This is a genomic window from Microbacterium sp. LB12 (assembly GCF_037150835.1).
Classification (GTDB): domain Bacteria; phylum Actinomycetota; class Actinomycetes; order Actinomycetales; family Microbacteriaceae; genus Microbacterium.
Genome location: NZ_JBBCPF010000003.1, coordinates 56,603 through 111,400, shown reverse-complemented (window position 1 = coordinate 111,400; position 54,798 = coordinate 56,603). Strand labels below are relative to the sequence as shown.

Annotated in this window: 59 protein-coding genes and 1 pseudogene (2 of these 60 only partly in view); 41 read left to right on the top strand and 19 right to left on the bottom strand. The window is 67.0% G+C overall.

The genetic code is table 11. The annotated features are described in order from the left end of the window. A protein-coding gene (locus WFM69_RS07550; protein ID WP_337003253.1) for an NAD(P)H-dependent glycerol-3-phosphate dehydrogenase crosses the window boundary here: on the top strand, window positions 1-723 show its 3' portion. The gene continues 411 nt to the left of window position 1, outside the view; the window shows 723 of its 1,134 coding nt (coding positions 412-1,134); its start codon lies off the left edge, out of view; its stop codon occupies window positions 721-723. Further along, on the top strand, window positions 629-1,711 hold the full coding sequence (locus WFM69_RS07545; RefSeq protein ID WP_337003251.1) for a D-alanine--D-alanine ligase family protein: 1,083 nt from the start codon (window positions 629-631) through the stop codon (window positions 1,709-1,711). Before WFM69_RS07550 ends, WFM69_RS07545 begins: the two co-directional genes overlap by 95 nt. A 19-nt stretch (window positions 1,712-1,730) precedes the next feature. On the opposite strand, the gene WFM69_RS07540 is transcribed toward WFM69_RS07545, so the two are convergent. Continuing rightward, window positions 1,731-2,213, bottom strand: coding sequence for a DUF3515 family protein (locus WFM69_RS07540; RefSeq protein ID WP_337003249.1), 483 nt, complete (start codon window positions 2,211-2,213; stop codon window positions 1,731-1,733). Window positions 2,214-2,236: 23 nt separating this feature from the next. Here WFM69_RS07540 and thiL point away from each other — a divergent pair, with 23 nt between their 5' ends. After that, window positions 2,237-3,232 (top strand): thiamine-phosphate kinase, encoded by a 996-nt coding sequence (gene thiL, locus WFM69_RS07535; protein ID WP_337003247.1) that lies wholly within the window; start codon window positions 2,237-2,239, stop codon window positions 3,230-3,232. Here thiL and rsmD read toward each other — a convergent pair. Beyond that, entirely contained in the window at window positions 3,202-3,819 is a 618-nt protein-coding gene (gene rsmD, locus WFM69_RS07530) for a 16S rRNA (guanine(966)-N(2))-methyltransferase RsmD (RefSeq protein ID WP_337003245.1), read from the bottom strand. The two genes, thiL and rsmD, sit on opposite strands and share 31 nt — an antisense overlap. Before the next feature lie 61 nt (window positions 3,820-3,880). Here rsmD and WFM69_RS07525 point away from each other — a divergent pair, with 61 nt between their 5' ends. From WFM69_RS07525 to WFM69_RS07485, 9 genes are all read left to right on the top strand, one after another. Then, the gene (locus WFM69_RS07525) at window positions 3,881-6,055 is read left to right on the top strand and encodes an ATP-dependent DNA helicase RecG (protein WP_337003243.1); all 2,175 of its coding nucleotides are present in this window, start codon (window positions 3,881-3,883) and stop codon (window positions 6,053-6,055) included. 30 nt (window positions 6,056-6,085) lie between these two features. Then, complete coding sequence (coaD, locus tag WFM69_RS07520) at window positions 6,086-6,583, top strand: pantetheine-phosphate adenylyltransferase (protein WP_337003241.1); 498 nt, start codon at window positions 6,086-6,088, stop codon at window positions 6,581-6,583. Window positions 6,584-6,654: 71 nt separating this feature from the next. Further along, window positions 6,655-7,203, top strand: coding sequence for a YceD family protein (locus tag WFM69_RS07515; RefSeq protein ID WP_337003647.1), 549 nt, complete (start codon window positions 6,655-6,657; stop codon window positions 7,201-7,203). 2 nt (window positions 7,204-7,205) lie between these two features. Beyond that, the gene (gene rpmF / locus WFM69_RS07510; protein ID WP_017830754.1) at window positions 7,206-7,415 is read left to right on the top strand and encodes a 50S ribosomal protein L32; all 210 of its coding nucleotides are present in this window, start codon (window positions 7,206-7,208) and stop codon (window positions 7,413-7,415) included. A gap of 31 nt (window positions 7,416-7,446) precedes the next feature. Next, on the top strand, window positions 7,447-8,118 hold the full coding sequence (gene rnc, locus WFM69_RS07505; RefSeq protein ID WP_337003239.1) for a ribonuclease III: 672 nt from the start codon (window positions 7,447-7,449) through the stop codon (window positions 8,116-8,118). Further along, on the top strand, window positions 8,111-8,986 hold the full coding sequence (gene mutM / locus WFM69_RS07500; RefSeq protein WP_337003237.1) for a bifunctional DNA-formamidopyrimidine glycosylase/DNA-(apurinic or apyrimidinic site) lyase: 876 nt from the start codon (window positions 8,111-8,113) through the stop codon (window positions 8,984-8,986). Before rnc ends, mutM begins: the two co-directional genes overlap by 8 nt. A 445-nt stretch (window positions 8,987-9,431) precedes the next feature. Further along, the gene (locus WFM69_RS07495; RefSeq protein WP_337003235.1) at window positions 9,432-10,115 is read left to right on the top strand and encodes a hypothetical protein; all 684 of its coding nucleotides are present in this window, start codon (window positions 9,432-9,434) and stop codon (window positions 10,113-10,115) included. After that, window positions 10,108-11,232: an ImmA/IrrE family metallo-endopeptidase gene (locus tag WFM69_RS07490; protein WP_337003233.1), complete on the top strand. Its 1,125-nt coding sequence runs from the start codon at window positions 10,108-10,110 to the stop codon at window positions 11,230-11,232. The genes WFM69_RS07495 and WFM69_RS07490 overlap by 8 nt, the downstream gene beginning before the upstream one ends. 3 nt (window positions 11,233-11,235) lie before the next feature. Next, window positions 11,236-13,980 (top strand): ATP-dependent DNA helicase, encoded by a 2,745-nt coding sequence (locus tag WFM69_RS07485; protein ID WP_337003231.1) that lies wholly within the window; start codon window positions 11,236-11,238, stop codon window positions 13,978-13,980. 177 nt (window positions 13,981-14,157) lie between these two features. On the opposite strand, the gene WFM69_RS07480 is transcribed toward WFM69_RS07485, so the two are convergent. Further along, on the bottom strand, window positions 14,158-15,723 hold the full coding sequence (locus tag WFM69_RS07480) for a hypothetical protein (RefSeq protein ID WP_337003229.1): 1,566 nt from the start codon (window positions 15,721-15,723) through the stop codon (window positions 14,158-14,160). Between the two features lie 186 nt (window positions 15,724-15,909). Here WFM69_RS07480 and WFM69_RS07475 point away from each other — a divergent pair, with 186 nt between their 5' ends. Then, on the top strand, window positions 15,910-16,785 hold the full coding sequence (locus tag WFM69_RS07475) for a hypothetical protein (protein WP_337003227.1): 876 nt from the start codon (window positions 15,910-15,912) through the stop codon (window positions 16,783-16,785). A 59-nt stretch (window positions 16,786-16,844) separates the two neighbouring features. After that, the gene (locus WFM69_RS07470; protein WP_337003226.1) at window positions 16,845-17,567 is read left to right on the top strand and encodes a DCL family protein; all 723 of its coding nucleotides are present in this window, start codon (window positions 16,845-16,847) and stop codon (window positions 17,565-17,567) included. Here the strand turns inward: WFM69_RS07470 and WFM69_RS07465 are convergent. Next, window positions 17,564-20,128 carry a DEAD/DEAH box helicase gene (locus WFM69_RS07465; RefSeq protein ID WP_337003224.1) on the bottom strand — a complete coding sequence of 855 codons (2,565 nt, stop codon included), beginning with the start codon at window positions 20,126-20,128 and terminating at the stop codon, window positions 17,564-17,566. The two genes, WFM69_RS07470 and WFM69_RS07465, sit on opposite strands and share 4 nt — an antisense overlap. Next, window positions 20,125-21,063: a HamA C-terminal domain-containing protein gene (locus WFM69_RS07460; protein ID WP_337003221.1), complete on the bottom strand. Its 939-nt coding sequence runs from the start codon at window positions 21,061-21,063 to the stop codon at window positions 20,125-20,127. Before WFM69_RS07460 ends, WFM69_RS07465 begins: the two co-directional genes overlap by 4 nt. 185 nt (window positions 21,064-21,248) lie before the next feature. Between WFM69_RS07460 and WFM69_RS07455 the strand changes: the two genes are divergently transcribed. Genes WFM69_RS07455 through WFM69_RS07440 form a run of 4 tightly spaced genes read left to right on the top strand, consistent with a single transcriptional unit; the run spans window position 21,249 to window position 23,030 of the window. Beyond that, a complete protein-coding gene (locus WFM69_RS07455; protein WP_337003219.1) occupies window positions 21,249-22,388 on the top strand; it encodes a PIN domain-containing protein in 1,140 nt (379 codons plus the stop codon). A 38-nt stretch (window positions 22,389-22,426) separates the two neighbouring features. Continuing rightward, window positions 22,427-22,558 carry a hypothetical protein gene (locus WFM69_RS07450; RefSeq protein WP_337003217.1) on the top strand — a complete coding sequence of 44 codons (132 nt, stop codon included), beginning with the start codon at window positions 22,427-22,429 and terminating at the stop codon, window positions 22,556-22,558. Beyond that, window positions 22,559-22,837: a hypothetical protein gene (locus tag WFM69_RS07445; protein ID WP_337003215.1), complete on the top strand. Its 279-nt coding sequence runs from the start codon at window positions 22,559-22,561 to the stop codon at window positions 22,835-22,837. A gap of 4 nt (window positions 22,838-22,841) precedes the next feature. Beyond that, on the top strand, window positions 22,842-23,030 hold the full coding sequence (locus WFM69_RS07440; protein WP_337003213.1) for a hypothetical protein: 189 nt from the start codon (window positions 22,842-22,844) through the stop codon (window positions 23,028-23,030). Between the two features lie 26 nt (window positions 23,031-23,056). On the opposite strand, the gene WFM69_RS07435 is transcribed toward WFM69_RS07440, so the two are convergent. Continuing rightward, complete coding sequence (locus WFM69_RS07435) at window positions 23,057-23,284, bottom strand: helix-turn-helix domain-containing protein (RefSeq protein WP_337003211.1); 228 nt, start codon at window positions 23,282-23,284, stop codon at window positions 23,057-23,059. 128 nt (window positions 23,285-23,412) lie between these two features. Here WFM69_RS07435 and WFM69_RS07430 point away from each other — a divergent pair, with 128 nt between their 5' ends. Both WFM69_RS07430 and WFM69_RS07425 read left to right on the top strand, forming a co-directional pair. Continuing rightward, entirely contained in the window at window positions 23,413-23,721 is a 309-nt protein-coding gene (locus WFM69_RS07430) for a hypothetical protein (protein ID WP_337003209.1), read from the top strand. Between the two features lie 209 nt (window positions 23,722-23,930). After that, window positions 23,931-24,065, top strand: a pseudogene (locus WFM69_RS07425) (zinc finger domain-containing protein); the annotation flags it as partial. Window positions 24,066-24,074: 9 nt separating this feature from the next. On the opposite strand, the gene WFM69_RS07420 reads toward WFM69_RS07425, so the two are convergent. From WFM69_RS07420 to WFM69_RS07405, 4 genes are all read right to left on the bottom strand, one after another. Continuing rightward, window positions 24,075-25,397, bottom strand: coding sequence for an FtsX-like permease family protein (locus WFM69_RS07420; protein ID WP_337003207.1), 1,323 nt, complete (start codon window positions 25,395-25,397; stop codon window positions 24,075-24,077). Continuing rightward, window positions 25,394-26,089 carry an ABC transporter ATP-binding protein gene (locus WFM69_RS07415; protein ID WP_337003205.1) on the bottom strand — a complete coding sequence of 232 codons (696 nt, stop codon included), beginning with the start codon at window positions 26,087-26,089 and terminating at the stop codon, window positions 25,394-25,396. The genes WFM69_RS07420 and WFM69_RS07415 overlap by 4 nt, the downstream gene beginning before the upstream one ends. Window positions 26,090-26,190: 101 nt before the next feature. Continuing rightward, window positions 26,191-27,270, bottom strand: a complete 1,080-nt coding sequence (locus WFM69_RS07410; protein WP_337003203.1) for a GNAT family N-acetyltransferase — start codon at window positions 27,268-27,270, stop codon at window positions 26,191-26,193. 56 nt (window positions 27,271-27,326) lie between these two features. After that, window positions 27,327-27,614: a hypothetical protein gene (locus WFM69_RS07405; protein WP_337003201.1), complete on the bottom strand. Its 288-nt coding sequence runs from the start codon at window positions 27,612-27,614 to the stop codon at window positions 27,327-27,329. A 519-nt stretch (window positions 27,615-28,133) separates the two neighbouring features. Between WFM69_RS07405 and smc the strand changes: the two genes are divergently transcribed. Genes smc through WFM69_RS07390 form a run of 3 tightly spaced genes read left to right on the top strand, consistent with a single transcriptional unit; the run spans window position 28,134 to window position 33,124 of the window. After that, window positions 28,134-31,679: a chromosome segregation protein SMC gene (gene smc, locus WFM69_RS07400; RefSeq protein WP_337003199.1), complete on the top strand. Its 3,546-nt coding sequence runs from the start codon at window positions 28,134-28,136 to the stop codon at window positions 31,677-31,679. Window positions 31,680-31,706: 27 nt separating this feature from the next. Continuing rightward, the gene (ftsY, locus tag WFM69_RS07395; RefSeq protein WP_337003197.1) at window positions 31,707-32,579 is read left to right on the top strand and encodes a signal recognition particle-docking protein FtsY; all 873 of its coding nucleotides are present in this window, start codon (window positions 31,707-31,709) and stop codon (window positions 32,577-32,579) included. A 44-nt stretch (window positions 32,580-32,623) separates the two neighbouring features. After that, window positions 32,624-33,124: a DUF2004 domain-containing protein gene (locus tag WFM69_RS07390; RefSeq protein ID WP_337003195.1), complete on the top strand. Its 501-nt coding sequence runs from the start codon at window positions 32,624-32,626 to the stop codon at window positions 33,122-33,124. 30 nt (window positions 33,125-33,154) lie between these two features. On the opposite strand, the gene lipA is transcribed toward WFM69_RS07390, so the two are convergent. Further along, a complete protein-coding gene (gene lipA, locus WFM69_RS07385; RefSeq protein ID WP_337003193.1) occupies window positions 33,155-34,144 on the bottom strand; it encodes a lipoyl synthase in 990 nt (329 codons plus the stop codon). Next, window positions 34,141-34,794 carry a lipoyl(octanoyl) transferase LipB gene (gene lipB / locus WFM69_RS07380; protein ID WP_337003191.1) on the bottom strand — a complete coding sequence of 218 codons (654 nt, stop codon included), beginning with the start codon at window positions 34,792-34,794 and terminating at the stop codon, window positions 34,141-34,143. The genes lipA and lipB overlap by 4 nt, the downstream gene beginning before the upstream one ends. 99 nt (window positions 34,795-34,893) lie before the next feature. On the opposite strand from lipB, the gene WFM69_RS07375 reads away from it, so the two are divergent. Genes WFM69_RS07375 through ffh form a run of 5 tightly spaced genes read left to right on the top strand, consistent with a single transcriptional unit; the run spans window position 34,894 to window position 38,247 of the window. Further along, window positions 34,894-35,481 (top strand): TetR/AcrR family transcriptional regulator, encoded by a 588-nt coding sequence (locus WFM69_RS07375; protein ID WP_337003189.1) that lies wholly within the window; start codon window positions 34,894-34,896, stop codon window positions 35,479-35,481. Between the two features lie 35 nt (window positions 35,482-35,516). Beyond that, window positions 35,517-35,783 (top strand): hypothetical protein, encoded by a 267-nt coding sequence (locus tag WFM69_RS07370; RefSeq protein ID WP_337003187.1) that lies wholly within the window; start codon window positions 35,517-35,519, stop codon window positions 35,781-35,783. Continuing rightward, entirely contained in the window at window positions 35,770-36,171 is a 402-nt protein-coding gene (locus WFM69_RS07365) for a hypothetical protein (protein WP_337003185.1), read from the top strand. The genes WFM69_RS07370 and WFM69_RS07365 overlap by 14 nt, the downstream gene beginning before the upstream one ends. Then, window positions 36,168-36,674, top strand: coding sequence for an RNA polymerase sigma factor (locus WFM69_RS07360; protein ID WP_337003183.1), 507 nt, complete (start codon window positions 36,168-36,170; stop codon window positions 36,672-36,674). Before WFM69_RS07365 ends, WFM69_RS07360 begins: the two co-directional genes overlap by 4 nt. A gap of 13 nt (window positions 36,675-36,687) precedes the next feature. Continuing rightward, entirely contained in the window at window positions 36,688-38,247 is a 1,560-nt protein-coding gene (ffh, locus tag WFM69_RS07355; RefSeq protein ID WP_337003181.1) for a signal recognition particle protein, read from the top strand. A 3-nt stretch (window positions 38,248-38,250) separates the two neighbouring features. Here the strand turns inward: ffh and WFM69_RS07350 are convergent, their stop codons facing one another. Next, entirely contained in the window at window positions 38,251-39,168 is a 918-nt protein-coding gene (locus tag WFM69_RS07350) for an EamA family transporter (RefSeq protein ID WP_337003179.1), read from the bottom strand. 78 nt (window positions 39,169-39,246) lie between these two features. Between WFM69_RS07350 and WFM69_RS07345 the strand changes: the two genes are divergently transcribed. Continuing rightward, window positions 39,247-40,149, top strand: coding sequence for a LysR family transcriptional regulator (locus WFM69_RS07345; RefSeq protein WP_337003177.1), 903 nt, complete (start codon window positions 39,247-39,249; stop codon window positions 40,147-40,149). 30 nt (window positions 40,150-40,179) lie between these two features. Here the strand turns inward: WFM69_RS07345 and glpK are convergent, their stop codons facing one another. The 3 genes from glpK to WFM69_RS07330 form a co-directional block, all read right to left on the bottom strand. After that, window positions 40,180-41,694 carry a glycerol kinase GlpK gene (glpK, locus tag WFM69_RS07340; RefSeq protein WP_337003175.1) on the bottom strand — a complete coding sequence of 505 codons (1,515 nt, stop codon included), beginning with the start codon at window positions 41,692-41,694 and terminating at the stop codon, window positions 40,180-40,182. 40 nt (window positions 41,695-41,734) lie between these two features. After that, window positions 41,735-42,490, bottom strand: coding sequence for an MIP/aquaporin family protein (locus WFM69_RS07335; protein WP_337003173.1), 756 nt, complete (start codon window positions 42,488-42,490; stop codon window positions 41,735-41,737). A 92-nt stretch (window positions 42,491-42,582) separates the two neighbouring features. Next, window positions 42,583-44,292: a glycerol-3-phosphate dehydrogenase/oxidase gene (locus tag WFM69_RS07330; protein ID WP_337003171.1), complete on the bottom strand. Its 1,710-nt coding sequence runs from the start codon at window positions 44,290-44,292 to the stop codon at window positions 42,583-42,585. Between the two features lie 103 nt (window positions 44,293-44,395). On the opposite strand from WFM69_RS07330, the gene WFM69_RS07325 reads away from it, so the two are divergent. Next, entirely contained in the window at window positions 44,396-45,367 is a 972-nt protein-coding gene (locus WFM69_RS07325) for a sugar-binding transcriptional regulator (protein ID WP_337003169.1), read from the top strand. Window positions 45,368-45,380: 13 nt separating this feature from the next. On the opposite strand, the gene WFM69_RS07320 is transcribed toward WFM69_RS07325, so the two are convergent. Next, window positions 45,381-46,532 (bottom strand): glutamate--cysteine ligase, encoded by a 1,152-nt coding sequence (locus WFM69_RS07320; RefSeq protein WP_337003167.1) that lies wholly within the window; start codon window positions 46,530-46,532, stop codon window positions 45,381-45,383. Window positions 46,533-46,742: 210 nt separating this feature from the next. Here WFM69_RS07320 and rpsP point away from each other — a divergent pair, with 210 nt between their 5' ends. Genes rpsP through trmD form a run of 4 tightly spaced genes read left to right on the top strand, consistent with a single transcriptional unit; the run spans window position 46,743 to window position 48,745 of the window. Beyond that, window positions 46,743-47,177 (top strand): 30S ribosomal protein S16, encoded by a 435-nt coding sequence (gene rpsP, locus WFM69_RS07315; protein ID WP_337003165.1) that lies wholly within the window; start codon window positions 46,743-46,745, stop codon window positions 47,175-47,177. Between the two features lie 6 nt (window positions 47,178-47,183). Next, the gene (locus WFM69_RS07310) at window positions 47,184-47,414 is read left to right on the top strand and encodes an RNA-binding protein (protein ID WP_017830729.1); all 231 of its coding nucleotides are present in this window, start codon (window positions 47,184-47,186) and stop codon (window positions 47,412-47,414) included. Then, window positions 47,398-48,012, top strand: coding sequence for a ribosome maturation factor RimM (gene rimM / locus WFM69_RS07305; RefSeq protein WP_337003163.1), 615 nt, complete (start codon window positions 47,398-47,400; stop codon window positions 48,010-48,012). Before WFM69_RS07310 ends, rimM begins: the two co-directional genes overlap by 17 nt. A gap of 19 nt (window positions 48,013-48,031) precedes the next feature. Further along, a complete protein-coding gene (trmD, locus tag WFM69_RS07300; RefSeq protein WP_337003161.1) occupies window positions 48,032-48,745 on the top strand; it encodes a tRNA (guanosine(37)-N1)-methyltransferase TrmD in 714 nt (237 codons plus the stop codon). Between the two features lie 16 nt (window positions 48,746-48,761). On the opposite strand, the gene WFM69_RS07295 is transcribed toward trmD, so the two are convergent. Continuing rightward, window positions 48,762-49,355 (bottom strand): histidine phosphatase family protein, encoded by a 594-nt coding sequence (locus tag WFM69_RS07295; protein WP_337003159.1) that lies wholly within the window; start codon window positions 49,353-49,355, stop codon window positions 48,762-48,764. Window positions 49,356-49,415: 60 nt separating this feature from the next. Beyond that, the gene (gene map / locus WFM69_RS07290) at window positions 49,416-50,198 is read right to left on the bottom strand and encodes a type I methionyl aminopeptidase (RefSeq protein ID WP_337003157.1); all 783 of its coding nucleotides are present in this window, start codon (window positions 50,196-50,198) and stop codon (window positions 49,416-49,418) included. 109 nt (window positions 50,199-50,307) lie between these two features. Here map and WFM69_RS07285 point away from each other — a divergent pair, with 109 nt between their 5' ends. From WFM69_RS07285 to WFM69_RS07255, 7 genes are all read left to right on the top strand, one after another. Further along, window positions 50,308-50,796, top strand: coding sequence for an MFS transporter permease (locus WFM69_RS07285; protein WP_337003155.1), 489 nt, complete (start codon window positions 50,308-50,310; stop codon window positions 50,794-50,796). A 169-nt stretch (window positions 50,797-50,965) separates the two neighbouring features. After that, window positions 50,966-51,313 (top strand): 50S ribosomal protein L19, encoded by a 348-nt coding sequence (gene rplS / locus WFM69_RS07280; RefSeq protein ID WP_017830722.1) that lies wholly within the window; start codon window positions 50,966-50,968, stop codon window positions 51,311-51,313. 118 nt (window positions 51,314-51,431) lie between these two features. Then, complete coding sequence (gene lepB, locus WFM69_RS07275) at window positions 51,432-52,157, top strand: signal peptidase I (protein ID WP_337003153.1); 726 nt, start codon at window positions 51,432-51,434, stop codon at window positions 52,155-52,157. Further along, a complete protein-coding gene (locus tag WFM69_RS07270; protein ID WP_337003151.1) occupies window positions 52,154-52,813 on the top strand; it encodes a ribonuclease HII in 660 nt (219 codons plus the stop codon). Before lepB ends, WFM69_RS07270 begins: the two co-directional genes overlap by 4 nt. Window positions 52,814-52,884: 71 nt before the next feature. Further along, window positions 52,885-53,211, top strand: a complete 327-nt coding sequence (locus WFM69_RS07265) for a DUF2469 family protein (protein ID WP_017204525.1) — start codon at window positions 52,885-52,887, stop codon at window positions 53,209-53,211. A 127-nt stretch (window positions 53,212-53,338) separates the two neighbouring features. Further along, window positions 53,339-53,701, top strand: coding sequence for a YraN family protein (locus WFM69_RS07260; protein ID WP_337003148.1), 363 nt, complete (start codon window positions 53,339-53,341; stop codon window positions 53,699-53,701). Further along, on the top strand, window positions 53,698-54,798 hold the 5' portion of the coding sequence (locus WFM69_RS07255; protein ID WP_337003146.1) for a YifB family Mg chelatase-like AAA ATPase. It continues 429 nt past the right edge of the window; only the first 1,101 of its 1,530 coding nucleotides appear in the window; the start codon lies at window positions 53,698-53,700; the stop codon falls past the right edge of the window. The genes WFM69_RS07260 and WFM69_RS07255 overlap by 4 nt, the downstream gene beginning before the upstream one ends.

Sequence of the window (54,798 nt, the reverse complement as noted above, 5' to 3'; positions counted from 1 at the left end):
CCCGATCGCATCGCCGTGGCCTCCGGGCCGAACCTCGCCCTGGAGATCGCCCGGGAGCAGCCCACAGCCGCCGTGATCTCGTCGCGCAGTCAGGAGACGGCGGAGATCGTCGCCCGTGCCGCGCGGAACAGCTACTTCCGCACCTTCGTGAACACCGACGTGATCGGGACCGAGTTCGGCGGGGTGCTCAAGAACCTCATCGCCGTCGCGATCGGCATCGTCGACGGGGTCGGCTACGGCGAGAACACGAAGGCGTCGATCATCACGCGCGGTCTGGTCGAGATGACGGACTTCGCGGTGGCGAACGGCGCTCACCCCGAGACCCTGCAGGGTCTCGCCGGCCTCGGCGACCTCATCGCCACGTGCCAGTCGCCACTGAGCCGCAACAACACGGCCGGGCGCCTGCTCGGCCAGGGGTACAGCTTCCAGGACGTCGTGAAGCAGATGCAGCAGACCGCGGAGGGCCTCGCCTCCGTCGCTCCCATCCTGCAGCTCGCGCGCGAGGCGGAAGTCGACATGCCCATCGTCGAGCAGGTGAAGATGGTGCTCGACGGCAAGATGGATCCGCGTGACATCGCACCCCACCTGACGACGGACGACGACACCCCGCAGGGTGAGAGGACCAACCATGGACAAGCAGACGGTGGTGGTGCTCTTCGGCGGGCGCTCCAGCGAGCATTCGATCAGTTCCGCAACGGCGGGGGGCGTGCTGGGGGCGATTGATCGCAACCGCTACGCCGTGATCCCGGTGGGGATCACCCGCGAGGGCGCGTTCGTGCTCGAAGACGACGATCCCGCGAAGTTCCCGCTGGACGCGGCGCACCTCCCGGAGGTCGTGGACAACGGCACGCGGGTGCTGTGGCCGGAGCCCGGAGGCGACCGCACGCTGCGTGTGGTGCAGGTCGACGGCACCGTCGACGGCCTCGGCGAGATCGATGTGGTGCTGCCCATCCTGCACGGTCCGCACGGCGAGGACGGCACGATCCAGGGCTACTTCGACACGCTCGAGGTGCCGTACGCGGGGGGAGGGGTCCTCGACTCCGCGCTCTGCATGGACAAGCACTTCATGAAGATCGCGCTCCAGGCGGCGGGCATCTCGGTCGCGCCCTGGGTCACCGTGCGTCGTCGGGAGTGGGATCAGGATGCTGCCGACGTGCGCACCCGTGCCGCGGCATTGGGGCTGCCGCTGTTCGTCAAGCCGGCGCGCGCCGGATCGAGCGTCGGCGTGTCCAAGGTGGAGGCCCCCGAGGAGCTCGACGCCGCTCTGGCGGTGGCCTTCGCAGAAGATGACAAGGTGCTGATCGAGACGGGCGTGAGCGGTCGTGAGATCGAGGTGGCCGTGCTGGAGAGCGCCGACGGCGTCCGAGCGTCGCTTCCTGGAGAGATCGTGCTGACCTCCCGAGGCTTCTACGACTTCGAGGGCAAGTACCTCGGCGGCGACGGCGTGGACGTCGTGTGCCCCGCCGAGGTGACCGAGGCAGAGCTCGCGGCGATCCAGGATGCCGGTGTCCGGGCGTTCGAGGCCGTCGACGGTCGCGGCCTGGCGCGGGTCGACATGTTCCTGACACCGTCGGGCGAGCTCGTGGTGAACGAGCTCAACACGATGCCGGGCTTCACACCGATCTCGATGTTCCCGAAGTGCTGGGTGGCGTCGGGGCTGAGCTACGGCGACCTCATCACCGAGCTCGTCGAGGCCGGCCTGCGCCGCTGAGACCGACTCCCCGCGGGCGTCAGCTCGCGGGGAACTCGACCCGGTCGGTGCACTTGGCCGTGGCCGGGGCGAGGCCGGACTGGATGCTCGTGGAGATCTTGTCGACGATCGACTGGAAGTCGACCGACTCTCCCCGGCGGATGTTCACCTCGACCGCGGGATCGCGTCCGTAGGTGACCAATCGCTGGCGGGTGTCCTCCTGCTCGAGGACCAGCCAGTCGACGCCGCCGAGGGTCGTGCACACGAGCGCGGACGGGGCGGGGACATCGACACCGCACCGCAGCACCACGGTCGGGTCGCCCCATGCCCCGGTCGCCTGGGCATCGGTCCACACGCGGTCGAGGTCTCCGACCGTGTCGGGGAGCAGCACGGAGACGTTGGCGCAGGCCGGGTTGTTCGCATCGGCTGCCGGTTCGAGGTGCACGGTGGTCGCGCAGCCGGCGAGAGTCGCGGTGAGGACCACGGCACCCGCGAGGGCAGCGAGGCGGCGGGAACGGGGCATGCTTCCAGGCTACCTTTGACTGCATGCCCTCCCGACCCGAAGCCGATGATCCGCGCCTGGGAGATGTGTCCGAAGGCCGCATCCTGCAGGCGATCCTGACCCGCACGTCGCCGGCGACGCATACGCTGCTCGGTCCGGGAGACGATGCGGCGGTGATCGCCACTCCGTCCGGTTCGGTGGTGGCGACGACCGACACGCTGGTGCACGGGCCGGACTTCCGTCTCGCGTGGTCCAGCGGGTACGACCTGGGGTGGAAGGCGGCGGCGGTGAACCTCGCCGATGTCGCGGCGATGGGCGCTCGCCCGACGGCCCTGCTGGTCGCCCTGGCCGTCCCGCGTGATCTGCGGCTCTCCTTCGTGGAGCGCCTCGCCGACGGGTTCCGGGAGGCGTGCGCAGCGCTCGCACCGGGATGCGCAGTGGTCGGAGGCGACCTGACGGTCTCCGATGTGATGACCGTCGCCGTCACGGCGCTCGGTGATCTGGAGGGTCGCCCTCCGGTCACGCGCGGCGGCGCCGAGGTCGGGGACGTCGTCGCGGTGGCGGGAGAGCTCGGTCATGCCGCGCACGGGCTCGCCGTGCTGTTCGGCCGATTCCGAGACGGTGACGTTCCGGTGTCGGTGGATCCCGCGAGGCTCGCCGCTGGGGAGGGCGCTGCGCTCGCGGCGCAGCTGCGCCCGACTCCTCCGATCGCCCTGGGGGCAGTCGCTGCGACGGCCGGCGCGACGGCCATGATGGATATCTCCGACGGGCTCGCCCTCGACGCGCGTCGGATGGCCGACGCGTCGGATGTCACGATCGCACTCGAGCGTGCTGCGCTGGGGGAGGCTCCGGATCGCGCGTTGGCGGGCGGTGAGGACCATGCGCTCCTGGCGACGTTCCCCGCGGGCGTGCTGCCGCCGGGGTTCCGGGCGATCGGTGTGGTGCGCCCACGCGGAGATGAGGGTCTGCTCTGCGACGACCTCCCGGTCGACGTGAGCGGATGGGATCCTTACCGCGACTGGGATTCGGTCGCGGGCTGATCCTCTGGAGCGGGATCGTCTTCGTCTGCGCCGGGTTCCGCCCACCACAGTGTGGTGTCGCCGTAGGACTTCTCACGGAACTGCTCCAGCCCGGCTGCGGCGAAGTCCGGCGGGGTGGAGCGCCGCGCCCGCTCGACGACGACGACGGCGTCGGCCGCGAGCAGGGGGGAGAGGGCGACGAGGTCCGCGGTCATGGCCGCGTCGTCCAGGTCGTACGGAGGATCGGTGAAGACGAGGTCGTAGGGGCCCGCGGTGCGTTGCAGGAAGGCCAGCGCTGTGCTCTCGTGCACGCGGCCCGTCGCCAAGCCCCCGGCCTTCGCGACGACGGCGGCGTTGCGGCGGACGATGGCCGCGGCCTGACGTCCGCGCTCCACGAGGTCGACGCTCGCTGCGCCGCGACTGAGTGCCTCGAGTCCGAGTGCCCCGGATCCCGCGTACAGGTCGAGGACCCGCGCGCCTTCGATGGCGCTCAACGACTCGAGAGCGCCGAAGAGCGATTCGCGCACGCGATCGCTCGTCGGGCGCGTGCCCGCCCCCGGTACGTCGAGTCTCGCTCCTCGAGCGCTGCCGGCGATGATCCTGGTCACCCGTTCACGATACGACAGCCCGGGTGCGTGCCGTGTCGGCTGCCTTCTCTAGACTCGGATCATGTCGCTCACGCTCGATTCCTCGCTGGAGGATGCGCTCGGCGCGGCGTCGGCCAAGACGCTGGGTCGTGCCTTCGGCATGAAGAACGTCGGCGATCTGCTCGCGCACTACCCGCGTCGCTACGCCGATCCCGGTGAGCTCACCCCGATCCGCGATCTGCCGCTGGGCGAGACCGTCACGATCGTGGCGGAGGTGCTGTCGTCGAGTTTCCGGCGGATGCGCAATCGTCCGGGCGCAATGGTGGACGTGGTGATCGGTGATGGTATCGGTCGCATGTCGCTGACCTTCTTCGCGAAGAACGTCGGCGCAGCGGAGTGGCGTTCGAAAGATCTCGCGGTCGGGCGACGCGGGGTGTTCTCCGGCAAGGTGGGCGAGTTCAACGGAGCCACCCAGTTCGCGCATCCCGAGTACGAGCTCTTCGACGATGAAGACGCCGCACGCCGGAGCGCTGACGCGCGCGCAGCGGTGCCCATCCCGATCTACCCGGCGACATCGGCCATCCAGACGTGGCAGATCGCGCGGCTGGTCGGCCGGGTGCTGGATGCGCTCTCGGCAGCACCGGACCCGTTGACCGCGGAGATCCGTGCACGCGAAGAACTGCTCACCGCGAGCGAGGCACTGGAGCTCATCCACCGTCCGCGCACGCGCAACGACATCGATCCCGCAGTGCGCACGCTGCGGATGCATGAGGCGCTGGTGCTCCAGACCGCTCTTCTCCAGCAGCGCGATGCCGTCAGGTCGCTCTCCGCGACGTCGCGCCCGGCAGCGGCGGGTGGGCTGTTGGAGCGGTTCGACGCGTCACTCCCGTACACGCTCACGCCCGACCAGGAGACGGTCGGGCAGGAGATCGCGGCAGACCTGGTCGGCGCGTGGCCGATGAACCGGCTCGTGCAGGGCGAGGTCGGATCCGGAAAGACCTTGGTCGCCCTCCGCGCGATGCTGCAGGTGGCCGAGAGCGGAGGGCAGGCGGCGTTGATCGCACCCACCGAGGTGCTGGCTGGTCAACACCTGCGCTCGATCGCCAAGATGCTCGGCCCCGATCTCGCCCCGCAGCTCATGCCGACGCTGCTCACCGGGCAGCTCCCGGCCGCAGAACGGCGTAAGGCCGCGCTCCGGGTCGCGTCGGGCCAGGCGCTCATCGTGGTGGGCACGCACGCGTTGCTGGGTGAGAAGACGACCTTCGCCGACCTCGGGCTCGTGGTCGTCGACGAGCAGCACCGATTCGGCGTCGAGCAGCGTGAGGCATTGCGTGCGAAGGGTTCGAGCCCGCACGCGCTGGTGCTCACGGCGACACCGATTCCGCGCACGGTCGCGATGACGGTGTTCGGCGATCTCGACACCTCGGTGATCCGCACGATGCCGGCGGGGCGTGCGGGCATCCAGTCGTTCGTGGCACCGTTGGCCGAGCATCCGGGGTGGTTCAACCGGGTCTGGGAGCGCGCGGCCGAGGAGATCGCGCAGGGCAGGCAGGTCTTCGCGGTGTGCGCGGCCATCGACACCGCCGCGAAGACGGCCGAGGCGGGGGAGCAGTCCGCGCTCGCACCCGAGGGCGGCACCGGGCCGCGCTGGGGTGTCGTGCAGCTCGACGAGGCTCTCGCCACTCACCCCACCCTCGGCGGTCTGCGCAGAGCCGTGCTCCATGGCCGGATGCCGTCGGATGAGAAGGACGCGGTGATGCAGGCGTTCGCCCGTGGCGACATCGATCTGCTCCTGGCGACCACGGTGATCGAGGTCGGGGTGGATGTGCCGAACGCCTCGACGATGATCGTGCTCGATGCCGACCGCTTCGGGGTCTCCCAGCTTCATCAGCTCCGCGGTCGCGTCGGCCGCGGGGGTGTTCCCGGACTCTGTCTGCTCGTCACCGAGGCGGAGTCCGGCTCGCTCGCTCGCGACCGTGTGGATGCGGTGGCCGCGACACTCGACGGCTTCGCCCTCGCGGAGGTCGACCTCGAGCTGCGCGGCGAGGGCGATGTGCTCGGTGCGGCGCAGGCCGGCGTGCGCTCGTCACTCAAGCTCCTGCGCGTGGTCAAGGACGCGGGGCTCATCGTGCGTGCCCGTGAGGTGGCCGAGGGCATCCTCGCGGCCGACCCCGAACTCGCCGAGCATCCGGGGTTGCGGGAGGCGATCAGCAGGCGCGTCAGCGACGAGGACCGTGCGGCTCTGGCGAAGAACTGACCACTCATCGACGTGCCCTAGGCTGGACGCATGAGCAGCCGGATCGCCGTCGTCCCGGGTTCCTTCGATCCGCCGACCCTGGGTCACCTCGATGTGATCCGGCGTGCGGCCGCGCTGTACGACGAGTTGCACGTGCTGGTGGTGCACAACCCCGGCAAGGAGGCGATGCTGCCGATCGCACAGCGTCTCGCGCTGCTGGAGCGGTCGATCGCCGACGACGGGATGCCGGGCAACATCGTGATCGGCTCGTGGAGCATGGGTCTGCTCGTCGACTACGCGCGTGACGTGAACGCCGGTGTGCTAGTGAAGGGCATCCGCTCGCAGATCGACGTCGCCTACGAGTCGCCCATGGCGATCGTCAACCGACACCTCGCCGACATCGAGACGGTCTTCCTGCTGCCCGACCCTTCTCACGCGATGGTCTCGAGCTCCTTGGTGCGGCAGGTCGCGTCGCTCGGTGGCGACGTCACACCGTTCGTCCCGCCCGCGGTGGCGGAGTTCCTCGACACGGGTTCGCGCGGCCTCTGAGCCTTCTTCCTGAACGCGGGCCCGGCCTCGTCGGTGGCGGATCCCGGTAGCATGGCGGGGTGCGCTCTCGACTGAACGGCCCTTTCGTCCTTCCCGTCCGCGACATTGTCCGGCGTCCGGGGGAGATGCGTGAACACGAGTTCACGGTGACCCTGTCGGAAGCCTGGGGTGAGGGGATCGTGGCGTACGAAGCGGGCTCCGAGCTTGATCTCGACGTGCGGCTGGAGTCCGTCCACGAGGGCATTCTCGTGTCGGGAACGGCGGACGCGGAGTACACAGGAGTCTGCGGAAGATGCCTGATCGACATCACTCGGCCCGTCGAAGTCGAGTTCCAGGAGCTTTTCGCGTATCCTGGGGAGGAAGAAACTGACTTCGAGGTTCAAGACGACCACGTGGATCTTGAAACTCTCGTCAGGGATGCGGCCGTACTGGCACTTCCATTTCAGCCGGTGTGTCAGCCGGATTGCCCGGGTCTCGACCCGAAAACGGGTGAACGACTGACCGTGAGCACCGGAACGGAGCAGGTCGCTCCCATCGATCCTCGATGGAGTGCGCTCCAGAACATCACAGACCAAGACGGCGCGGAAGAATCTCGTGCCGCCGAGAAAGAAGAGAGCTAGTCATGGCTGGTAACCCCCCGAAGCGCAAGGTATCCCGTTCGAACACCCGCTCGCGCCGCGCGCAGTGGAAGGCGGCGCCCGTCGCGCTCGTCAAGACGATCGAGAACGGCCAGGTCGTCTACAGCCGTCCCCACCAGGCCAAGGTCGTCACCGACTCGCAGGGCACCGAGCTCTTCCTGGAGTACAAGGGCCGCAAGGTCGCCGACGTCTGAGTCACGAATCGTGACAGAGGTCCCCGGGGGGATGAGGCCTCTCCCAGAAAAGCTCCGCGTCGATATCGACGCGGAGCTTCTGGAGTTGGCGCTCACCCACCGCTCCTATGCATATGAGCACGGCGGCATCCCGCACAACGAGCGTCTCGAGTTCCTCGGAGACTCGGTCCTCGGGCAGGCTGTCACCGTGATGCTCTTCACCACCCACCCAGATCTCGATGAGGGCGAGTTGGCGAAGCGGCGTGCAAGCGTCGTCTCGACGGTCGCTCTGGCCGAGGTCGCCCGCGGGATCGATCTGGGCAGTCATCTGCTGCTCGGGCGCGGCGAGGAGCAGACCGGCGGTCGAGACAAGGACTCGATTCTGGCGGACACGATGGAGGCCGTGATCGGCGCCACGTACATGTCGGCGGGCCCGGACGCAGCGACCGAGCTGGTGCTGCGACTGACGAAGCCGCTGCTCGCTGACCCGGAGCGCTACGGTGCAGCGATGGATCCGAAGACGAGTCTGCAAGAACTGGCGGCGCGTGTCGGCGCGACGCCTCCGCAGTACTCGATCGAGGCGAGCGGTCCGGATCACGACCGTCGGTTCACGGCGACGGTGGCGGTCGGCGACGTTCGGATGACCGGCACCGGCAGCAGCAAGAAGACCGCGGAGATGGCGGCAGCCCTCAGCGCCTGGCGCGCACTCAGCGAGCGTGCCTGAGCTTCCCGAGGTCGAGGTCGTCCGTGCAGGCCTCGCGCCGGCTGCGATCGGTGCGATGATCACCGCGGTGAGCGTCTTCGATGAGAGGGCGCTCACGCGGCACACGGCCGACGCGGCGGACTTCGTCGGCAGGCTCGAGGGCCGCACGTTCACGGCAGCCTCGCGGCGGGGGAAGTTCCTGTGGCTCCCGCTCGACGACGCGGAATCCGCCCTGATCGCTCACCTCGGCATGAGCGGTCAGATGTTGTTGCGCGCCCCGGATGCCGTGGCGGAGCGTCATGAGCGTGTCCGAATCCACATCGAGCATCCGGCTCACGGCGAGCTCGCGATCGTGTTCGCCGATCAGCGCACATTCGGTTCGCTCGCCGTGGACGGCCTGATCGACGATGGCCCCTCGCTGATCCCCTCCCAGGTCCGCCACATCGCGCGAGACCCGATGGATGACGCCTTCGACGACCGCCGTTTCCGCATGATGCTGGCCGCGAGAAGCAGCGCGATCAAGCGTGTCCTCCTCGACCAGGGCGTGGTGAGCGGCATCGGCAACATCTATGCCGATGAGTCGCTGTGGGCTGCGCGCATCCATCCGGAGACTCCGGCGAACCGCTTGTCGACACCGTCGGTGCACCGGCTGCTGGCGGAGGTCCGCCTCGTCCTGACGAAGGCGTTGGCCGAGGGTGGCACGAGCTTCGACGCCCAGTACGTCAATGTGAACGGCCAGGCCGGTTACTTTGCCCGACATTTATGTGTCTATGGTCTGGCCGGACAACCCTGCCCTCGCTGCGGGACGCCAATCAGGCGCGTTGCCTTCATGAACCGCTCGTCGCACTTCTGCCCACGGTGTCAGCGCCTTCGCAAAAACAGCCTCTGAGCTGCTGTTATGAGCGCAGTCGGTCGGCACGGATTCAGTGTCATCCTCTCCAAAACGCCCATCTTCTTGGGTTCGAACGGTGGGACACATCTGGACGCGTTTTGCCACATCAACGTGAGATGGTGTGTAGAAGGATGACAGATTCGTCGAGTTTGGCACGTTTACCGTCCAACCGTCAGGGTGCGGGGTGCGCTGGATTACCTTGAGTTCCGACTAGTGCGTCGATCCATTCATGGAGGCCAATGGGTCCGCTGCATGGTGGCGTCTTGTGTAACTCGATGTTGTGTATGCCCTGAGCTGGGTCGTGTTGCTGGCGCGGGACCGAAGCCCGGCAGGTGATCCGACACGCCGAGTAGCTGAAGCATGCGTGCGCGTATTTCGTGTCAGACTAAAGTCAACTCGGCGGGTGACTCTGCTCACCGGGCTCTGACTTCAGGAGGTCGCGATGGTCCCGAGTTCTCCCTTCGAAGCGCTTGGCGCTTACGCCGCCGACGCACGCGATCTCGTCATCGAGGTCGTGCAAGCGCGCCACGCCCTGGCGGCAGACGCCCACGAGGCAGCGGGGACCCGTTACACGTTCGGCTTCGGCGGGCAGTGGCGGGATCTGCTGGAAGACACTTACGAAGCGTTCAAGGACCGCGGATTTCAGGCGCACAGGCTTGTTCCGGCTGGCTATCGGCTTCCGATCGTCAACGGCGGGCTGGTGTTCGTGTGGCGGGTGCCGGCGGCAGCAGATGTCGAGAGTGGCTTCGCGACGAGCAAGACCCGCATGAGCGGGTTCTTCGCGCGGCGGCCGGTCGAGATGTTCGGCCAGAGCTTCATCGAGGGCGGCGAGGAGACCCGAAACGCCAGCGAACAGGATGAGCTCGAGCGCATGATTCTGGCTGCGGGCGAGTTCATGCCTGTCGTTCTCGTCATGGTCCATTCGACGCCTCGTTCGCTGAATGCGATCGACTGGGCTGTCGCGGAGTACACGGGCGGCACCGTCCATCTGCACGGCGAGGAGACGATCTGGAAGCCCGAGTTCGTGGCCGCATCCGCAGCTGACGATGTCGAGTCGTTCGACAGCGGCAGCCCGGTCGTGCCCTCGCTCGAGCCGCAGAAGCAGGACCTGACGCCAGATGCGTGACAAGCACCCTGGACTGTTCGATCTACCAGGCTCGTCGGATGGGCAAGGGAGGTTCGAGCCGGCACGGCTGACCCAGGCTCGCGTGCGCCAGAGCCTGAGCAAGACGGAACTCGCGGCCGCGGTCGGGGTCTCCGCCGCGGCGATCGGCCAGTACGAGGCAGGGGTGAACTCTCCTCGAGCCGATGTGGTCGAGCGGATGGCGACGACGTTGAAGGTGCGTCCCGGGTTCTTCAGCGTGGGCAGACCGCTCGCGCGCATCGACATCGTGCACGCGCACTTCCGCAGCCTGCGCTCGGCGCGGGTCGGCGACCGCCAGCGAGCGCTGTCGACCGCAACGCTGGTGTGGGAGTTGACCTTCGCGCTCGAGCGATACGTCAAGCTCCCCGAGGCGGATCTCCCGAAGCTGCCGTCTGGGACGAGCCCGGGCGAAGCGGCGGCGGCGCTGCGCCGGCACTGGGGTCTCCCGGACGGGCCGGTGCGACACCTGGTCGCCACCGCGGAGTCGCGGGGGATCGTGGTCGTCGTGCGTCCCCTTGGAGAGATCGATGCGGTGGACGCGTTCTCGTCCGTGATCGTGGACCGACCGATCGTGGTCACGACGCCGCGCCGCAGCGAGAACGTGTTCCGGCACCGGTTCTCGATCGCCCACGAGATCGGCCACCTCCTGCTCCACGCCGAGTCAGCGGAGCAGAGCACCGCCATCGAGCGGGAGGCCGACGAGTTCGCGGCGGCATTCCTCACCCCGGCGGCGTCGATGGACGCTGCCCTGCCGCAGCGTCTCGACCTCGCGGTCCTCGATCGTCTCGGGCGGACCTGGGGCGTGTCGCCGCACTCGCTCATCCGGCGGATGGTGGAACGCGGCCGGACCACCGACTCCTCGGCACGACGCGCCTATCAGCGCCTCGCCATGGTCGACGATCCGTCCGCGGACCCGACGAGCGCATACCCGGGGGAGACGCCGACGCTGCTGCGCAAGGCCGCGGAGCTCGCCGCTGAGCAGGGGGCGACGGTGCCGGCGCTTGCTGAGATCCTGCGGCTGGCTCCTGCGCAGGTTCGCGACCTGCTCGGCGAGCCCGATCAGCGCCCGGTGCTGCGCCTCGTCGGCGACGAGGGCTGAGACGTGGCGACCGTCGAGGAGCAGGTCCGGAGCGCGGACAACGCCATCTGCCAGAACATCGCCAGCCTCGCCGGCGATCGTGGTCTGCTTTCGCAGAACCTCCTGTCGCAGCTGCGCAACCTCGTCGAGGGCCTCGCGGTGTGGGCGCACGCGAAGGATCCTTCGGTCGAGTTCCGCGACAACCATCAGGTGGCCCGGGCGATGGAGTTCGTCAAGGCCAACGCGAAGGTGAGGCGACTGAGCCGGTTCCACGATCAGCTGCAGGCCAGCGTGTCTCACTTCACGCTCGACCGGGACCCGTCCGAGCGGCTGATGCTCAAGTACTACGAGTACATGCTCCGCACCCGCGAGCTCGCCAAGCAGCACCTCGGCGTCGAGATCCTCGCGAACCTCGAGGACTTCCCGGTCGATCTTGATCCGTCGCTGCGGGACTATCACGAGAAGATCGCCGCTCGGATCGACGCGGTGCTGAGCGCGCCCGCGGAGGGACGAAGCGACCGGTACTACGTGCACAGCTCGCGGCCGTTCTTCCTCGACGGTCGGATCTACTACGAGGTCACGTTCTCGGTGGCGCACAACCGGGCGAGCAAGTCCGATCGCAGCATCGCGTTCACGGACATCGACATCACCGAGCACTACGCCGCCCGCCTGGAGCTGGTCAGCGACTCGATCGACGTGCTGGGCAAGACGATGCCGATCCTGGTGATCCGTTCCTGGGCGGTGTCGATCCGCCCCTGCGAGTTCGACAACTTCGCCCGGCTGTTCGGCGTTCAGACCAAGGTGCAAAGCGGACATGCCGAGTACCGGAATCTGATGCAGTACCTCACGACGACGCACTCGGGCCTGCTCGATCTGGTCGACATGGCGGACGCCGACTACGCGCAGATCCGCACCTGGGCGCTGGCCGAATCGCGCCGCACGGCGCTGATCTTCCCGGTGCTCGACCGCGCTCGCACGCTCGTCCGAGCGAATCGTCCCGGGGCGAGGATCATCCGGTACCTGATGCTCCGGATGCACAACCAGGTGATCAAGGAGCAGTTCGACCCGTCACCGAACGGGTGGCTCTCCAGGCTCTGCCTGACCTCGAAGAGCTCCCCGTTCGACACGATGCCGTTCTGCAGCGCGCCGGCGGGGCACGTCCCTCGTTTCGGGGATCTCGCCGAGAGCCTCAGCACGAAGGGCCGGGAGCACGAGCTCCTCGCGCGTCGAGTCCGCAACAACGTCGAGCAGCACGGATCGATCTACACGCCGGTCGCGGACGTCGAGCACCTCGGTGACGTCGACCGGCTCATCGCGCGGTACAACCGGCTGCTTCCGAACATCCCGCGGCACGCGCCGCGGAAGCTCGCGCACGACAACGGGCACGTCTTCATCGTCGGCTACGAGGACGATGCCGTCTCGATCATCGAGCAGCTGCAGGAAGCCGCCGGTAGCGGCATCGAGGCGCACGCCGAGGGCGTGCAGACCTGGCTCGATGAGCATCCGGGCGTCATCGACGACGGCAAGAAGGTCGAGGCGTTGAAGGCGCTCTTCGCGCACTCGAACGTCGCCCTCGTCTATGGTGCGGCCGGGACGGGCAAATCGACGATGGTCAACCACATCGCCAACTACTTCGCCGACGAGCGCAAGCTCTTCCTCGCACACACGAACCCCGCCGTCGACAACCTCAGGCGGCGGGTGGACGCGCCGAACTCGTCGTTCAACACCGTCACGAAGCATGCGTACGCGAGCTCGACCTTCGGCTCCCGCTACGGCGTCGTCGTGATCGACGAATGCAGCACCCTGAGCAACGCAAGCCTCCTCAAGGTGCTGGAGAACACCAGCTTCGATCTCCTGGTGCTCGTCGGTGACGTGTATCAGATCGAGTCGATCGAGTTCGGCAACTGGTTCGCCCTTGCGCGTGGCTATCTTCCGCAGGGAGCCGTCTTCGAGCTGACCAGGCCGTTCCGCACCGACGACGAAGCGCTGCTCACGCTGTGGGACCGCGTTCGCAAACTCGACGACCGGATCGAGGAATCCCTCGCCAGGAACGGGTACTCGAAGGTGCTCGGCGACACGCTGTTCCAGAAGGAGAGCGACGACGAGATCGTGCTCTGTCTGAACTACGACGGGCTGTACGGCATCAACAACGTCAACCGCTTCCTGCAGGCGAGCAACCCGGAACCGGCCGCCATCTGGGGCCAGGCGGTCTACAAAGTGGGCGACCCAGTGCTCTTCAACGAGACCGATCGGTTCCGGCCGGTGATCTTCAACAACCTCAAAGGCACGATCGCCAAGATCGACCGCGTTCTCGGGCGCATCACCTTCGACGTGCGGCTCGACCGGGAGCTGACCGAAAACGATCTCGTGGGCACCGAGCTGCGCTGGGCGGGGGAGCGCACCGTTCAGTTCGATGTCTTCGAGAGCGTGAGCAGCGACGACGACGATGACCAGGCGAACACCCTCGTCCCGTTCCAGATCGCCTACGCCGTCTCGATCCACAAGGCGCAGGGCCTCGAGTACGACTCCGTCAAGGTCGTCATCACCGACGCCAACGAGGAACGCATCTCCCACAGCATCTTCTACACCGCCATCACCCGGGCCCGCCGACGCCTCGGCATTTACTGGACCCCCGAGACCCAGCAGCGGATCCTCAGCCGGCTCGCTGTGCACGAGAACACCAAGGACGAGAACCTGCTCCGCACCCGCCGAGGTGTCACCCCTGTCGCGCGTCGACCGAAACTGCAGAAGGATCGAGCGCGACCCTAGATCGATGCTCTGCCGGCACGTCCCTGCCCTGATCGACCGCATGAGACGCGAGCGTCGTCCTCATCGTGTCGTCGCGCACGCGGAAGTGCTCAGGCGAGAGAACGAGGCGGTCGATCGTCGCCCTTGACCTCCGCTCGCCCGGCGAAGCGAGCGTTGGCAGACGGTCCAGCTTCTGCGTCAGCGACGCCACCAACTGGGCCGGTCGCGCATGCCCGGATGCCACGCCAGAGGTTGCGGCGCATGCTGGGCCTGCTGCTCCCGGGAGTCGCGACCGATGCTGTAGTCCTTGTGCGGCGCGGAGGGGTCCCAGCCCTCCATGTACGGTCTCAGGTCTTTAGCTGAGGGTTCCGCGTCGAAGACGTCGTCGTCGAGGTGCTCGAGGTTCACGAGCGGGTCGAACTCGTCCGCGCGACGTCGCGCCCACTCCAGCCACTCGCGCAGCCTGGGGCGATCTGCCAGCAGCCCCTTCTCGGCGGCTTCGGCCTCGAGATGATTCGCGAACTCGCGGAGTTCCCGCGCTCCCTGCCAGCTCTCGAACGCTCGCGCGAAGATCACCTCTCGCTGGACGAGCAGGGCTTTCGCGCGAGCACGTTCGCGTACTTCTTCCCAGGCGCGACGTTCAGCGGCCCGCTCGCGCTGGAATGCTTCCTGAGCCTCGGCGCGTCGTTGCTGCTCACGTTCCGCGGCATCGGCGTCGTCGACCACGCCCTTCTTGATCGCGCGGGCGATCTCGCGGACTCGGGTCTCGAGCGGCTTCGTCTTCTCATCGGACCAGCTGTCGCTGTTGCGGTCGTACCGGTAGCTCTGACGACCGAGATCGACCTGGTGCGAACCGTCTCGTTCGATCTTGAGACGCAAGCGGCCGGACGGCACGCTGTCGAACTTCGGGATCTGCTTCCAGGGGGAGCGCCGGAGCTCTCGCTGTTCTGCGTCCGTGAGCACGTGGGGGACCTCGTCCAGCAGCTCGGTCAGTTCCAGGCTCCGGCGGCGGGTGTCGACCTGGATGAACAGCTTCGGCGTCTTGAGCTTCTGGTTCACCGCGAGCCTCAGCTCGTGCGCGCGGAGCTCCTCGGCAAGGCCGAGTACGACCTCGCTGGCGCGGGGGCGAAGCGTTTCGCTGATCGAGTTCAGGATCGACGTGGTCTCCAAGGCGTTGCGGAGCACGTCGAGGTTCGTCGTGACGGTTCGCGCCGTCGTCCGGATGCGGTCCCAGTTCGTGGCGTCCGCGAAGGAGCCCGTGCTGAGCATGATGACGATGTCGCCCGAGCTGCGCCCGGTGAAGCGCAGCTCCTGTCCGTCCGGCACCAGGCGATGGACCCTGCACGCATGCAGCACTCGCCGATAGCGGGCTCTGATCGACTCCTCCGGGTCGCGGACGCTGAGCTGCCCCTGTTCCTGAAGCTGCTCGATCAGGGCTCGCGCTTCTGCGAGCGTCGCTGACGCGCCCTCGCCCAGATCGAGCTTCGGCTGCGTTTCGCGGCGTGCGCGGCCAGTGGGGGCGACCGCGACGGGCGGTTCATCGCTTGGCGGGTAGCTCCCGTGCTCGAGGTAGTGCGTGCCGGCCTCGGTGATCGCGGCGGTCCAAGTCTTGCCATGGCCGGCGACGGTCGCGAGGCCTCGGGACTTGAGCGCGGCGGCGCTGATCTTGGGGACGTTGTCGTCCTCGGGCCACTTGCCCGCGGGGCACCCGTCGGCGATCCACCGCAGCACTTCCAGCTGCCGGTCATTGACGGGCCTGTTCATACGAGCACCGTATCGAAGGCCGCTGACGCCTGCCCACCCTGTGCTGCGGCCAGCCCTCGTTCGGGTCTCACCATCGCGGTTCGCCGCGGCGGATAAGCAATCGCGCTCTCGGCTGACCAGGAGCGCCGTAGAGTCGTGATCGATGCCGGTCGCATCCGCGGAACGATGAAAGGACGGTGCGCTCTGATGACTGACCGTCCCGAGATTGTCTGCATCTGTGGTTCCGCGCGCTTCACCGCTGAGATGCGCGATCTGAACCGCGACCTGACGTTCGCAGGCATCATCGTTCTCGCACCTGGTGAGGCGAACGGCCCCGTCATCAGCGCGCAGGAGCCGCTGCTCGCTCTGCTGCATCTGCGAAAGATCGACCTCGCCGACCGCGTCATGGTCGTCAACCCGGGCGGATACATCGGTGAGTCCACGCGCCGTGAGGTGGCCTATGCCCGTGCGGCAGGAAAGCCAGTGGCCTTCACTCACCCAGAGGCGGCCGAGATAGCCGATGTTGCGTCATTCGATTCCGAGCGCGCTCGGCGCAATCACGCGGATGCGGTGCGGGAGAACCTCGCGCAGATGGCGTCCACGGCGGGGCTCGACGAGGTTCGGGCAGCCGAGCGACGAGAGCGGAACCTCCGTGAGGCTTGGACGAGAATGCACGGCGATGCTCCTGTGGACGCCGCGCCTCTTCCGGCGGATCCGGATCCGGAGCCTTCCGGTCGTACGTCGGAGCGGCCGCGCTACATCACTATCGACATCCCCGTCCGCTTGTGGCTTCTTATCGATGGATGCATCGACAACAGCATGGCGATCGATGCGGTAGAGGGCGACGTCGTCACGCTCATGAACGGCGCGGTTGTCCGCGAGGCCGGTTGGCGCGCAGCAGCAGATTCCGAGCCCGACCCGTCGGCTGGCTGGCCACCCGCGGAGCACCTGCTCCACATTGTCCTGCCGCGTTCACACTGGGAATGGACCGCCGAGCAAGTCGACCGCTGGCAGCCCTATCAGGCTGCGATCGCGACCGCCGGGATCGTCGATGTCATAGCCGAAGCGCTTGACGCCGAGTAGATTCACTCCTCTCCAAGTGGCTTGGTATTCGGACTGAGAGTGAGGTCTACGGTGTCTATATGGTAGGCATTCCGGTTCTCCTCGAGACGTTCAGTTGGCCGACACGGTCGGCGGCGGAAGCTGCGTTCCGTGGAATTCTCCGGAGCTCAGGCTACGCGGTCGGTGACGTCGTGTCGGACCCTGTTCACCACCGCATGCTCATCGAACTTCTTGAACGTCACCCGGATCAGGTTGAGAAGGTTGGCCCAGGCGTCAAGGAGTTCTATATCGGCAGAACACGCGACGCAAACGGCGTGTTCGTCGGTGCGAATGCGATCGGCATTTGGATCCGCCGTATCGATGGCGATGAAGTGGACTTCAGTTACCTCAGCGCCATACGACAGAATTCGGCGATGTCGAACGCCAAAGAAGCGATGCGGACCGAAGTCGACGAGCGTCGTCAGGCGTACCGCGAAGCCCGTTTCGCTTCGCGCGACGAAGTGTTGAGCGACCTCTCCGGTGATCGGATCAGTGACCTTCGTGATGCTCAGGTTGTCTACGTGGCTCCATCTTGGGGGCAGCTCACATCGCGTTTTGCGGAAGGCGAGGGCGGTTGGGACCAGCTCGCGGTTGTGCCTGCTTCGAGCGGGACAGCGGCGGTCGGTTCCAAACTTGCCGACCGGAGCCAGGCAGGCCGCTGGTTGGAGTTTCATTCGCGCCACGCCACCCTCGGCCTTGCAACAGCCTCCGAGGCCTCGCGACGTCGTCAAGTCAGCAACCTCGATTGGCAACCTGAAGACTAGGCGCTGCTGCTGTCTGCACGGCGCGACGCGATTTCGAGCACGTCGGCGATCTCGCGCTGGAGCAGCACCGGTACGCCGAGCCCGTCGAGGTTCTGAGCCGCGAGCCACTCCAGGGCTTCTCCACGGGACCATTCGTCGACGCCGATGAAGCCGGCGAGCGCAACGGTCGCTGTCCGAGAGAGCCCAAGTGACATGAGCACGACCTCACTCGTGCGAGAGACGCCAAGTTCGAGCATCATCGCATAATCGGGGCGATCCGCGGCTTCCACCCCGAGCTCAGTCGAGTACACGGCGAGCACGTCGGCATAGCACGCGAGGTACTTGGGCGCGTGGAAGCGAGCGATCGATTCGATGTCTCGCATGACGTCTCGAATCGCGACCGCCGAGGTGAGCGACGCATTGAACGCGAGCCGCTGATCGATCAGACGTGCCAGGGGCATGCCCTTCATCCAGTTCACGATGAGGTTGGCAAGTTGCCACTTGCGGCGATCTTCGCCTGACCGTGGCGCGCCGAAGACGCTGGTCATGGTCGCGCCGATCCGTACCAGCGCCTCTTGGAATCGCGCCCTCGAATCTGGTTCCTCGGGGAGAGGGAGTTCGAGATCCGACGGCGGCTTCCCAGAGCGACGGAAACTGTCGAGCAGCCGTTCCATCGAGACAGGAGCGATGCCGGTGTGCCGGGTCACGATCTCGACGGGGACAGTCAGATCCGTCGCCGTGGTGGTGATGGCCGAGGCGATCTCGCTCCGTTCGGACTCCAGGGGGACGCGCTCGAGTAGCGTCTCGACGGATTCGCCCCCGAGGTGTTTCGAGAACAGGTACGCGAAGAGACTTTCCGCGGTGCTGTTGTCATGTACTTCGTCAGCAGAGCGTACGAAAGCGAGGAGGCCCGACGCGTCATCAAGGCCGGTGCTGACCGCTCGGCTGATCTGCGATCGCTTTCGTACACGCGGCAGGTTGGGCCAAAGCCCGTCGACATCCGTATCGATGCACACGACATTGCCCTCGAACTCCTTGCCCCAACGACCCGCTCGTCCGGCCAAGTTCCAGAAATCACTTTCTTTGAGAGGTCGACCGGTGCCTTTCTGCGGGTTGCGCATGAATATCGTTCGACACGGGAGGTTGACGCCTTCCAGTAGCGTCGAGGTGCACACCAGGTAGTGGATCTTGCCCTCACCGAAGAGCCGCTCAATCTCAGTGCGGATCACGAGCGGCATGTTCCCGTAATGGAAAGCCACGCGGCGGGCCAGGACGTCAGCGAGCAGATACTTGCTGTGAACCGCAGTCTTGATCAGGTCCCGTAGGTTGTCGAGTTCGGGATCGGGCTCCTCGAGCGCAGGGAGCTGCTCGTACACGGCTTTCGCGACCTTCTCGGCATCGCCGGGGCCGTTGACGTAGATGAGGTTTCCGGGGGAGCTTCCGGCTAGCGCATGAGCCACCAACGCGACCCGCATCGGCACGCTCGTCGCCCGCTGTGCGAGCACCAGATCGCCGAGTCTGTGACGGTTTCCGTCCGCGACCAAGGACACAGCCCGGCGCTGGGGCTTCCGGTCGATGTGTTCGACCCAGATGAGATTCTGATTGACCGTCACAGTCTCGGACACGAACGAGCTCGAGCGCCGACTCGGGGGCGCGTCCTCCACCAGAAGCTCTGGATTGGAGCTCAGGGGACTGGCGAAGAGCACCTGGGCGTGTGGGCTGCGACGTATCGTGCGCTCGATCGCATGCTGGAGAAGAACACCTCGCGCGTCGCCGGCGAGCGACTGCGCTTCGTCGACGAAAAGGAGGTCCACGGACAGAGACGGCAACAGCTCCAACACGAGGTGGAGCCTCTCTTGCGTGACAACCAGGACGGTCCTGGAGGAGTCGGCGAGGTCTGGGTCCCAGGGCATTGTGAAGACACCGACGTCCGGTGGAACTTCCCGTCGTAGGTCGCGGGATACCTCTTCGATGAGGGCGCGCGTCGGCACAAGGTACACGAGGGTAAAGGGCCCGGTCCGGCGAGCGAGCTCCAGGAAGTGCTCTCGGATGATGCGTGACTTCCCGGCCGACGTCGGCGCGGATACGCTCAACCAATCGCTTGTCTCGACAGCGTCCCAGAACTTTCCCTGAAACGGGTTGACCGGCAGGACTCGGCCGTCGGAGAGACGTACCGAGTGCTCGATTCGGCTTCGCACGACTTCCAGCCGCAGCGCTCCCGGCAGCTGTTGCCAAGCGTCCGCTGGCAGGCGCTTTCGGGACTCCGCGAGCTCGACGGCCATGTGATTGCCGCTGCGTTCGAGCAGTGCTGCGGCAGCCGCATGATGAGCTGCCTCCGCGTCCGATGACAACATGCATGCCGTGGCGATCCGTAGGACCGCGGATTGAGCGCGCTCCGACTGCGCCGAAGTGATCGCGCTGGCGTAGAGGAGAGCGAATCCCCAGTCGATCGGGGGCAGTTCCTCGTACCACTCCACAGCGGGGAACTCTGAACGGACCGTCAGTCTGCGCGCGGATTCGAGCACGTCTCTGAACTTGTGAGACGCGAAGACGATGTCTTCCAGTGCATTGGTCGTGGTCACTTTGCGCCCATCCGCTTCAGAACGCGAGCGCGAAGATCGGCGACGTCTGGCATGGGGATGCAGAAGAGATCGATGTTCACGCCGACGATGTCAAACTCCTTCAGTCGGCTTCCAACCGTTTCGTGCCATCGCTGCACGGCTTTCGAGACGGCCTGGCGTTGGGCGTCGTCGAGGGTCGCGATGTTCGGGTAGTTGTCGTGATCGAAGCCGACCAGACAAACGCCGTTCCAACGTGCCTTCAGTGACTTCGGATTCGTCTCGTCGAAGTACTCCAGCAGGTGCGCCGCGAGTTCGATCTGGGTGACATTGAGATGATCCCGCACAAGCAGGAGGTCCTGCTTCCGCTTGGAGTCACCGTTAGGGCGGAGATAGGGGGCGATGCTGTCAAAGCACTCTTTGAAGGCGTCGGAGCTTGACTTGTAGAGCTTTGACTCTCCCCAGTACACGTCCAAGGTTCCGTCGTCGGCCAAGCTGGCATGGATGCCATCGGAACCGTGGACATGCATCGCCGTGTTCGTCTTGAGTGCCATCTTGGAGATCAGCTGTGGGCGTTGAAGCACCCGCTCCATCAGCAGAAAGAGGAGCAGCTCGCCTCCTTCTCCGGAGCTTTCCGACTTCACGAACAAGTCGCGGGCTTGCTCCTGCAGGCTCACTATGGCCGCGGTCGAACCTGTCTCCTCCAGCTCTGCGACGGCGCGCTGAATCTTTGACCGAGGGATGCAGAAGTCCAAGGTCGCGGCAGCCATGGCTCCCGCGAGCTTCTCGACCGCAGGGACTCCATTGGCGTCGTGAGCGATGAAGTGAGTTCGAACAAGCGTCGAAGTATCGGGCACTGTGACGGCTTCTTGAAAGGCGGGCAAGAAGTCGATCAGCGTGGTGGATTTGCCTCGGGCCAGCGCAACGAACTCTTCGACGATTGTCGCCTCGTCAACCATGACTTCTCCAGAGGTCCCCCCGACGGCTCAGCGCGGTTGCGGAGACTTCTCTGCAGAATATCTATGTCCAGGGCGAACCTTGGCAATGCCACTCGACATATGAGCGGTTTCCCGCGAATGTAGGTCGAACGCACGCGCGTCGTTGTCAAGACGATGCGGATGTTGTACGCCGATACGGTGGAGTCATGAAGCCCGTCGTGATCTTCGATGCCAACCCGCTCTACGGGCTGAGGACGCTGTCCGGTGCCGGCTTCGGCAGCCTCCTCGCGCTCGCGAGGCTTCGCGTGATCCGCCTCGTCGTCCCCGAGGTCGTCGTGCATGAGCTCGCACGACAAGGGGCCAAGGAGTTCAACGACAAGCACTCCAAGCTCCGCAACGCCGTCAAGGAGCTCAACGACGCGATCGGAGCCGCGCGGTCCGTGGACGTCATCGCCCGGCCGGGCGCGGCTGTGGACGGGCCGGAGCCGCTGGAGCGCACCGCCGTGTACGAGGCGCTCGTAACCTTCCTCGGGGGCAAGCGCGTACGGATCGCCCGGTACCCGGAGGTGTCCGTGGCGGAGCTGCTCGAACGGGATCTCGACCGGCGGAAGCCGTTCAGCGAGACGGGCAAGGGGTTCCGGGACGCGCTCATCTGGGCGACGATCCGAGAACTCTGCGCGGAGCAGAACCCCGAGACCCCCGTACTCTTCGTCACGAACAATTCGGACGACTTCTGGGCGAGCAAGACCAAGATGGAGCTGCATCCGCATCTGCGCGACGAACTCGACGCGGACCGGTCGTTCACGGTCGTCGAGGACCTCCGCGCCGCGACGGGCCACCCGTTGATCGCTCCACTCATCGAGTCGCTGCGGACGCTCGACGACCGTGGACCCGCGCGGGCCCGCATCGCGGAGCTCGTAGACGAGACGCTGTCCGACCTCTCTGGCCGCGACCTGGTGACGGTGGTCGGCGTCTGGGACGGCGACGTAATCTCCGACAGCCCGCTCCCGAGCGCGCTCCACGACACCGCGTTCAACGATGTCGCGCCGGACCTGGAGACGATCGGGTACGGGGTGTACCTCGCCGGCGAGGGCGACGAGCGAGTCGTTCGGGTGACGGTCGAAGCCGACTGCGAGATCGAGGGATACATCGACCGCAGCGCATACCTCGAGGGCGGCGACTTCGGGTTCACCTACGTCGAGGAGGAGAACCGCTACGTGGTGCGCGCCATGGAACGTCATCGCGTTCGGTTCGCCCTGAGCGGTTCCTTCTCGGGCTCGTCGAGCGAGGAGCTCACGCTCGTTGTGGACGGCGTCGAGGAAGTCGTAAAGCGAGGGGAACGGTGAGCGGCCCCGACGTCGCACCCTCGTGGCAGACTCGAGCCATGCCCGTGCCCGAGCCCGACGTCTTGCTCGACGGCACGGCGCTCACGCTCGGCTGGCAGCGCGTGCACGAGCTCACGACCGAGGATGGCCCCCGGATCGTCGTCGACCTGCGCCGGGGCCGGCTCGCGTAGATGCGCCTGCCCGCGCCGCACGCCGATGGCGTCGTGAACGCGGATCCGCGCGATGCTTGGTGGCGGCGGCTTCGCGCGATCTGGTCGGAGGGGCCAATCGAAGACGACGACCCGCCGATCGTCCCCGACGGGCACGCGGCGCGCCGGGTCGTGCTCGGGCATCAGGCGGTCATTGCCGGCGGGTTCGCTCCGGCCGAGTGGTGGAGGACCAACCGCGTACTGCGCGTGCGCGAGCTGAGCGCTGCCGAGGTCGAGAACTTGTCTACTCTGCGAGGATGAGGGCATGACGAGCACCCACATGAGCCTCGGGCCCATCCACGTCGCGCTCGTCGCGTCCCGTCGCGAGACCCGTGCGACGCTCCGCGTGTGGACCCAGCGCCGGGAACGCCGTCGCGGCGCGTGGCTGCTCGCCCGGCTGCGTCCGTTCCGGATCGCCGCAGGTCCAGAGGGGACCGCCCGGCAGCTGGACTAATGGCGGCGGTGGAGTGGCTTGCTTGATCACGGGTCGATCGTTGACAACAGCTCTGAAGGCGAGACGTCCAACCCGCGCGCGAGCTTCACGATGATGTCCAGCGTGGGATTCCGTCGAGAGCGTTCAATTCCGCTGATGTAGGTGCGATCAAGCCCGACATGGTGGGCGAACGCCTCCTGTGATGTCCAGCCCCGTGCGCGGCGCAGCTCGCGTAGGTGCTCGCCGAAGGCGATGCGGTGCGCCGGAATCGTCATGCTTTAACGATTTCGACTACGCTGACGATGAGTCGACGGACTATGAGTCACATCTTGCTCCGTCGGTCGGCGCTGGTGGGGGAGCGCTGGTTTCCTTCCTCGCCGACGAAAGCAAGAGCAACATAGACGTGCCCTCCGACTCCGAACGACTGGACATCATCGCGGCGGCCGAGCGCATGCGCTGTAGCGAGAAGGCGATCCGCCGTCGCATCAACAAGGGCACGCTGCCAGCGGTGAAAGAGCGGGTGATCGGCCGTCATGGCCGACCGGTCTACAAGGTGTTCGTCAACGTCGCCGAGCTGGAAGCATCGTTCGCGCCGATCCCCATCGGGCCGGCGGCCAAGGAGCGGCTGGTTCGGGAGGTTACGGCGGCTGCGCCTCGGTTCTCGGAAGAGCAGCGCGAGATTCTCCTGCGTGTGTTTCGGTCTGATCAATGAAGCGATCTGTCGCATGCAGCTGTCTAATCGTGTCCTTGTTCGTCCACGCGCTTTTGGAGAATCGAGGATCCGAAACGGCTCTTCGATGCCTGTGTTAGTGTCGCTGCAAGCACGATTCATCGCCATTCATTTGATCGAGACAAGTAATCGCGAATGAATGGACACGAATGGACGCATTCGGAGCATCAATGCATCCGATTTTCCGGGGTGGCTACTTCGCGCATTCGTTGAACGCTTACGGTCGGCAGGGGCAGCCGTGCCCGCGCTGTGGGACACCGATCGTGCGTGAGAGCTTCATGAATCGCGGCTCGCACTTCTGCCCGAGGTGTCAGCGCCGCCGCTGAGTCCGCCCGCTAGGCCGGCTGGAACGCACGCTGCAACAGCGGACGCGTGGCCCATGTGCTCGCCCACACCACCCCGATGCCGACGGCGACCACCGCCGTGATCGTGAGGATCGACACGGGCGCGGTGACGAGAGCGATTCCGACGAGCGGGAACACGAGGACGGCGGCCACCAGCGCGGACCCGACTGCCGTGATCAGGAGCGGGGACATGATGGCGCGGCGGCGGGCGCTGTCGACCGTCTCCATCGGCATACCGAGCCGGTGGAGACTGCGGTGCAGCTCACGCTGGTCGAGTACATCAGAGGCCTGGTTGACGCCGACCGACGCCGCGACCATCAGGAATGACCCGATGAGCGTGATGATCAGCCCGGTCCGGATATCGTCGGCGAGCGCGATGTCCGCCGCCGCGGCGTCCGAGGTGCTCATCATGCTCAGCAGCGCCACACCGGTGCCGGCGAACACCGCCATGAAGCTCGCCATCGCGATGCCGCCGACCTGCCGCCAGGCCGCCTTCGGTGAGTCGAGCACGATGCGGGCGGCGAGCAGGCGTTCGGGCCGCTCCGCGCGGCGCAGCTGACGCGACGCCGACACGCTGAGCACCCAGGGCCCGACGAGGTTGAGCACACCGAGCGCCGCACCGAACAGGGTGGCGAGCACGACGATGGTCAGCAAGAGACCACCGACCGACGGGAAGACCTTGATCACGACGAAGGCGATGGCGATCGCCCCGGCGGCGAACACGGCGCGGATCCAATGCACCGGGCTGACTTCGGTGCGGGTGCGCACACCGAGAGGGGAGATCACGACGCGCCGGAGGCCGATCACCGCGCTGGTGGCTGCGAGAAGCAGGACGGCACCGAGCACGGCCGCGATGGGCAGCGGCGGCAGGACCACGGCGGAGAAGCCGAGCGGCTCGCCTCGGAAGGGGATGAGTCCGATGAGCGGGCTGAGCGCGACGTGTCCGAGCACCCCGGCGAGAGCGCCGACGCCGGCGACCAGCACGGATTCCGTGACAGTGGCGACGGTGACGCCTGCTGGTGACACTCCCAGGAGGCGCAGGGTCGAGAGTCGTTCGTCGCGGCGGCGTGCGGAGAGGCGTGCGGCCGCGCCGCCGAGTGACATCAGCGGAACGATCAGGAGCACCAGCGCGATCGCGGCCAGCGCCTGGTAGAGCGGGGCGTTGCCGTCGGTCCAGCCCCAGAACGACTGGGCGCCGCCGACCACGGTGAGCACGAGGGTCGTCACGATGCCGAAGGCCACGATCGGAAGCGCGAGCACGCTGTTCTGACCGGGCGCCGGGCGGAGGAGCAGCGCGAGGACGTTGCGGTTCATGCGGCCACCGCCGTGGAGATGATCCGTCCATCGCGTACGGCGATGGTGCGGGTGCAGCGCGCGGCGACCTCGGGATCGTGGGTGACCACGATCAATGTGCGTCCCTGTCCCGTCGTGGACCACAGGAGGGCATCCATGACCTCGGTCGACGTCTGCGAGTCGAGCGCGCCGGTCGGCTCGTCGGCGAACACCAGTTCCGCACCGGTGGCCTGTGCCCGCGCGATCGCGACCCGTTGCGCCTGCCCGCCCGAGAGAGCGCCGATGCGTCGGTCCTCCATGCCTGCGAGGCCGAGCGCCGCGAGCCAGCTCGCCGCGTGCTGCACGGCATCCTGTCGGCGGATCCCGTTGATCATCGAGGCGAGCGCGACGTTCTCCACCGCGGTCAGCTCAGGGATCAGGAGCCCCTGTTGGAAGACGAACCCGAAGCGCTCCCGACGCAGCCGCGACCGCGCCGATTCTCCCAGAGCCGTGACCTCGATGGGCGCGCCTGCGGCGGGACGGAACACCACGCTGCCGGCGTCCGGCGCGGTGATCCCCGCCAAGACATGCAGGAGCGTGGTCTTCCCCGAACCGGAAGCGCCCATGATCGCGACGGACTCGCCGCGTTCGATCGCCAGGTCGACGCCGGCGAGTGCGTGCGTGGTCCCGAAGTTCTTGATGAGTGCGTGGGCTTCGATCACGGGGTTGTTCATGCTTCCAGCCTCGTCATCCGCCCCGCCCGTGTCGTCGGTCAGGCGGATGACGGTGCGGACCCGACGTCATCCCGAAGAATGAGATCGGGTCCGCGCTCGCGTCAGATCTTCTTCTGCCACGCTCCCGCGTACGAGACCGGGCGGAAGCCGATCGCCTCGTTGATGTCGAGCATCGGCCGGTTCTCCTCGGCGTTGAACGTCGAGACGACGGACGACTCGGGCATCAACTCCTGCCAGCGCAGCAGATTCGCGCACTTCACGATCGTGCCGAGCCGGTGACCGCGATGGTCTTTCGACACGAGAGTCCCGTACTGATGCGTGACGCCGGTGCGATCCGTCCCGATGAGCAGCTCGTTGTACGCGACGAGATCACCCGTCGGCACGTGTTGCACGGCCATGACGGAGACCGTCCGGCCCGAGGCGGTGATCCGCGCATCCCGGCGTATGACGCGGTCCGCATCCCAGACTTCCGCGACGAAGTCCATCTCACCGCTCGGTGCATCCGTCGACAGGCGGGCGAGGATCGCCGCGTACTTCTCGCGCAGTTCCGGGGGAGTGGGGAGCAGCCACTCCATGGTCCGGTAGTCGGTGCCGGCATGCGCGAGTGCCCCTGCGAGCGCCGCCCGGAGCGGGGCGGGATCGCTGCGCAGGTCGAACTCGCTGTTCCGCTCGACCTGCTCGAGCGTGTAGCCGTTCGCCTCTGCCAGGTCGCTCAGCGGTGTCGCCGGAATCCGACCCCACCCCGTCCGCGGCACGAGCATGCGCGCGGCTTCCTCCGGCCGGTGCAGGCTCCACAGCTGCAGCACGCTCCGCCCATGACTGCGCGCCTCGGCTTCCGCACGAGCGAGCAGCGCATCCTCGATGCCCTGTCCCCAGTGCTCCTCCGGCACGAGCATGTCGATCTCGGCGGCATGGGCGTCCTCCTCCTGCGCGAGGAGAATCGTCACCATGCCGACGATCCTGCCGTCGATGCGTGCGACGAAGCCGCGGTCGAGCGAGTCGGTGTCGTCCTGCCAGCCGGGCAGTATCTGCCCGGCTGGCAGGGCGAGACCGGGGAGTCCGACCTGCTCATCACAGATCTGACGGTTGAGTTCCGCATAGGCGAGGAAGTCCGCCGCGGTGTCGTCTTCGAGTGAGGCCGGAACGATCAACGGCGTGATCGTCGGTTCGGCGATGGTCATGTCAGTTCCTTCGTGTGTGGATCGGAGTGAGAGGGCGTGGCGCGTACTGCCTGAGCTCAGCGGTGACCGCGCTGGAGGTCGTAGACCAGGTGCACCGCGGCGTCGGCCTGCGCGCGGAGCCGCTCCTGACGCAGGTGCAGGAGAGCGTTCACATCGGCCGACGGACGTGCGCCCCGCTGTCGACGGGGGCGCTGCGCCCGCTGGAACAGCCAGAGGCCGATCCGGAGGGACACGCGGTCCACGACTGAGAGCCGTCGCAGTTCGTCGGGACGGGGGATCTGGAGGACCTCGCGGTCCTCGATATCGGGCGGGTGGGGGATGCTGAGATGCAGCGTGGTGTTCACGGTGTTCCTTCGAAGTGGGGGAGGGATGCCGATGCCGCCTCGGTTGCCAGAGAGGGCCGACGGAGACGGTGCAGACGGATGCCGGCTCTCGGTGCCACGGAGAGTGGGAGCCGAGGGCGGCGGAAGATCCGTGATCCGAATGGGGATCAGAGGATGGCGCGCGGAGGCGACAACAGGAGACGGCCTGCTACAGACCGGAGATCTCGGGTTGCGTCTCTACGAGAGCGCGCTCATGCGGACGCCGGCGGTTACCGAGAACGCAGGGCGCGGCGCGAAGTGCGCGGGCGCGGTGAGGCCAGTGGCCTGTGCGTTGAGCTGAGTGATCATCGGTAACCTCCTTTCGTGTGGCGATCCGCAGGCCACCGTAGCGAACACTCCCAGGCTTCGTCAAGGATTCGACGTGCTTCTCGGCGTGTCGTCGGGGCGTCGAGTTCCGCGGATGCCCGCGCGGGATGAGGGCCGAACCGCGGGATTCCGGTAGCGTAGCGGCGTGATCCTCCCCCGACGAGCGGTGCCCGCATGCATCTGAAGAGCCTGACGCTCAAAGGGTTCAAGTCGTTCGCGCAGCCGACCAGTTTCGTCTTCGAGCCCGGCGTCACCTGCATCGTCGGACCGAACGGCTCCGGCAAGTCGAACGTCGTCGATGCCCTCGCCTGGGTGATGGGTGAGCAGGGGGCCAAGACCCTCCGCGGCGGCAAGATGGAGGACGTCATCTTCGCGGGCACATCGACCCGCGGACCCCTCGGGCGTGCCGAGGTGCAGCTCACGATAGACAACGCCGACGGCGCGCTGCCGATCGAGTACGCCGAGGTGACGATCAGCCGGACCCTCTTCCGCAACGGCTCCAGCGAGTACGCGATCAACGGCGAGGGGTGCCGACTGCTCGATGTGCAGGAGCTGTTGAGCGACTCGGGCCTCGGGCGCGAGATGCACGTGATCGTGGGTCAAGGGCGTCTGGACACCGTGCTGCAGGCCTCGCCGGAGGACCGCCGCGGTTTCATCGAAGAGGCAGCGGGCATCCTCAAGCATCGCCGTCGCAAGGAGAAGACCCTCCGCAAGCTCGACGCGATGGAGACCAACCTCACGCGCCTGAGCGACCTCGCCGGTGAGATCCGGCGCCAGCTCAAGCCGCTCGGACGTCAGGCGGAGATCGCTCGCGAAGCTCAGACCATCGCCGCGGTCGTGCGCGACGCGAAGGCGCGCATCTTCGCCGACGACGTGGTCGCGCTGCGCGCAGCCCTCGCGGATCACACGCGCACCGAGCACGAGCGCCACACCGAGCGACTCGTGCTGACCGATCAGGCCGAGACCGTGCGCGCGAGCATCGCTCGGCTGGAGCAGGATCAGAACTCGGTGGCGGTCGACCAGGCGCGTGGCGTGGCGTTCGGGCTGGAGCAGGTGCAGGAGCGGATGCGCGGTCTGTACACGCTCGCCAATCAACGCCTGGCACTCCTCGGATCGGAGGAGGACGACGCCGCGGTCACCGCCGTCACGGTGACGCAGAGTACGATCGACGAGGCGAAGGACGAGATCAACGTGATCTCCTCGGGTCTCGGCGATGCGCAGGATGCGGCGGCGGCGGCGAGCCGTGAGGTCGTGCACGCGCGCGCCGAGCTCGACACGCTCGACGTCGATATCGCAGAGCAGAGCGCGTTGGTCTCCGAGTACGACATGCGGTTGTCCGCCCTGCGAGGAACGAGCGATGCGGCGGCCTCGGCCCTCGCGGCCGTGCGGGGCGCGGTCCTTCGGCAGGAGAACGCGCTCGAGGCGGCGGACATCCGTCGACGCGAAGCCGCTGAGGCGCTGGAGGCGATCGACGATGCGGAGGCGCCGGAGGGCTCCGCGGCAGAGCACGCCGCGGCCTACGATGCGGCCCAGCGTGCGGCCACGGCAGCGGAGGCCGAGCGTGAGACGCTGCGCGAGCGCCTGCACGCGGCTGAGCGTGAGGTCGATTCCCTGACGGCGAAGGCGGCCGCGCTGAGCAGTGCTTTGGCGCTCTCGGGCGGCGCAGCGGAGATCGTCAAGGCCGGCGGCACAGGAGTGCGCGGCCTCGTCGGCGATGCCGTCCAGGTGAAGGCCGGCTACGAGGCGGCGATCGCAGCCGTGCTCGGTCCGCTCGCCGAGGGCGTGCTGATCGACACCGCCGCAGACGCCTTTGCGCAGGCAGCTGAGGCAGCCGAACAGCGCAGGGGCGTGGTCGACTTCGTCATCGCGGATGCGCGCCGACCGCAGTTGCAGCTTCCGGCGATCGACGGCGTGACTCCCGCTGTCCAGACGGTGACCGCTCCCGACGGCGTGCTCGGTGTGCTGTCGCACGTCCTCATCGCGGATGGGCTCGATTCCGCGCGGGCCGCGCGCGCGGCACTCGACGCCGCCGACGACACGACGATCACGATCGTGACCGTGGGCGGAGACGTGATCACGGCCCAGACCCTCCGCACGGGTTCCGGGGGTGAGCGCTCGCGTCTGGAGCTCACGGCAGAGCGCGATGCCGCAACCGAGCGGTTGGCAGAGATCCAGATCGTGGTCGACTCGCTCCGCGAGGCGCGGGAGGATGCGAACGAGGCCGTCGAGAGCACGCGGCGCCAGGCGAAGGATGCGCTGCGAGCACTTCGTGAGCACGACGCGGCTCTGGCCACGCACGCGGAGCAGGTCAACCGGGTCACGGTACGGCATGAGTCTGCCGTCGCGGAGTGCGAGCGGCTCGAGACGGGACTCGCGCAGGCGCAGGCCGCGGTGGCCGATGCCGAGGCGAAGGCCGAGTCGGCGAAGGCGGCACTGGACGAGGCGATCGCCGCTCCTCGGCCTGTCCTCGATGCGTCCGCCCGGGACGGCCTTCTCGAGGCGCTGGAGCTCGCCCGTGAGGGGGAGGTTCGCGCGCGGCTCGAGATCGAGACGCTCCGCGAGCGGGTGCGCGCGGCGCAGGCACGCGTCACGACGCTCGAGCGCCAGCGTGAGCAGGAGCGTGATGCGGCGGCAGAGGCGGCCCGCAGGGCAGTCGTCCGTCGTGCGCAGCGCGAGGCGGCGACCGGGGTTGCCGACGAGCTTCCGCGCATCCTCGACTCGCTGGATCGCTCGGTCACCGAGGCGCGCGTCGCTCTCGCCGCCGCGGAGGCGGCGCGGTCAGCGCAGAACCAGGAGCTCGTCGGACTCCGGGCACAGGAGACGTCGTTGCGCGAGCGTCTGGCGGGTCTCACCGAGAGCGTGCACGGGCTGGAACTGCAGATCCATGAGAAGAAGCTGCACCTGAACAGCCTGCTCGAGCGCGTGGCATCCGAACTCGCCCTCGACGAAGATATTCTCGTTGCGGAATATGGCCCGGATCAGCTCGTTCCCCGTGATCCGGGTGCGGAGCCCGCTCCGGATGAACTCCTCGACGACACGGCGATCCCGTTCGACCGGCGCATCCAGCAGCGGCGCCTCGCCGAGGCCGAGCGCAAGCTCGCGCAGCTCGGGCGAGTGAACCCGCTCGCGCTGGAGGAGTTCGCGGCGCTCGAGCAGCGTCATGCCTTCCTCACCGAACAGCTGAACGATCTCACGCAGACCCGCCAGGACCTCCTGACGATCATCACGGATCTCGACGAGCGGATGCAGACGATCTTCGCGAGCGCGTTCGAGGACACCAAGGAAGCCTTCGGACAGGTCTTCCCGCTGCTGTTCCCCGGTGGCACCGGCAGCATCTCGCTCACCGATCCCGACAACATGCTGACCACCGGCATCGAGGTCTCGGTGCGCCCCGTCGGCAAGAAGATCGAGCGTCTCTCGCTGCTCTCCGGTGGTGAGCGTTCGCTGGCCGCGGTCGCTCTGCTCGTCGCGATCTTCAAGGCCCGGCCGAGCCCGTTCTACATCCTCGACGAGGTCGAGGCGGCTCTCGACGACGCGAACCTCGGTCGTCTGCTCACGGTGTTCGAGCAGCTGCGGGAGAGTTCGCAGCTCCTGGTCATCACCCACCAGAAGCGCACGATGGAGATCGCGGACGCCCTCTACGGCGTCTCGATGCGCCAGGACGGTGTCTCCGCCGTCGTCGGCCAGCGCGTCGGCGATCGAGCAGCAGCGGCCGTCTGAGCGGATGCGCTCCCGTAGGCTGGACTGATGGCGGAGAAGTCCTGGTCTCTTGGTCGCGCACTGCGCGGCATGTTCGTCAAGCCCACCATCGATGAGACGACCTGGGAGGACCTGGAGACGGCGCTCATCACGGCCGATTTCGGTCCAGACATCAGCGAGCGCATCGTCGATGAACTGCGTGGGAAGGTCGACCGGTACCGCACCACGGACCCCAAGGATCTGCAGCGGATGCTGCGCGAGACGCTCGAGGAGCACTTCGCGAAGTTCGACACGACCTTGAAGCTCACCGAACGTCCCGCGGTCGTGCTGGTCGTCGGCGTCAACGGCGTGGGCAAGACCACGACGATCGGCAAGTTCACCAAGTTCCTTCGCGGTTACCAGCGCAGTGTCGTGGTCGGTGCCGCCGACACGTTCCGTGCCGCCGCGGTCGATCAGCTCGCCACGTGGGCGCAACGCGGGGGAGCGGCCATCGTGCGTCCGCAGCAGGAGGGCCAGGACCCCGCCTCCGTCGCGTTCCAGACCGTCGACTACGCGAAGCGCGAGGGCATCGAGATCGCGATCATCGATACGGCGGGACGCCTGCACACCAAGGGCGGTCTGATGGATGAGCTCTCGAAGATCCGCCGGGTGGTCGAGAAGCAGGCGCCGATCAGCGAGGTGCTTCTCGTGCTCGATGCGACCACCGGGCAGAACGGTGTCATGCAGGCGGAGGCGTTCCTGGAGCATGCCGGCGTCACCGGTCTCGTCCTCACCAAGCTCGACGGCTCCGCGAAGGGCGGGTTCGTGCTGGCCGTGCAGGAGCGCACGGGGATCCCGGTGAAGCTGCTCGGGCAGGGCGAAGGTATCGACGATCTCACCGGTTTCACCCCGCATGTGTTCGTCCAGTCGCTGGTCGGTTGATGACGGGACTACCGCAGTGAGCACGAGGCTGGTTTCATAGCGTTATGGCGATCGAACACGACTACTTCGGACTCCTGTCCTCAGGACCCGACGGCTCGATCTTCTGGTCGGAGACCGTGGAGCTCGGCGACCAGAGCGTCACCGTCGATCTGACCGCGCCTGACCAGGACGACGTCTCCACCGACGCGCTCGACATCGCCGCCTCGCTCATCTCCGGGCTCGAGAACGTCGACGCCACCGCGCGTCGGGGCATGCTGTCGGAGGTCGACGACCGGACCAGCGAGGTGACTGAGTACATCCTGCAGCAGCAGGAGATCTACGGCGACGACCTCCCCGATGTGCTCGTCGATGTGTCCGGCGATGCCGCCGTCGACATCATCCGCTCTCTGCGTCTGATGAGCATGACGATCCTCGCGGATGAGCACGGCGGGTCGGAGCCGTTCGCCGTGCTCGAGTATGCGCTCGACGACAGTTCGACCGACGATGTGCTTCTGGTGAACCTCGGCTCCGACGGCAGCGTGCAGTCGGTCATGAGCGCCGACTGACGCACCACCGCACGGAGCGCTGAGTGCTCCTCAGACGGCCTGGGCGAAGCCGAGATCCGCGCTGTCCGCGATGTGGGCGAGATGCGGCGGGATCTCCCGGCCCTTGGAGATCATCGACTGCGCCCACAGGCGGCCTGCGCGGTACGACGATCGCACCAGCGGCCCGGCGAGCACGCCGAGGAAGCCGATGCGCTCGGCCTCCTCCTTGAACTCCACGAACTCCGCGGGCTTCACCCAGCGTGACACGGGCAGGTGTCGCGGCGACGGGCGCAGGTACTGCGTGATCGTGATGATGTCGCAGCCCGCATCGTGCAGGTCGTTGAGTGCCTGCACGACTTCTTCCGGCTCTTCGCCCATGCCCAGGATGAGGTTCGACTTCGTGATCAGGCCGGCATTCCGCGCCTGCGTCAACACGTCGAGCGACCGCTCGTAGCGGAAGGCCGGGCGGATGCGCTTGAAGATCCGGGGCACCGTCTCGACGTTGTGTGCGAACACCTCAGGGCGGGCATCGAAGATCTGCCCGAGGAACGCCGGATCGGCGTTGTGCTCGTTGGCGAGGAGTTCGACACCGGTGTTCGGGTTGAGTTCATGGATCTTCCGCACCGTCTCCGCGTTGAGCCACGCTCCGGTGTCCGGGAGGTCGTCGCGGGCGACGCTCGTCACGGTCGCGTAGCGGAGGTTCATGCGCACGACGCTCTCGGCCACGCGTCGCGGCTCATCGGTGTCGTATGCATCGGGCTTGCCGGTGTCGATCTGGCAGAAGTCGCATCGTCGGGTGCACTGCGAGCCGCCGATGAGGAACGTCGCCTCCCTGTCCTCCCAGCATTCGTAGATGTTGGGGCAGCCCGCCTCCTGGCAGACGGTGTGCAGGTCCTCGCTCTTCACGAGCGAGTGGAGCGCGGTGTACTCCGGCCCCATCTTCGCCTTCGTCTTGATCCACTCGGGCTTGCGCTCGATCGGCGTCTCGGAGTTCCTGATCTCGAGGCGGAGGAGCTTTCGTCCTTCGGGGGCGGCGGTCATGCGGTGGCTCCTGACAGTTCGGTTCCGGCGTACTCTTCGCGGAATGCCTCGGTGACGGCATCGACCAACTCGACTGGCGAGATCGTCGACCCGATAACTTCGCTCACGGTGGTGACACCGGCGTCGGTGATGCCACAGGGGATGATGCCTCGGAAGCCCGCGAGGGAGTTGTCGCAGTTGATCGCGAAGCCGTGCATGGTCACGCCCTGTTGCACCCGGACGCCGATCGCGGCGACCTTGTCTTCGGAGAGCGGGCGGCGTACCCAGACGCCGCTGCGCCCTTCCACCTGATAGCCGTCGACGCCGAGCGGGCGCAGCACGTCGATGAGCAGGCGTTCGATCCGGCGTACGTGGGCTACGACGTCGATCGGCTCGATGAGACGCACGATCGGGTAGCCCACGAGTTGGCCCGGTCCGTGCCAGGTGATCTTCCCGCCTCTGTCGACGTCGATCACCGGGGTTCCGTCCTGCGGGCGTTCGTGCGCCTCGGTTCGTTTCCCTGCGGTGTACACGGCCTCGTGCTCGAGCAGGATCAGCGTGTCGGGTCTGAGGCCCGCCACGACGTCGGCATGCACGTGCCGTTGCAGGTCCCAACCCTCCGTGTAGGGAACGGGGTCGGGGGAGAACCCCGGGGTGAGGATGTCGAGCATGCTCAGCTCCGCCTTCGCAAGTAGTTGGATTGCGTCTAACAATACGCCCTCCTCGATCGTGCGACGACGACGCGCCGTATCCCGCGCTAGCGTAAAGGCATGAACTCGACCGGCCGCGCAGGGCGCCCGAAGGCCTCCTCGCGGGAGACCCTCGCCGAAGCCGCATGCGAGTTGTTCCTCGAACAGGGCTATGACGCGACCTCTGTCGCCGACATCACCCAGCGCGCCGGGGTGAGTCGATCCAGCTTCTTCAACTACTTCACGTCGAAGAGCGATGTGCTCTGGTCTGGCGTCGATGAACGCATCGGCGAGGCGATCCGTTCTCTCGAAGGACTGGGGAGGACGGCGTCGGGTGACGCGGTTCGAGGGATCCTTCTGGTCGTCGTGCGCGATCTCGAGCCCGACCCGCTTGCGCTCGCCCTGCGCAACGCGGCGGCGATGGGACTGCAGGACGAGCTCGTCCGGGACACGGGTCTGCGGCTGGCTCGACTGTCCGATGCCGTGGCCTCCGCGGCGCGTGCGGCGGGCATCGACGTCATGCGGGCCGACATCCTCGGAGCGGCTCACGCGGCGGCGGTCCTGTCGGCCGTGCGCGTCTGGGCTGAGCAGGGCGCGGGTCGAGGGACTCCGGAGGTCGTGCTGCGTGAGTCGCTCGGCCTGATCCACGACCTCCCGTGGTCCGCGTGACCCGAGCGGACGAAACGGCGTGAGCCGGACAGGTCATGAGTGAAGCCACCCCTGAGGAGGAGCTCATGATCCCTGACCGGCTCGACGCACTGCTCGACGAGTCCGCGCCGCCTGCGCGGACGATCGAGGCGACGGAGCTGCACGCGATGCTCGCCGACGCCCGCGCCGCCGCACATCCGCGGAGGAGCCCGCGGCGCAGGGTCGTGCTCGGCGGCGTGCTGGCGGTCCTCCTCGCGGGCGGCGCGGGAGTGGCGACCGCGTCGTCGGACTGGCTGTGGGGGGGCGGGGTTGGAGAACCCTGACCTCAGCTACACCTACACCTCGCCGACATGGGGACAGTGCGAGCTTCGCTACAGCGGCCTCGATACGCACAATCCGTTCATCCAGGCACACGTCGATCGCGTGATCGACGACTGGTTCGCGAACGCGGATGTCGAAGCCGCGGCGGAGCCGTACGTCGCCGGATACCTGGCGCAGCTCGAGGCTGACCAAGCCGCATCCGGCGACGAGTTCGCAGACCCACGCCTTCCCGACCTCAATGCGTGGACGGCGCACGACCAGGCGCTGTCTCGGGCCCTCGACGACGCGTTGAAGGCGAACGGCATCGACAGCGGTCGCGGCGACCTGGCAGGCGCGGAGGCACACAGTCAGGTGCACTGCGAGGGTGAGGACTGGGGTGGTGGCGAGTGACGCGCCATCCGGAGGATGCCGCGCTCATCGCCGCCTTCGAGGCCAGCGCATCGGATCTGCTGTCGTATCTCACGCGACGTGTCGGTCCGGATGACGCGGGCGATCTTCTCGGAGAATCGATGGTCGTCGCATGGCGGCGGGTGCGCCAGCTCCCGGACGATCCGGAACGGGCACGGATGTGGCTGTTCGGCGTGGCGCGCGGCACCCTTCTCAACCATGCGCGAGGGGAGCGACGTCGCTGGGCGCTGGCTGATCGGCTCCGGGGACGCATCGGAGACGGAGCGTCGAGGATGCCCGCCGATGCCGGCATGGACGTGCGGGATGCGATCACTCGTCTCGATCCCGACCTTGCGGAACTCGTCCGTCTCGTGCACTGGGACGGGTTCTCCCTCGCCGATGCCGCAGAGCTCCTCGGCATCCCCGCATCGACCGTGCGCGGCCGCTATCAGCGGGCGAAGGCGGAACTGCGGGCCGCGCTGAGCACGGAGGTTCCGCTCGCGTAGAATCGACAGCACCATGGCTACCTTTGGCACGCTCTCCGATCGGCTCACCGAGACCTTCCGCAACCTGCGCACGAAGGGAAAGCTCACCGCCGCCGACGTCGACGGCACGGTGCGCGAGATCCGTCGCGCCCTGCTCGACGCCGACGTCGCGCTCGTCGTCGTCAAGGACTTCACGGCGAAGGTCCGCGAACGCGCGCTGGGCGACGAGGTCAACAAGGCGCTCAACCCGGCTCAGCAGGTCGTGCAGATCGTCAACGAGGAGCTCGTGCAGATCCTCGGTGGCGAGCAGCGGCGACTGCAATTCGCGAAGACCGCGCCGACCGTGATCATGCTCGCGGGCCTCCAGGGATCCGGTAAGACCACCTTCGCGGGCAAGCTCGCGAAGCAGCTCGAGGGCGAGGGGCATACGCCGTTGCTCGTCGCGGCCGACCTGCAGCGACCGAATGCGGTGAACCAGCTCCAGGTGGTCGCGGAACAGGCCGGTGCCACGGTCTACGCTCCCGAGCCGGGCAACGGCGTGGGAGACCCGGTCAAGGTCTCGCGCGACGGTGTCGATTTCGCCCGCCGTCAGCAGCACGACGTCGTGATCATCGACACGGCTGGTCGCCTCGGTGTCGACGCCGAGCTCATGAAGCAGGCCGCCGACATCCGCAAGGCCGTGAACCCGGACGAGGTCCTGTTCGTCATCGACGCGATGATCGGTCAGGATGCCGTCAACACAGCGAAGGCGTTCCAGGAGGGCGTCGACTTCACAGGCGTCGTCCTCTCTAAGCTCGATGGCGATGCGCGTGGTGGAGCCGCGCTGTCCGTCGCCTCCGTGACCGGACGCCCGATCATCTTCGCGTCGACCGGCGAGCGTCTCGAAGATCTCGAGCCGTTCCACCCCGACCGCATGGCGAGCCGCATCCTCGACCTCGGCGACATCCTGACCCTCATCGAGCAGGCCCAGCAGGCCTTCGACGAGGAAGAGGCCATGAAGATGGCCGAGAAGCTCGCGACCGAGGCCTTCACGCTCGAGGACTTCCTCGAGCAGCTTCAGCAGATGAAGAAGATGGGCTCGATGAAGAAGATGCTCGGCATGCTGCCGGGCATGGGGCAGATGAAGCAGCAGCTCGACGACTTCGATGAGCGCGAGATCGACCGCACCGAGGCCATCATCCGTTCGATGACTCCGGGGGAGCGGCGCAACCCCAAGGTGCTGAACGGCTCGCGCCGCCTGCGCATCGCGCGGGGTTCGGGCATGACGGTCACCGACGTGAATCAGCTGGTGCAGCGCTTCGAGCAGGCCGCGAAGATGATGAAGACGGTTGCCCGAGGCGGTACGCCGAACATCCCCGGCATGGGCCCTGTGCCCGGCATGGGACGCCCGGGTGCGTCGTCCAAGCGCGGCAAGAAGGGCAAGTCCTCCGGTGGCTCGCGTTCGGGCAACCCCGCGAAGCGCGCCGCGGAGAACGCCGGCATCGCCAAGACGGCGACACCGACGGGGTCCGGTTTCGGGCTCGGCGGTGGTGCGGCCCAGGCTCCGAGCGAGGCCGACCTCGCCGAGATCCAGAGGCTCTTCGGCAAGAGCTGAGTCTCAGCGCGGCGCCGCGAGGGCTGCAGCGGCATCCGATTCGGTCGTCGCAGGTCGTGACGCGCGCAGCGGCCGTGTGATGACCTGCCCGAGGACGAGCGCGCCGATCGCGAGTGCCAGGCCGAGAGCCTGGGTGAGCGTGAACCGCTCGCCGGCGACGAGTACTCCCAACGCGGTGGCGACGAGGGGGGAGAGGAGCGCGAGCAGGCCGGGGGCGATGACTGGCAGCTGCTGTACGCCGCGGAACCAGAGCGTGTAGGCGACGATCCCGCCGACCGTGCCCAGCCAGAGGTATCCGAGCGCGGCGCTCGCGTCGATCTCCGCAGGAACGCCTTCCACGAGGAGGGTCAGGGGGAGAAGCAGCAGTCCGCCTGCGGTGAGCTGCCAGCCGGCGTACGCGACCGGCCCGACACCGCTCGGGCGTCCCCAGCGCTTGGTGAGGATCATGCCGACTCCGGTCGCGGTGACTCCGCCGAGCGCGGCGAGCACGCCCCAGGCGTCGAGCTGTGCGGCCGGGCCGAGGACGACGAGTGCGACACCGCCGGCGCCGATGACAGCGGCAGCAGCAGCCAGTGGTCGGATGCGCTCCTGCAGCACCAGTGCTCCGAGGATCAGCACGATGAGGGGTTGCGCGCCGGCGACGGCGGCGGCGACTCCGCCGGGAAGGCGCTCTGCCGCGAGGAAGAGAAGAGGGAAGAACGCGCCGATGTTCAGTGCACCCAGCACGAACGCTTTGCCCCACCAAGCGCCGCGGGGGAGCCGGCGGCTGATCAACACGGCGAGGAGACCGGCAGGCAGCGAGCGGAGCAGCCCGGCGAACAGGGGATGGCCGGCAGGAAGGAGCTCGGTGGTCACGAGGTACGTGGTACCCCAGGCGATGGGGGCGAGTGCGGTCAGCAGCACCAGAGTGAGGCGGTTCATGCATCCAGCGTGCGACGAGCCGACTCATGAGTCCAACACATAGTTGTCTTCTTAATCATGAGACAGGATCATGGACACATGGACCTCTCTCAACTTCGCTACGTCGTAGAGGTGGCCGACACGTTGAGCTTCACCCGCGCGGCCGAACGGTGCTTCGTCACACAATCCGCGTTGAGCCACCAGATCGGTGCGCTGGAGCGGGAGCTCGGTCAACGGCTGTTCGTACGGTCGAGCCGGAGCGTGCGCTTGAGCGAGGCAGGGGAGGCGTTCGTCCCCCATGCGCGCGCGGCGCTGCGCTCGGCGGAGCAGGCGAAAGAGGATGCCGCCGCGGCGACCGGAACCGTGACCGGCACGCTCCGCATCGGCGTCATCCCGACGCTCACCGCGATCGATCTCCCCGCCGTGCTCGTCGCCTACCGGGCGGCGCACCCGCAGGTCAGGGTCGAACTCACCGTGGGGAACAGCGACACGCTCACGACCTCACTGCGTGCGGGGACGCTCGATATCGCCCTTCTGGGTCTTCGCGAAGGTACGGCACCGGAGGGAGTAGCCTCGCGCGCTCTGTCTCGGGATCGACTCGTGGCGGTGTTCTCCCGCGAGCACCCACTGGCAGGAACCGCAGCTGTTGGGCTCGAAGACCTTGCGACGCTGACGTTCGCAGACTTCCCGGCGAACACCTCGGGACGTGCGCAGAGCGATGCTGCCTTCTCCGCTGCCGGTCTGACGCGAGACGTGGCGTTCGAAGCGGACTCGGCGACGGTGATTCTCGACCTCGTCACTGCCGGCCTCGCCGTGACGCTGCTCGCACCGGGAACGGTCGCCCGTTCTGCGTTCGATGTCGCCACGGCTGAGGTGCGCGACGGTCCGGCACGTGTCGAGTACGTCGCGTGGGATCTCGCCGCCCCGCGCAGCGTCGCCACGGCGTTCCTCACCGTTCTGACGACTCACGTGCCGGGCATGCGAAAGCGGGCCCGGAGATGAACTCCGGACCCGCTTCTCTGTGGTGTCAGATCACTTCACGTCGTCGTCGACCCAGTCCATCGACTTCGTGACAGCCTTGCGCCACAGCCGCAGCTGGCGATCGCGCTCGCTCTCGTCCATCGACGGCTCCCAGCGCTTGTCCTCCTGCCAGTTCGCGGAGAGGTCGTCGAGACCGCTCCAGAACCCGACTGCAAGACCCGCAGCGTAGGCGGCACCGAGCGCCGTGGTCTCCGCGACGACGGGACGCACGACGGGGACGCCGAGGACGTCGGCCTGGAACTGCATGAGCGCGTCGTTGGCGACCATGCCGCCGTCGACCTTGAGCTCGGTGAGGTCCACTCCGGCGTCCGCGTTGACCGCATCGAGCACGTCGCGGGTCTGGAAGGCCACGGCCTCCAGGGCGGCGCGGGCGATGTGGTTCTTGTTCGCGTACCGGGTCAGGCCCACGATCGCTCCGCGTGCATCCGGCCGCCAGTACGGCGCGAACAGGCCCGAGAACGCGGGGACGATGTACACACCGCCGTTGTCCTCGACCTGCTCGGCGAGCTTCTCGACCTCGGGGGCCGAGGAGATGATGCCGAGCTGGTCGCGCAGCCACTGGATCAGCGATCCCGTGACGGCGATCGACCCTTCCAGGGCGTAGTGCGTGGGGCCGTCGCCGAGCTTGTACCCGACGGTGGTGAGCAGCCCGTTCTTGGAGTGGACGATCTCCTCGCCCGTGTTGAAGATCAGGAAGCAGCCCGTCCCGTACGTGTTCTTGCTCTCGCCGGTCTGGAACGCGGCCTGACCGAACGTCGCGGCCTGCTGGTCGCCGAGGATGCCCGCGATCGGCGTCTCACGCAGCAGAGAGGAGCTCTCCGCCGTGCCGTACACCTCGGAGGACGAGCGGATCTCCGGCATCATCGAGCGCGGCACACCGAACGCCTCGAGGATGTCGTCGCGCCACTCCAGCGTCTCCAGGTCCATGAACATCGTGCGGGAGGCGTTCGTGACATCCGTCGCGTGCACGCCGCCGTCCGCGCCGCCCGTGAGGTTCCAGAGCACCCAGCAGTCGGTGGTGCCGAAGAGCAGGTCTCCCGCTTCCGCCTTCTCGCGGGCGCCTTCGACGTTCTCCAGGATCCAGGCGATCTTCGTGCCGGAGAAGTAGGTCGCCAGGGGAAGTCCGACGACCGGCTTGAACCGCTCGACGCCGCCGTCGGCGGCCAGACGGTCGACGATCTCCTGCGTGCGCGTGTCCTGCCAGACGATCGCGTTGTAGACCGGATTCCCGGTCTTCTTGTCCCACACCACCGCGGTCTCGCGCTGGTTGGTGATGCCGACGGCCGCGATGTCGTGACGCGTCAGATCGGCGCGACCGAGCGCCAGACCGATGACCTCCTGGACGTTGCGCCAGATCTCGGCCGCGTCGTGCTCGACCCAGCCGGCCTTCGGGAGGATCTGCGCGTGCTCCTTCTGCCCGGTCGCGACGATGCTGCCCTTCTTGTCGAAGATGATCGCGCGGCTCGATGTCGTGCCCTGGTCGATGGCGATGATGTAGTCAGCCATGTGTGCTCTCCTTTGAATTCCAGTGCGGATGGGATGCGCGTCAGCCGGCGAGGCCGAGCAGCACGGGTGCGGCCAGGGCGGCGATCACGCCACCGATGAGGGGACCGACGACGGGAACCCACGAGTAGGACCAGTCGCTGGATCCCTTGCCCTTGATCGGCAGGATCGCGTGAGCGATGCGGGGGCCGAGGTCACGGGCGGGGTTGATGGCGTAACCGGTCGGTCCACCGAGCGAGGCGCCGATACCGACAACCAGCAGTGCCACGGGAAGGGCAGTGAGCGGGCCGAGGCCTCCGGGGGTGCCGACGTTGATGTCGCCGTAGTCCGCGAATCCGAAGATGACGAACACGAGCACGAACGTTCCGACGATCTCCGTCACGAGGTTCCACCCGTAGGAGCGGATCGCGGGACCGGTGGAGAAGACGCCCAGCTTGTTGGCGGGCTCCGGCTCCTCGTCGAAGTGCTGCTTGTAGGCGAGCCAGACGACGATCGCACCGATGATCGCTCCGAGGAGCTCCCCGGCCGTGGCCATCAGGAACATCGTGAAGCTGATCTTGCCGGCGACCAGGAGACCGATTCCGACGGCGGGGTTGAGGATCGCACCGGAGTATGCGGAGACGATGACACCGGCGAAGACCGCGAGGCCCCACCCCCAGTTGACCATCAGGAAGCCGCCGCCGAAGCCCTTGTTCTTCGCCAGGGCGACGTTCGCGACCACACCACATCCGAGCAGCACCAGCATCGCTGTGCCGACGAGCTCGGAGAGGAAGTAAAGACCGAGATTGACGTCAGTCATGTCTTCATTGACCTTTCTTCTGTGTCAGGGCCCCTCTGCCCTGACACGTTTTGGGAGATACGCCGCGAGGAGGGCGACGGTCGGAGCTCCCGTCAGCCGCGGGTGCGGGACGGGATATCGAGTCCATGTCTTTCGTTCAGGAGCACGCGTGTCTGCTCGAGCTCGGCGTCGTGACGCGCGCGGTCCCATCCGAGAAGCGGAGCGAGCGCATCCGCGATCTCGTCGAGGACCTCGGCATTCGCGCCGCCCGTGAAGGCGATGCTGGTACGGCGGAGGACCACGTCCTCGAGCCGGGTCACCAGCTCGTTGTTCACCATCCACTCGAGCTCACGGGTGGAGAGGTCACCGTCGGCGAGCGGTGCATCGCTGCCCTGCTCGACGTATTCCCACACCTCGGCGGCACGCGTTCCGTACCGGGTGAGCAGATGGTCGGCGCGCACGCCGGCTCCGGGAAGGTTCTCCTGGATCCAGATGCGCTTGGCCTTCTCGGTGCGCGGGAATTCCCGTCCGCCGCCGATCGCGCGTCCTGCCGTGGACACCGTCCGCGTGCGATCGATCAGGCCGAGGACCACGTCGGAGAGAGTCTCGCCGAGCGCGCGGAACGTCGTCCACTTGCCGCCCACGAGGCTCACGAGGGGAACCTGTCCTTCGTCGTCGACCTCGATGCGGTAGTCGCGGGAGACGAAGCCGGGCGCCGTGTCCTCATGGCGTGGCAGCGGGCGGATTCCGGAGAACTTGTAGACGATCTGCTCGCGCGAGACGGGGATGGTCGGGAACACGTGGTGGATCAGGTCGAAGAAGTAGTCGACCTCTTCCTCGGTGCACACGGGCACCTCGCGCGGGTCGGCGTCGATGTCGGTGGTCCCCACCAGCACCCGGCCCTTGAGCGGGTAGATGAGCACGATGCGGCCGTCGGAGTGCTCGAAGAAGATCTCACGCCCGCGTGTGGCCTCGAGGAGCTCGGGGTGGTCGAGCACGATGTGCGAGCCCTTGGTGCCGCCCATGAAGCGGCTGTCGAGGCCGAGCGCGTCGTTCGTCAGGTCGGTCCACGGGCCGGAGGTGTTCACGACGACGTCAGCCTTCACCGAGAACTCCGTGCCGCTCTCGCGGTCTCGCAGCAGCACCTGGTCCCCGTCGCGACCGATGGCCTCGACGTAGTTGAGTGCGTGAGCGCCGGGGTGTGCGGCGCGGCCGTCCTGGAGCACGTCGAGTGCGAGCCGCTCCGGATCGTGCATCGAGGCGTCGTAATACGTCGCCGTGTACTTGATGTTCTTGTCGAGCGACGGGAGTTCCGCGAGTGACTTCTTGCGTCCGAGGAAACGGTGGCGCGGAACGGTGCCGCCATCGCGCGAGAAGGTGTCGTAGATCGTGAGCCCGACCTTGATGAGAAACGCTCCGCGCTCCTGCGGCTTGCCGCTCTTGTGCGTGAGAAAGCGGAGGGGAGCGGAGAGGATGCCCGAGAACGTCGAGTAGATCGGGATCGTGGTCTGCAGCGGCTTGACGTAGTGCGGCGCGATCTTGAGGAGGCCGTTGCGTTCCTCCACGGACTCGCGCACCAGGCGGAACTCACCGTTCTCGAGGTAGCGGATACCACCGTGGATCATGTGGCTCGACGCGGACGATGCGCCGGAGGCGAAGTCCCCGCGCTCCACGAGCACGACGTCGACGCCCTGCAGTGCCAGGTCCCGGAACGTGGAGATGCCGTTGATCCCACCGCCGATGACGAGGACGCTCGTGCGTCCTGATTCGCGGACGGCGCGGACCTCCGCGCGCTCCGCGGACGAGTGTGTCGAATCGATCATCGTCGATCCTCTCTTCCTTGCTTGCACCCAGCATCGACCTGCGCGACAGGCGCGCGCAAGCCCACTGCACATATGTGCAAGGATCGAGGGCGAGGAGGAAGCCATGGTCGCTCCCGGAGCGCAATCCCGCGACAGCAAGCTGATCGCGGCGCTCACCGCCGCGCAGCTCTACTACATGCAGGACAAGACGATGGAGGTCATCGCGCAAGAGCTGCACACCTCGCGGTCGTCGGTATCCCGCCTGCTGAGCTTCGCGAGAGAGAGCGGGCTCGTCGACATCCGGATCAACTCGCCGCTCGAACGACTCGGCATGCTCGAACAGCGCATCCGCGACCGTCATCGTGTGGCGGCACATGTCGTCCCGATGCCGGAGATCCTCAGCGAAGTCGAGCGACTGGAGCGGGTGGCGCTCACCGCTGGGCGGCTGCTCTCGCAGTTCGTGGACTCGAACATGATCATCGGTGTCGCCTGGGGCTCGACCATCAGCGCGGTCAGCCGTGGTCTCACCCAGAAGGAGACGCACAACACGACTTTCGTGCAGCTCAACGGCGCGGGGAACACCCAGACGACGGGGGTCGAGTACTCGAGCGACATCCTGCAGCGCTTCGGCAGCGCATTCGGCGCCCAGGTGCAGCAGTTCCCCGTGCCCGCGTTCTTCGACGATCCGGCGACGCGCGAGGCCATGTGGCGCGAACGCAGCACCCGGCGCGTGCTCGACCTGCAGGCGAAGATGGATGTGGCCGTGTTCAGCCTGGGTTCTCCCGCTGCCGAGGTTCCCAGCCGTGTCTATGTCGGCGGCTACCTCGGGCGCGATGACTATCGCAGTCTGCGCGAGGACCAGGCGATCGGCGATGTGGCGACCGTGTTCTTCCGTGCGGACGGGTCGTGGCGGGACATCCGTGTGAATGCCAGGGCGACAGGCCCGGGTCTCGATCGGCTGCGCCGAGTTCCCCGTCGCATCTGCGTGGTGTCCGGTATCCCGAAGCTCGTGAGCCTGCGGGCTGCGCTGGCGGCCGGCCTCGTCACCGACGTGGTGCTGGACGAGGGACTCGCCAGGCGTCTGATCGAGGACTGAGATCCGGCAGCTGTTAGAGCTCCTCCGTCGACGCCTCCGGACCCGACCGGAACTCGCGGATCAGATGCTGCACCACGGCAGTCAGATCTCCTCCTGCGGCGTCTGCGACCGCGAGCTGACGCGCGTAGCTGGCGCCGCCGTCGAGGATCGTCGTGATTCCGCCGAACTCGCGCACGCACCCCAGTTCCACCGCGATCGGTGCGAGCAGCTCGATCGTCTCCGCGAGGTGTTCCCGCACCGGCCGCTGCGTGCCGTCCGCGTCGACGATCACCCGTGCATCCAACCCGTAGCGCGCCGCCCGCCATTTGTTCTCGCGATGGAACCACGCGGGGAGATCGGGAAGTGCTCGGCCTTCGTCGAGCTGTCGCGAGAAGTGCTCGACGAGCACCTGCACGAGCGCGGCGACGGATGCCAGCTCGGGCAGCGTCGACAGGCCATCGCAGGCGCGGATCTCGATGGTGCCCCAGCGAGGAGCGGGACGGATGTCCCAGCGCACCTCGGTCGCATCCGCCATCACCCCCGTGCGCACCATGTCGTCGAGGTAGGACTCGTACTGCGACCAGTCGTGAAGGGGCCACGGGAGTCCGGCCGTGGGGAGCTGCTGGAACACCAGTGCCCGGTTGGACGCGTACCCCGTGCGCTCTCCCGCCCAGAACGGACTCGACGCGGCAAGCGACTGCAGATGGGGAAGGTATCCCGCGAGCGCATTGATGATGGGGAAGACCTTGCGGTGGTCCTCGACCCCGATGTGCACATGGATGCCCCAGATCATCATGTTGCGGCCCCACCACTGGGTGCGCTCGATCAGCGTGTGGTAGCGGGACTTGTCCGTGACCTGCTGGTCGTACCACTGGGCGAACGGGTGGCTTCCTGCCGAGAGCAATTCGATTCCGGCGGGGTCGGTGGCGGAGCGTACGGCGGTGATCGCGTTGGCGATGTCATCGACCGCGTGGGCCACGGAGTCGCCGATGCCGCTCGTGACCTCGATCGTGTTCGTGAGGAGCTCGCCGGTGACGGTGTGGCGCTCCTCGGCGCTCTCGGCCTCGAGTGCGGACAGCAGCTCGGGGGCGCGTCCGACGAGGTCACCACTCACGGGATCCGCGAGCATGATCTCCCATTCCAGACCTACGGTGGAGCGGGCGGATGAGGCGAACTCGAGCTTCACCCGCACAGTCTGGCACGCAGTGCGCGCGACACGACAACCGTGGTTTCCCCACGTTTCGCGCCGGGCGCGTGCATCTGGCAGAATAGAGGGTCGGACCACCTGCTCGACCCTCTATCCGGCAGGTGTCCACACTCATTTGAGCTTCCGCCGGGTGTGCACCCCACTCTCCAGGCGACCGGTTCGTTTCCTTCCACACAATTCAGGAGAATCGTGGCTGTCAAGATTCGTCTCAAGCGCCTGGGCAAGATCCGTGCGCCGTACTACCGCATCGTCGTTGCTGACTCGAAGACCAAGCGTGATGGTCGCGTGATCGAAGAGATCGGCAAGTACCACCCCACCGAGGAGCCCTCGTTCATCGAGGTCAACTCCGAGCGTGCTCAGTACTGGCTCTCCGTCGGCGCGCAGCCGACCGAGCAGGTCGCCGCCATCCTCAAGATCACGGGTGACTGGGGCAAGTTCAAGGGCGACAAGGACGCGAAGTCCACCCTCAAGGTCGCAGAGCCGAAGGCTCCGTTCGAGATCGACGCGTCCAAGAAGTCGGTCGTCAAGCCCAAGGTCGAGAAGAAGGTGGAGGCTCCCGCTGAGGAGGCTCCCGCCGCTGCCGACGCGGAGGCCGCTGAGGCCCCCGCCGCCGACGCAGAGTAATTCGTCGTGCTCGCCGCCGCGCTCGAACACATCGTCAAGGGGATCGTCGATCACCCCGAGGATGTCCGCATCAACGAATCCACGTCGCCTCGGGGCGATCTTCTCGAGGTGCGCGTGCACCCGGATGACCGTGGACGCGTGATCGGGCGCGGCGGCCGCACCGCGAAGGCCCTTCGCACACTCGTCAGCGCTCTCGCTGACGGGCGTCGGGTCCGCGTCGATGTCGCGGACGACTGACGTGGTGTCGAAGGACCGCAATCAGGGCAAGAACCAGCTTCGAGTCGGACGCCTCGTCAAGGCGCACGGTCTCAAGGGTGGACTCAAGCTCGAGTTGTACACAGACAACCCCGAGGGCCGTTTCGTCCGCGGTGCCGTCTTCACGTTGCAGGTGCCTGAGGCATCTCCGTGGCATGGCAAGGAGATCGCGGTCCGCGAGTACCGCGTGATGAACGGCAACCCTGTCGTCTTCTTCGAGGACGTCGAGGACCGAGACGGTGCCGACAGCCTCGTGAAGGCGATCCTCTGGATCGACCAGAACGTCGATGAGGTCGAGGACGACGCCTGGTTCGACCACCAGCTCGTCGGTCTCGATGTCGTCCGCGACGATGCCGTGGTCGGCCGGGTCGTGCGAGTCGAGCATTTCCCGGCGCAGGACCTGCTGATCGTCAAGTCAGGCGATCGTGAAGTGATGGTGCCGTTCGTCTCGGCGATCGTCCCCACGGTCGACGTCGCTGCCGGACGACTCATCGTGACGCCGCCGCCCGGGCTCTTCGAAGAGCTCCCGGACGCGGTCTCCGGGGCCTCCTCGGACTCGAACGCCGACGCGTCCGAGTGACCGCTGATACGGTTCCTCCGTGCGCATCGACGTCCTCTCCATCTTCCCGTCGTACTTCGACGGTCTGACCCTCTCTCTCCTCGGAAAGGCGCAGGAGGCGGGCATCCTCGACCTTCGGGTCCGTGACCTGCGCGACTGGGCCTTCGACCGGCACCACAAGGTCGACGACACGCCATTCGGCGGGGGTGCGGGCATGGTCATGAAGCCCGAGCCATGGGCGCTTGCTCTCGACGAGATCGCCGCCGGGCCGGAGGGCACCTCGCGTCCGACCATCATCTTCCCGTCGCCGGCGGGAGAGGTCTTCACCCAGACGACAGCGCGGGATCTGGCGACCAGGGAGCACCTGGTCTTCGGCTGCGGGCGCTATGAGGGCATCGACGAACGCGTCTTCGAGTACGCCGGCGAGCTCGGCGAAGTGCGACTGATCAGCCTCGGCGACTACGTCCTCAACGGGGGAGAGGTCGCGACCATGGCGATGATCGAGGCCATCGGCCGTCTCATTCCCGGAGTCGTCGGCAACCCCGAGAGCCTGGTCGAGGAGTCTCACGAGGACGGCCTCCTCGAATACCCGTCCTACACGAAGCCGGCATCCTGGCGTGATCGTCCCGTCCCGGACGTCCTGCTGAGCGGCAACCACGGTGCGATCGCCGCGTGGCGTCGTGAGCAGCAGATCGAACGTACACGGCTGCGCCGTCCGGACCTGCTCGCTGCGGACGATCACCACCAGTCCTGAGCGCGGCGCGATCGGCTCAGAGCATCCGCTCCGCGCCGCGTTCGATCTCGAACACGACACCGTGCGGGTGCCGCAACGCCAGTGCGTCGGCAGTGCTCAGACCGCGCAGCTGGGCGCGGAGCATCCTGCCGATCATCTCGTGGCTGATGAGCAGCGGCACCCCGCTCGATGCCCACCCGCAGCTGCTGAGGGCCTTTCGTGCCCGCACCCGTGCCTCGGCATAGCTCTCGCCGCCGGGGAACGCCCATCCGAAGCGGTTGGCGGCGCGTTCCTCCCTCGCGGTGGGATGCGACTCGTCGATCTGCTCCCAGGTCTGTCCCGCCAGCTCGCCGTGGTCGAGTTCAGCGAGCTCCGGTACCTCGATGACGTCTGCGCCGAGCCGATCCGCGATGATGAGGGCGGTCTGCATCGCACGGCCGAGGGGACTCGAGCAGATCGTCTGGATGTCGGCGCCTGAGAGTCGTGCGGCGATCGCCGCAGCCTGTGCCTCGCCTTCCTTCGTGAGAGGCGAGTCGAGCTGGCCTTGCAGTCGATGTTCGAGACTCCACTCGGTCTGACCATGCCGAGCCAGGAACAGCCGTTCCGGCACATGGCGGTCCTGCGGAATCATGGACTCAGAATGGCATACCCGAGTCCGCGGTGTCGCGCGTGATTCCGTGCGCGCGACGCGTCAGTCGACGCCGAGGAACGAGCGGTCGGTCAGGATGATCGGGCCGTCTTCGGTGATCGCGATCGTGTGCTCGGAATGCGCGCCACGAGAGCCGTCGGCGCTGCGCAGGGTCCAGCCGTCAGGGTCGGTCACCAACTCGTCGGTCGTGGCGAGGAACCACGGCTCGAGGGCGAGGACCAGCCCGGCTCGAAGCGGGAAGCCGCGCCCGGCACGTCCGTCGTTCGCCACATGTGGATCTCCGTGCATCGTGCGTCCGACGCCGTGACCGCCGAAGTCGGTGTTGATGGAATACCCCTCACCGTGCGCGACCGCGGCGATGGCAGCGGAGATGTCACCGATACGGTTGCCGACGGTCGACGTCTCGATCGCCGCGACCAGGGCGCGCTCGGTGGTGTCGATGAGGCGGAGGTCCTCGTCGCGCGCAGTGCCGACGACGAACGAGACCGCGGAATCGGCGACCCAGCCGTCGACGGACACGGCGAAGTCGAGCGTCACGAGGTCTCCATCGCGCAAGGCGTAGTCGTGGGGGAGGCCATGCAGAACGGCGTCGTTCACCGAGGTGCAGATGACTTTGCCGAAGGGGCTCGCCCCGAACGACGGGTGGTAGTCGATGTAGCAGGACTCCGCTCCGGCCTTGCGGATCATGTCGTGCGCACGGCGATCGATCGAGAGGAGGTTGGTCCCGACCTTCGTCTCGTCGCGCAGCGTCGCCAGTGTCTCCGCCACGAAGCGGCCGGCAGCGCGCATCTCGTCGATCTCGGCAGGGGTGCGCAGTTCGATCATCGGGTGTCCTCTCGTCCCTTCCATTCTCCCTGATCGAACGGTTCCGGTTCCCCGGATGCTCTCAGCGAACACCGGGACCGACAGGGCAGCGGCGTCGTACGATTTGAGCATGTGGCTGCGACAGGCGTTCTTCCGCTGGCTTCTTCCGGCGGCGTTCCTGCTGCCACTCTGGCTCCTGATCGGGTGGGGAGTCTTCCAGGGCGGATGGGCGATCTTCTGGGTGCTCCTGATCGCGATGCCGTCCGTCTTCCTCGGACAGCTCCTGCTCACGCTGCTCACGCGTTCTCGGCCATCCGTCCGCATCGAGCGGGCCGTGTCGTGGTGGGATGTCGCCGGCTTCACCGTGTGGCATGGCCTGACGATCGCCGTCGGCTTCTTCATCGATGGAGCGTTCCCCTGGGTGCTCACCGGCGCGATCGCCGCCGGCATCGGCCTCGTGTGGCTCCAGCTGTGGCAACTCTGGAACGAGGCGAAGGGCGGCGGCACCCGGTTGCGCGAGACGATCACGTGGTCGACGATCCCCACGGCCGACGAATCGGCACCTCCGACGCGGGCGCACGAGGTCATCGTCGTACGGGAGACCGAAGCCCGAGACTGACGCCGCGGTTTTGGTCGGAGTCAGCATCCGTGGCAGAATGGTTCCTTGTGCTGTGACCGGCTCTGCCACAGGGGAGCCCGCGGATGCATCTGCTCCGTACAGTTCACTCCTTTTCTTGTTCCTTTGAATTCATGCATGCGACCTGTGGCGGGTGCAGAGAGAGACGATCATGCAGATCCTCGACGCCGTCGACGCGGCTTCCCTCCGTTCGGACATCCCGGACTTCTTCCCCGGTGACACCGTCAAGGTGCACGTCAACATCACCGAGGGCAGCCGCTCTCGTATCCAGGTCTTCCAGGGCGTCGTCATCGGCCGCCAGGGCGACAGCGTGCGCGAGACCTTCACGGTCCGCAAGATCAGCTTCCAGGTGGGCGTCGAGCGCACCTTCCCGGTGCACTCCCCGGTGATCGACCACATCGAGGTCGTCACCCGCGGTGACGTGCGTCGTGCGAAGCTCTACTACCTCCGCCAGCTCCGTGGCAAGAAGGCGAAGATCAAGGAGAAGCGCGACCGCTGACGCGCAGGTTCTCCACAGCACCCCAGGACACGATGTCCTGGGGTGCTGTGTTCTCTCCCCGGTGTGCGAACCTTGATACGGTCGCGCCAAAGCGGTGAACGACTCAAGAAGGAACCTGATGACTGAATCTCCCGCCGCGCGCACCTCCGGACGACGACGTGGGTTCCTGGTCTTCCTCCGGGACGTGCTCGTGATCGTGCTGATCGCGGCGCTCGTGTCCTTCGTGGTCAAGACGTTCGTCGTCCGCTCGTTCTACATCCCCTCCGCGTCGATGGAGCGCACGCTTCTCGTGAAGGACCGGATCCTGGTCGACGAGCTGACGCCAAGATGGACCCCGTACGAGCGCGGGGACGTCGTCGTGTTCAAGGATCCCGGCGGCTGGCTCGATCCGCAGCCGCAGACGCCTGCACAGCCCCCACTCGTCCAAGCTGTCGACTGGGTGCTGAACTTCGTCGGGATCTCGGCCACCGATTCGCAGGACCACCTCGTCAAGCGTGTGATCGGACTGCCAGGAGACCATGTCGTGTGCTGCAACGCGCTGGGGCAGATCACGATCAATGGCGCCCCGATCGACGAGCTCAGCTATCTCAACCTGCCAGAGGGCGATACCTCCGCGTCCAACGAACCCTTCGATGTCGTGGTTCCGGAGGATTCGGTGTGGCTCCTCGGCGACAACCGGGATCGCTCTCGGGACTCCCGAGCTCATCAAGATCTGCCCAGTGGCGGGTTCGTGCCCATCGGCAACATCGTCGGCAAGGCGTTCCTCACCACCTGGCCGTTTGATCGGATGGGCCCGATCGATAGTCACCACGACATCTTCAACGGAGTTCCGGACCCGGAATGACCGTCATCACGCCGAAACTGACTCTGGAGCGTCGGCTCCTGGGGGAGTGCGAGCTGATCATCTCCCTCGATGAGGTCGGCCGAGGTGCTCTCGCCGGCCCCGTCGCCGTCGGCGCGGCCGTGATGGATGCGGCAGGGGCGCGGCGCCGCGTTCCCGAGGGTCTTCGGGATTCCAAACTCGTCACCGAGAGACGCAGGCCAGAAGTCGCCGCGCGTGCCGCTGCCTGGGTCCGCGCTTCCGCCGTGGGCTGGGCGAGCGCGGAGGAGATCGACGAGGTCGGCATCATGACGGCTCTGGGTCTCGCCGCCTCGCGGGCTGTTCTGGCCGTCGCCGAGACCGGTGTGGCGATGGACGGAGCGATGGTGCTGCTCGACGGGAATCACGACTACGTGTCGAGGGTGCATCCGGTGCCATTGCGCGTTCGCCCCGTCGTGAAGGCCGACCGTGACTGCGCGTCGGTGTCGGCGGCGTCCGTGATCGCGAAGGTCGCTCGAGACGGGTACATGGCCGAGCTCCACGACGCTCACCCGGCGTATCAGTGGAACCGGAACAAGGGTTACGCGAGCCCAGAGCATAGCGACGCCATCCGGAGCAATGGACTTTCGTCGTTCCACCGTGCCTCGTGGGCGATCGCCGACGCTCCGACACTCTTCTGAGGTCTGACGACGGAGTCAGTGCATCGACGATGCCGCGCGGCACGGCGCGCGACTCTAGGATGGACTTCATCATGGATGAGGAAGCCTTCGACGATTACGACCGCGAGCTCGAGTTGGCACTGTTCCGGGAATACCGGGATGTGGTGTCGCAGTTCCAGTACGTCGTCGAGACCGAACGCCGGTTCTACCTGGCGAATGAGGTCAACGTCGTCCGCCGCGACACCGAGCACGACTTCTACTTCGAGATCTCGATGAGCGACGTGTGGGTGTGGGACATCTATCGCGCCGATCGCTTCGTGAAGGCCGTCCGTGTGCTCACGTTCAAGGACGTCAACGTCGAGGAACTGCAGCGCCGTGAGTTCGAGCTGCCGCAGGAGCTGTCTCTCGACGGAGAGTGAGTCCTCGCCTGCGGGTGACGGGGTGATGTTTCTCCACGTCTGAGCAGATTTCTGACCTTTCCCCAATGCCCGGGTGACCACCGCGCTGGGCCGCCTTACACGTCGACCGGCGCACAATGCTGGGGTCATGGCAGCGAAGGACGAACTCGGAAGAGCAGGCGAAGACCGGGCAGCGCAGCACCTCGTGGACAGCGGCTACACGCTGCTCGCACGCAACTGGCGCTGCGCACAAGGCGAGATCGACATCATCGCCATGCGGGGCGATCATCTCGCGATCGTCGAGGTGAAGACACGGCGTACAGCGAACTACGGTCACCCCTTCGAAGCGGTCGATAGACGGAAGCGACGGCGGCTCTGGCAACTGGCGAACGCCTGGCTCAGCGAGAACCCGGAGACTGCCCGCGGTCGTGTCGTACGGCTCGACGCGATCGGCATCATCGGGCCCGACCCTGCACGCGGATCTCTCGAGCACCTCATGGACCTCGCATGAGCACGGCGCGGACGTGGGCCGTCGCCCTCAACGGAGTCGATGGTCACATCGTCGAGGTCGAGGCCGACATGTCGAATCAGACGCCGGAGTTCAGGATCATCGGGCTCCCGGACAAGTCGTTGGGCGAAGCGGTGCAGCGGGTGCACAATGCCTGCAAGAATGCCGGTCTCGATCTGCCCCGGCGACGACTCACGGTGAATCTGTCACCTGCGAGTCTCCCGAAGCACGGGGCCGGGTTCGACCTGGCGATCGCGACAGCGTCGCTCGCAGCGGGTGGTGCGATCGACCCGCGTTCGATCGCCGGTGTCGTCCATATCGGTGAACTCGGACTCGACGGCCGGATCCGCCCGGTGCCGGGGGTGCTCCCCGCGGTCTTCGCTGCGGCACGGGCGGGGTTCGCCACCGTCGTGGTTCCGCGGGGAAGCGAGTCTGAAGCGAGACTCGTGCCGGGCGTCGAAGTACGAGCGGCTGCGTCACTCGCCGAAGTCGCTGTGTGGCATGGCGCCGATGTCGAGGTTCCTGACGTCGAAGCCGTTGTCGCCGCTTCCGTGCCGCTGCCAAGCTCCGGTCCAGTCGATCTCTCTGAGGTCGTCGGACAGGAGGACGCTGTGGACGCGCTCATCGTCGCTGCGGCAGGGGGACACCACCTGCTGCTCAGCGGTCCGCCAGGAGCGGGAAAGACGATGCTTGCGACGAGGCTGCCCGGGATCATGCCGGCGCTCGACGACCGCGACGCGCTCGAAGTCGCGTCGATCCGTTCCCTGAGCGGAGAGCCGGTGGCAGTGCTCGACAGGCTGCCCCCACTCGAGGCGCCGCATCACAGCGCCTCCGTCGCCGCACTCGTAGGTGGAGGGTCACGCGCGGCACGGCCCGGTGCCATCGCACGCGCACACGCCGGCGTGTTGTTTCTCGATGAGGCGGCGGAGTTCTCGCGTGTCGCCCTCGACGCACTTCGGCAGCCGCTGGAGTCCGGCGTGATCGAAGTCCATCGGGCCGGGTTCACGGCGAAGTTCCCCGCCAGGTTCCAGCTGCTGCTCGCGATGAATCCGTGTCCGTGCGGAAACCATGGGGTCCGCGGCACGGAGTGCGTCTGTCCG

What these genes read in the sequence shown, in the direction of transcription:
- WFM69_RS07545 (WP_337003251.1), top strand. Translation starts at nt 629, where the DNA reads ATGGACAAGCAGACGGTGGTGGTGCTCTTCGGCGGGCGCTCCAGCGAG.
- WFM69_RS07540 (WP_337003249.1), bottom strand. Translation starts at nt 2,213, where the DNA reads ATGCCCCGTTCCCGCCGCCTCGCTGCCCTCGCGGGTGCCGTGGTCCTC.
- thiL (WP_337003247.1), top strand. Translation starts at nt 2,237, where the DNA reads ATGCCCTCCCGACCCGAAGCCGATGATCCGCGCCTGGGAGATGTGTCC.
- WFM69_RS07525 (WP_337003243.1), top strand. Translation starts at nt 3,881, where the DNA reads ATGTCGCTCACGCTCGATTCCTCGCTGGAGGATGCGCTCGGCGCGGCG.
- coaD (WP_337003241.1), top strand. Translation starts at nt 6,086, where the DNA reads ATGAGCAGCCGGATCGCCGTCGTCCCGGGTTCCTTCGATCCGCCGACC.
- rpmF (WP_017830754.1), top strand. Translation starts at nt 7,206, where the DNA reads ATGGCTGGTAACCCCCCGAAGCGCAAGGTATCCCGTTCGAACACCCGC.
- rnc (WP_337003239.1), top strand. Translation starts at nt 7,447, where the DNA reads ATGAGGCCTCTCCCAGAAAAGCTCCGCGTCGATATCGACGCGGAGCTT.
- WFM69_RS07495 (WP_337003235.1), top strand. Translation starts at nt 9,432, where the DNA reads ATGGTCCCGAGTTCTCCCTTCGAAGCGCTTGGCGCTTACGCCGCCGAC.
- WFM69_RS07490 (WP_337003233.1), top strand. Translation starts at nt 10,108, where the DNA reads ATGCGTGACAAGCACCCTGGACTGTTCGATCTACCAGGCTCGTCGGAT.
- WFM69_RS07480 (WP_337003229.1), bottom strand. Translation starts at nt 15,723, where the DNA reads ATGAACAGGCCCGTCAATGACCGGCAGCTGGAAGTGCTGCGGTGGATC.
- WFM69_RS07475 (WP_337003227.1), top strand. Translation starts at nt 15,910, where the DNA reads ATGACTGACCGTCCCGAGATTGTCTGCATCTGTGGTTCCGCGCGCTTC.
- WFM69_RS07470 (WP_337003226.1), top strand. Translation starts at nt 16,845, where the DNA reads ATGGTAGGCATTCCGGTTCTCCTCGAGACGTTCAGTTGGCCGACACGG.
- WFM69_RS07460 (WP_337003221.1), bottom strand. Translation starts at nt 21,063, where the DNA reads ATGGTTGACGAGGCGACAATCGTCGAAGAGTTCGTTGCGCTGGCCCGA.
- WFM69_RS07455 (WP_337003219.1), top strand. Translation starts at nt 21,249, where the DNA reads ATGAAGCCCGTCGTGATCTTCGATGCCAACCCGCTCTACGGGCTGAGG.
- WFM69_RS07450 (WP_337003217.1), top strand. Translation starts at nt 22,427, where the DNA reads ATGCCCGTGCCCGAGCCCGACGTCTTGCTCGACGGCACGGCGCTCACG.
- WFM69_RS07445 (WP_337003215.1), top strand. Translation starts at nt 22,559, where the DNA reads ATGCGCCTGCCCGCGCCGCACGCCGATGGCGTCGTGAACGCGGATCCG.
- WFM69_RS07440 (WP_337003213.1), top strand. Translation starts at nt 22,842, where the DNA reads ATGACGAGCACCCACATGAGCCTCGGGCCCATCCACGTCGCGCTCGTC.
- WFM69_RS07435 (WP_337003211.1), bottom strand. Translation starts at nt 23,284, where the DNA reads ATGACGATTCCGGCGCACCGCATCGCCTTCGGCGAGCACCTACGCGAG.
- WFM69_RS07420 (WP_337003207.1), bottom strand. Translation starts at nt 25,397, where the DNA reads ATGAACCGCAACGTCCTCGCGCTGCTCCTCCGCCCGGCGCCCGGTCAG.
- WFM69_RS07415 (WP_337003205.1), bottom strand. Translation starts at nt 26,089, where the DNA reads ATGAACAACCCCGTGATCGAAGCCCACGCACTCATCAAGAACTTCGGG.
- WFM69_RS07410 (WP_337003203.1), bottom strand. Translation starts at nt 27,270, where the DNA reads ATGACCATCGCCGAACCGACGATCACGCCGTTGATCGTTCCGGCCTCA.
- smc (WP_337003199.1), top strand. Translation starts at nt 28,134, where the DNA reads ATGCATCTGAAGAGCCTGACGCTCAAAGGGTTCAAGTCGTTCGCGCAG.
- ftsY (WP_337003197.1), top strand. Translation starts at nt 31,707, where the DNA reads ATGGCGGAGAAGTCCTGGTCTCTTGGTCGCGCACTGCGCGGCATGTTC.
- WFM69_RS07390 (WP_337003195.1), top strand. Translation starts at nt 32,624, where the DNA reads ATGGCGATCGAACACGACTACTTCGGACTCCTGTCCTCAGGACCCGAC.
- lipA (WP_337003193.1), bottom strand. Translation starts at nt 34,144, where the DNA reads ATGACCGCCGCCCCCGAAGGACGAAAGCTCCTCCGCCTCGAGATCAGG.
- lipB (WP_337003191.1), bottom strand. Translation starts at nt 34,794, where the DNA reads ATGCTCGACATCCTCACCCCGGGGTTCTCCCCCGACCCCGTTCCCTAC.
- WFM69_RS07375 (WP_337003189.1), top strand. Translation starts at nt 34,894, where the DNA reads ATGAACTCGACCGGCCGCGCAGGGCGCCCGAAGGCCTCCTCGCGGGAG.
- WFM69_RS07370 (WP_337003187.1), top strand. Translation starts at nt 35,517, where the DNA reads ATGAGTGAAGCCACCCCTGAGGAGGAGCTCATGATCCCTGACCGGCTC.
- ffh (WP_337003181.1), top strand. Translation starts at nt 36,688, where the DNA reads ATGGCTACCTTTGGCACGCTCTCCGATCGGCTCACCGAGACCTTCCGC.
- WFM69_RS07350 (WP_337003179.1), bottom strand. Translation starts at nt 39,168, where the DNA reads ATGAACCGCCTCACTCTGGTGCTGCTGACCGCACTCGCCCCCATCGCC.
- WFM69_RS07345 (WP_337003177.1), top strand. Translation starts at nt 39,247, where the DNA reads ATGGACCTCTCTCAACTTCGCTACGTCGTAGAGGTGGCCGACACGTTG.
- glpK (WP_337003175.1), bottom strand. Translation starts at nt 41,694, where the DNA reads ATGGCTGACTACATCATCGCCATCGACCAGGGCACGACATCGAGCCGC.
- WFM69_RS07335 (WP_337003173.1), bottom strand. Translation starts at nt 42,490, where the DNA reads ATGACTGACGTCAATCTCGGTCTTTACTTCCTCTCCGAGCTCGTCGGC.
- WFM69_RS07330 (WP_337003171.1), bottom strand. Translation starts at nt 44,292, where the DNA reads ATGATCGATTCGACACACTCGTCCGCGGAGCGCGCGGAGGTCCGCGCC.
- WFM69_RS07325 (WP_337003169.1), top strand. Translation starts at nt 44,396, where the DNA reads ATGGTCGCTCCCGGAGCGCAATCCCGCGACAGCAAGCTGATCGCGGCG.
- rimM (WP_337003163.1), top strand. Translation starts at nt 47,398, where the DNA reads ATGTCGCGGACGACTGACGTGGTGTCGAAGGACCGCAATCAGGGCAAG.
- WFM69_RS07295 (WP_337003159.1), bottom strand. Translation starts at nt 49,355, where the DNA reads ATGATTCCGCAGGACCGCCATGTGCCGGAACGGCTGTTCCTGGCTCGG.
- map (WP_337003157.1), bottom strand. Translation starts at nt 50,198, where the DNA reads ATGATCGAACTGCGCACCCCTGCCGAGATCGACGAGATGCGCGCTGCC.
- WFM69_RS07285 (WP_337003155.1), top strand. Translation starts at nt 50,308, where the DNA reads ATGTGGCTGCGACAGGCGTTCTTCCGCTGGCTTCTTCCGGCGGCGTTC.
- rplS (WP_017830722.1), top strand. Translation starts at nt 50,966, where the DNA reads ATGCAGATCCTCGACGCCGTCGACGCGGCTTCCCTCCGTTCGGACATC.
- lepB (WP_337003153.1), top strand. Translation starts at nt 51,432, where the DNA reads ATGACTGAATCTCCCGCCGCGCGCACCTCCGGACGACGACGTGGGTTC.
- WFM69_RS07270 (WP_337003151.1), top strand. Translation starts at nt 52,154, where the DNA reads ATGACCGTCATCACGCCGAAACTGACTCTGGAGCGTCGGCTCCTGGGG.
- WFM69_RS07265 (WP_017204525.1), top strand. Translation starts at nt 52,885, where the DNA reads ATGGATGAGGAAGCCTTCGACGATTACGACCGCGAGCTCGAGTTGGCA.
- WFM69_RS07260 (WP_337003148.1), top strand. Translation starts at nt 53,339, where the DNA reads ATGGCAGCGAAGGACGAACTCGGAAGAGCAGGCGAAGACCGGGCAGCG.